Source organism: Alteromonas sp. 07-89-2 (assembly GCF_013113925.1).
Classification (GTDB): Bacteria; Pseudomonadota; Gammaproteobacteria; order Enterobacterales; family Alteromonadaceae; genus Alteromonas; species Alteromonas macleodii.
In genome coordinates this window covers 1-57,355 of sequence record NZ_VTYM01000015.1, presented here as the reverse complement: position 1 = coordinate 57,355, position 57,355 = coordinate 1, and the positions used below count along the sequence as shown (strand labels likewise).

The window sequence follows — 57,355 nt, the reverse complement described above, 5'->3', positions numbered from 1 at the left end:
AAAACTATTCCTGCGAACGAATTTGAAAGCCTGCTTACCAGTGCGTTTCAGCGCGATAGCTCTGCGGCTAAACAGCTAATGGAAGACCTTGGCAACGAGAGTGATTTGTTCGCTCTTGCTGAAGACTTGCCTGACACTGAAGACCTGTTAGACAGTGAAGACGATGCGCCTATTATCAAGCTTATCAACGCCATGTTGGGCGAGGCGATTAAAGAAGGCGCGTCAGACATTCACATTGAAACCTTTGAAAACCAGCTTGTGGTTCGCTTCAGGGTAGACGGCGTATTACGCGAAATTTTGCGCCCGAATCGCAAACTTTCTTCCATGCTGGTATCGCGTATTAAAGTTATGGCGAAGTTAGATATCGCCGAGAAACGCGTGCCCCAGGATGGCCGTATTACATTGCGTATTGCTGGGCGAGCAGTAGATGTGCGTGTTTCGACCATGCCTTCAAGCCACGGCGAGCGTGTGGTATTGCGTCTACTGGATAAAAACAATGCGCGCTTAAATCTAGAAGATTTAGGCATGACGCTGCAAAACCGTAATCACTTTTCATCTCTTATTCGAAAACCTCACGGCATTATTTTGGTTACCGGCCCCACGGGCTCGGGTAAAAGTACCACCCTGTATGCAGGGTTAACCGAGATAAACTCGCGAGACAGAAACATCTTAACGGTTGAAGATCCTATCGAATTTGACCTTCCTGGTATTGGACAAACGCAGGTTAACCCTCGCGTAGATATGACCTTCGCCCGCGGCCTTCGCGCTATTTTGCGTCAAGACCCCGATGTAGTCATGGTGGGTGAGATTCGTGATATAGAAACCGCGCAAATTGCTGTTCAAGCCAGTTTAACTGGTCACTTGGTACTTTCTACCCTGCATACCAATACGGCAGCGGGCGCGATTACCCGTTTAGAAGACATGGGCATTGAGCCATTTCTGTTGTCTTCGAGCTTATTGGCCGTATTGTCACAGCGACTCGTTCGTACCCTGTGCCCAGATTGCAAAAAGCCACATACACCTGACGCCTCTGAGCTGGAAATACTTGGGCAGAATGCCACAAGCGACACCACTATCTTTAAGCCGCACGGCTGCGCCGCGTGTAACCAAACGGGATACCGCGGTCGTACCGGTATTCACGAGCTATTGTTGGTAGATGAAAAAGTGCGTGAAATGATGCACGAAGGTGTGGGTGAACAAGCCATTGAGCGCTATATCAGAAAAACGACACCAAGTATTCGTGAAGACGGCTGTAGCAAAGTGCTTGCTGGTGCTACCTCACTTGAAGAAGTGCTTCGAGTTACGAGGGAAGACTAAATGGCGGCATTCGCTTTTAAGGCGGTTAATGCCCGCGGTAAAAATACAAACGGTGTGCTTGAAGGCGATAATGCACGTCAGGTTCGTCAGCAGCTGCGTGAAAAAGGCTTAATTCCCTTAGAAGTAGAGCAGGTCGCAGAGCGCACACAAAGCGAAGGCAAAGGCCTGTCGTTTTCTTTATTCAAACCGCGAATTTCTGCATCAGATTTAGCGCTACTCACGCGTCAACTTGCTACCCTTGTCGAATCGGCCCTTCCTGTTGAAGAAGCATTACTTGCCGTAGCCGAACAGTGTGAAAAGCCTCGTCAGAAAAACATGATGATGGCGGTGCGCAGTAAAGTGGTGGAAGGTCATGGGCTTGCCGATGCTCTAGGGCAGTTCCCTAGTGTATTTGACGAGCTGTACCGCGCAATGGTCGCGGCAGGGGAAAAATCGGGCCACCTTGATACCGTGCTGAATCGCCTTGCAGACTACACTGAACGCAGGCAACAAACCCGTAGCCAAATCACGCAAGCAATGATTTATCCATCGCTAATGCTATTTTTTGCAATGGGTATCGTGTTGCTGCTGTTGACCGTAGTAGTGCCAAAGATAGTTGGGCAGTTCGATCACATGGGGCAAGACCTTCCTGCCATTACCCAATTTCTTATATCCGTAAGCACGTGGCTGCAAAATTACGGCCTGTTCATGCTTATTGGTATTGGTGTGCTCATTGTCATTATTCAGCGTGTGTTACAACAAAAGCACATGAAGCTGCGCTACCACAGAGCGCTTCTAACCCTACCATTAATTGGCCGGGTATCTCGCGGTCTTAATACCGCGCGTTTTGCTCGCACCTTAAGTATTCTGAGCGCCAGCGCAGTACCCTTGCTTGAAGCCATGCGTATATCGGGTGACGTACTGGAAAATCAACATATTAAGAACCAAGTAGCTGAAGCAGCCATTAACGTTAAAGAAGGCAGCAGCTTACGGGCAGCGTTGGATAACACGAAAATGTTTCCACCAATGATGATGCATATGATTGCGTCCGGTGAAAAGTCGGGGGAGCTACAGCAAATGCTAGCTCGCGCCGCAGATAATCAAGATAGGGAATTTGAAGCGCTTATTGGTGTCTCACTTAAGGTATTTGAACCCTTACTTATTGTATCGATGGCGGGCATTGTTCTGTTTATCGTTATGGCAATATTGCAACCAATTTTAGCATTGAACAACATGGTGAATATTTAATGAAAACACTTAATCGCAGTTCTGGTTTCAGTTTGATTGAAGTCATGGTCGTACTTCTAATCATCGGTATTATGGCGTCTATGGTGGCTCCGCAAATCTTGGGCAACCAAGAAGAAGCGCAGCTTAAAAAAGCCGCTGTGGACATTCAGCAAATGGAAAGTGCACTTGAGATGTACAAGCTACGCAACAATCGCTTTCCGACCACAGAGCAGGGGCTAGAGGCGCTAGTTACCGCTCCAACCATTGACCCTATTCCACGTAATTACCCTGAAGGTGGTTTCATTAAACGCCTGCCTGAAGATCCGTGGGGCAATCCATATGCACTAATTAGTCCGGGAGAACTTGGCGTAGTTGATATTTTCTCTAATGGTCCAGACGGCGAACCGGGTACTGATGATGACATTGGTAACTGGAACATTAACGAATACCTGAACTAACCTTTATGCGCAACCGCGGCAGTACATCTTTGAAAAAAGCAGGCTTTACCCTATTAGAAGTCATGCTGGTACTGCTGCTTATGGGATTGGCGGCGGGTTACGTTATGTTTAACGCATTCGGTGCGAGTAAATCTGACCTGCTAAAAACCCAAGCGCAACGCCTGCAGGTGATTGTTGATATGGCCAGCGATTTTGCGGTGTTAAATCAACAACAGCTTGGTGTGCGGTTTGAAGCCGATAAAAATGAATACTACTTTGTCTACTTAGACGACGATGATGAGTGGCAGCGTATCGAAGGCGAAAAAACCTACGAGCCTTATACGTTACCTGAGCCTTTCACCTTCACTTTAAATTTAGACGACTTACCATGGGATGTTGAAGACAGGCTCTTTGACAGGGAACTATTCGACGAGAATTTAAGTGTTTCTGATGAAGGGGTTGAAATAGGTAACGAAGAAGAGAAAAAGCTGCCTCCGCCTCAAGTGCTTATAATGTCGAGTGGCGAAATGACGCCTTTTACCTTGTCGTTTAATTACGAAGGTGATGACGGCGACAACCCCGTCTATTACAGTCTGCAAAACCAAGATCTTCCGCCTTTAGTGCTTGAAGGGCCTCTGGAGAGACCACTATGAGTGCGTTCAACGTTGATGCATCGAAAAAGAACGTTGCACCTGCCACACCACGCCAGCAAAGTGGCTTGACGCTACTGGAGGTTATGGTTGCCCTGCTTATTTTTGCGCTAACCGGTACAGCAGTACTTAAAGCTGCAGGCGAGCATTTATCAAGCGTTGGGCAAATAGAATCTGTCACCTTTGCCAACTGGGTGGCAAGCAATCGCTTAAACCAGCTTCAGTTAGATACCACGTGGCCGCCCAAGAACAATTTAAAAGGCACGATGGAGATGGCCGATCGCACGTGGTACTGGCAGCAAACGGTGACAAAAACCAACGACAACGACTTGCGATCGGTAACCGTTTCGGTGGGTGAAGACGAAAGCTACGGCAGTTCAGTTACATCAGTAACCACTTTCGTTGCTAAACCGACGGCGGGAAATTAGCATGCAGCGCGGATTCACGCTTATCGAAATACTGATTGCTATGGCCATATTCACCCTAATTGGGCTTGCATCCACAGGTCTACTTACCACAGTTATCGACAGCAATGATATTTCAGAAGAGCGTTTTGCAAAACTTCAATTATTGCAGCGTGCCATGATCACGATTGAGCGAGACCTTCAGCAAGCCGTGCCTCGTGCAGCAAGGGTTAACGGCGAAAAGCAAGACGTGGTCATGTCTGGCGGTGAAACCGACGACAGTGACGATGACGGCATTGGTTTTGTACGTGGAGGGTGGCACAACCCTCAGTTAATGTTGCCACGAAGTACCCTACAGTTTGTCGCCTATAGACTTAGAGAAAACAAACTGGAGCGCCTTTACAGCAACTATGTGGATAACGTCATAGGCTACGAGCCCAAAGTCCGTGTGCTGTTAGAGGATGTAGAAAGCTTAAAAATTGAATTTCTTGCCACCGCTAACAGTAGTTCCTTAGATGAAGACGAAGACCTGTCGTGGAGCGAAAGTTATAAAGGAGCTGCACTGCCGCGCGCCGTGGCCATTGAGTTTGTCAGCAAAGACTTCGGAAAAATACGCAGAGAATTTACCTTAACTACGGGTGAATCGTCATGACAATCAAGAGTACTCAGCGCAAGTCGATTGCTCCACCCGCTAAGCAGCAAGGCGTGGCATTAATGATTGTGCTCATGATAGTAGCCTTGGTTGCGGTATTAGCCACAGAAATGGGTACACGCTTGCAGCTTCAGGTGCAGCGTACGATGAACTTAAAAGACAACAATCAAGCCTACTGGTACGCCATGGGAGCCGAGGCTTTTGCGCGTAAGTCTATCCAATCTTTGATAGAAGAAAGCCCGAATGTGATTTCTATAGATCAGCCTTGGGCACAAGAATTCAGCTATCCTTTAGAAAACGGTGGTTTAACCGCTAACTTAGACGATTTGCAAGCGTGTTTTAATTTAAACGCGATTACGTCTGGCAGTGCAGGAGGCGCGGGCAGTAACAGCGGTAATGGCAGCAGTGGAGCGAGTAACACCACGGAAGCCATGGACGCTTTTCACACTATGTTGCTATCACTTAGCGTTGACGGACTAGACAACTACACCGCAGATACCTTACGCGACAGTTTAGCCGACTGGGTCGACGAAGATGACAGAATGCGCCCTTACGGTGCAGAAGACAGCGAATACGAGTCCAGAGAGTTTCCTTACTTAGCAGCTAACGGACCACTGGCATCAAAAAGTGAATTGCGTATTATTAACGGTGTATCACCACAATGGCTAGACGCATTACTGCCATTAGTTTGCGTGATCCCGGATTACAATGAGTTGAAAATTAACGTCAACACATTAGAAGAAGAAGATGCACCATTACTTGCAGGCCTAACGGGATTAGACATTCAGCAGGCCGCAAGTTTGATTAGCAGTCGCCCGCAAAACGGCTGGGACGATACCAATGCATTTTTAAGCGAGCCCTCTATTCAAGCGCTTAATTTAACAAGCACTCGACAAGATTGGTTTTCGGTTAAAACTGAATATTTTATGTTGCATACAAAAACACAATACAACAAAGCAACCTTTAAGCTTTCCACCGTGTTTCACGTTAGTGCCGATACCGGCGTTAGTATTGTGAATCGCGAGTTTGGGGGAACCTATTGATGGAACAACTCTTGGTGCGTTTAGGCGCCAACCATACAGACCCAATTAGCTGGCTCGTTTATTCGCGAACCGAAGATGAAATTATTGCATCGGGCGAGCTGCCTAATGCAGAAGCCTTATCTTCGCTGACCGAACGCGCGGGGCAACGAAGTGTTATTGCCTTAGCTCCTAGCAGCGAAATTTTACTCAAATGGGTTGAGCTGCCGCCTAAAGCTGGCCGCAAGATCATTTCTGCCATCCCGTTTATGCTAGAAGACGAGCTTGCCACTGACATTAGCCAGCAGTTTTTTGCGATCGGCCCTAAGCGAGGCGATGAGCAGGCCGTTGCAGTAGTTAGCCATGAAAAGATGGAGCTGTGGCAGTCCTGGCTTAGCGAAGCAGGGTTATTCTGCGACACCATTATTCCTGATGTACTCGCAGTGCCAGTCACCGAAAACGGTTGGTCAGTGCTTACGTTAGGTGAACAGCTTCTCGTTCGACAAGACACATTCAAAGGCGTGCAGGGCGAGGCAACATGGTTACTGCCAACTCTTGTCCATTTTACTGCACAACAAGAAAGCCCGATAACCATTACCAATTATGCGGGTATCGATTTAAGCACTTTGCCAAATATTGAAGAAGCGCAGGCCCCCTTAGAGCTGCCTATGCAAGTATTGGCAAAAGAGGCGATGCAAAGCAGCTTCAACCTATGCCAAGGCGATTACAAGGTAAAGCGCAAGCGCAGCGGTGTTCTGAATCAGTGGCGTGTTGCTGCAGTATTAGCAGTGTTAGCGCTATGCACCAGCCTTATCGACAAAGGATTTTCTCTTTACCAGCTTAAAGCCCAAAATCAGGCGTTAAGCAGTGAGATTAATACCGCTGTTAAGGCGGGTTTCCCCAATATTGGTACCTATCGCAACGTGCGACTGAAGCTACAAAGCGAGCTTGCCAAGTTAGAACAAGGCGGTGGCAGTGCCTCTATGCTTATTATGCTAGACCAGCTCGCTCCGGCTTTTTCAGCCACTGATGTAAAACCGCAAACACTGCGCTTCGATGCAACCCGCACTGAGATTCGCATTCAGGCGCAAGGTAAAAACTTTGAAGCGCTAGAGCAGTTTAAACGTACAGCAGAAAGCGCAGGCTTTGTGGTTGAACAAGGGGCCATAAATAATCGTGACAATGGCGTTGTAGGTACAGTATCAGTAAGGAGTACCTCATGAATGCACTCTTAGAAAAGTACAAAGCGCTGACCGAGCGCGAACAAAAGTTAGTACTGGTTTCAGCTGTGCTATTAATAATTGCGCTATTTTATTTTGCGGTATGGTCGCCGCTTAATGCTGCTTTAGATAAACAGAAACAGCTTCTCGACAATCAGCAATCCTTGTTGGTTTGGGTAAAAGACAGTGCAGCAAGAGCACAGCAATTGCGCCGCAGCAGCGGGGGTAAACGAACATTCTCTGGCTCGTTACCGCAAGCGGTAAACCGCACTACTGCTCAGCACGACATTGCTATATCTCGTATGCAGCCACAAGGCGACGAGCTTCAGGTGTGGGTTGATCAGGCGCCGTTTAACAGTGTTTTAGAATGGCTCAAAGCCATGGAAAATATGGGCGTGATTATTCTTCAAGCGGATATTGCCGAGGCCGATGCGCCAGGCTATATCAAAATTCGCCGATTACAATTAGGTAAAGCATGAAGTCGAAAGTTAGTTGGATTATAGGCGGCATTATTGCCTTCTTATTGTTTGCCATTGCTTACATGCCTGCTGTTCACGTTATTGGCCGTATTGCGTTACCTAGCAATGTTGCCGTTAGTGGTGTTAGCGGCACCTTGTTTTCAGGCAAGGCGCAAACTGTAGTAGTTAATGGCCTACCCATCAACAATGTAAAATGGGAGCTTAGCCCCTTACATATGTTGATAGGTAAAATTAAATTAAACCTTAAAGCAGGTAATATTCGCGATAAAAATGACATTGCATTTGAAGGGCCTATTACCACGGGACTTTTCAGCCAAAACAGCGTAAATACCGAAAACTTCACGCTGTATTTACCGGTAGACCGAGTGCTTGCACAAGTTCGCCTTCCGCTGCCAGTAAATGCCGGCGGGCGCTTCAAAGTGTCGCTCAGTGACTTAACGTTTGGGCCTGCGTGTCAATCGCTAAACGGCACCGGAGATTGGCTAAACGCGACAGTTGCCGGTACACAGGGTCCTATTGATTTTGGCACTTATTCCGCAAAGCTGCGTTGTGAAGGCGATGACATTGGAATACTAGTAAGCGAGCCTAACTTACTAAGCTTGTCGATGGATGCGGTTATCCCTACTACGATGAAAAATATTCGAGTAAGTGGTAAATTTAAGCCTGACGACAGCTTTCCGCAAGAAGTCCATCAGGCCGCACGCTTGTTTGGTGCGCCGGATGGTAGCGGCTATATCGCTATTAAGCTGTGATGCATTAGCACAAACTATGCGTAGAATTTCTAGGCCACCAACGTACTTCACGTTTGTGGCCAGAAGAACCGGGAACACTTTTTAACAAAGGATTGTAATCATGAACAAACCTCTTCTAGCTGGCGCGGGCGTAACTTTGGTTGCACTTGGCGTTGCCCCTTATTTTATTGGCACTAGCGTTCACGAAAATGTTAACGCCGCCGTAAACGAAATTAACCAACAAGCCGTTTATTCTGCCGAGGTACTTTCGTATGACAAAGGCTGGTTTTCGACAACAGCAGAAATCAAGCTTGCTGTCGATTTTCAAGCGCTAATCAATGCACAGAATGTTGACTCCACTGATATACCAATGGAAGAAAACCCTGGCATTACCGCTACGCTAGTAGCTCATCACGGACCGGTGTACTTTGGCGATGGCTTAGGATTAGGCCGCGTTCACTATACGGTCTCTATTGATGGAGATGAGTTAAGAGAATACGTTCAGTGGGATGGCCAACAGCCAATTTATCGCAACGAAGGCGTGGTTGGTTTGTTTGGTGGACTAAGCTACGCAGACGTTATTCCAGCGCTTAGCGCGACGGCCGAAGAAGAGGGGTTCACGCTACTTTTCTCTGGTTATGCGGGTGAAGCTGAGCCTGATGGTGACAAAACTTTGTATACGTCGTCGGGTGAATCGCTAAGCATAAGCGCAGATGAATTTTCCTTAGAGATGAAAAATCTGTCTATGGATATGAGCTATGATGGCGATATGGTAGCGGCGTTCAAAGGTGACTTATTTGAATCTACTGGTAAGGCGCGTATTGAAAGCATAGAAATTTCTAACATTGAGCCAGGTGCGACAGTTAAGATTGAGAACCTAGCTTTTGCTACCGACGTCAAGATTGACGAAGACAATAACACCGCCAATGTCTACGTAGAATACGCTGTCGACAAAGCCGTGGGCCCTGAACTTGATGCTACAGACATGGTATTAGGCGTTGCCATCAATAACTTAGATATCGACTTCATTAAGGCCTATCAAGAATTTAGCAACAATTCATTATTAGTGCCTTCTGAAGAAGTGCCAGCCAAAATGATGGAGTTTATTGAAGCTAACTTGCTAACACAGCTTAAAGCTGAGCCTGAGATTAATATAACGAAGCTGAAAGCAACGTTGCCTGAAGGGTCGTTTAACGCTTACGCAAACACGAAATTAGTGGGTATAGATGCACTTCCCGGTACGTTGGAAGACGCCGCTTATTGGGTCACGCATTTGCTGGCTGATGCACAAATCACCGCCGATAAAGCGCTTGCACAGAGTATGGCATCTGGCTATATGATGGGCCAATTAATGGCGACGCCACAAGCACAAAATATGACGGCTGAAGAGCTTCAAGCCGCTGTAGAACAACAGACACCTATGATGCTAAGTACCTTCGCTCAACAAGGCTTAATAAAAGAAACCGAGAAAGGTTACGAGACAAAGCTAACACTTAAAGATGGCGAAGCCAGTGTAAACGGTACGCCTATTCCGCTGCCTTTTGCCCCTCAATAATAGTTAGAGAACCTCTATAAAAGCGTAAACCGTGTATCGCAGACGGTTTACGCTTATTTTACTCCTGTTCAGACAGGGTAATGTTCATTAAATCTTCAGCGGCATATACTCGCCCTTCAGCTACAACAGTAATCGCCTCAGTAAGTGCATCAAGACCCGGTTCGCTACGTTTCATAATATGAGACAACACTATTTGCTTAGCGTTTGACTGCGCGGCAATGTCGATAATCTGAGTCGGCGTCATATGCAAGTTCTTAGCAACCTGACCCGCGTCATCACCAATGGCGTTGTGTAGCACCAAAAGGTCTGCGTTTTTAGCAAAACGAGCAAGGTTTCCTTGTTTATCATTGGTATCGCCTGAAAATACCGCCTCGCAGCCATTGGCCTTAACCTTCCACGCTAATGCTGGGATAGGCCCGTGGTTCACCGTCATTGCCTCAACACTGACGCTATCGTTTACATTGCGTTTAAACGGTTGTTCAAAGGTTGTGGCCCCGATGCTTTTTGTGGATATCGCATAGTCATCTTGGCCTTCTATGGTGTAAGAAGATAGATACTTAAACGCGCCGTTTTTCCCTATTAACGACGACACATAGGCGTTTGTGGACGGCATAATGTCGTTGCCCTCTGGCCCCATTATTATTAAATCTTTCTCGCGATCGGTGAAATACCCACCTTTCACAAAGCTTGGCAAATCGGCGGAGTGATCGGTGTGTAAGTGGGAAAGCAAGATAACTTCTAACGATTCAAACGTCGCCCCCGCAGCGCCAAACTGAACGCTGCTTCCGCTTCCAGCATCTACCAACACGCGGGCGCTACCATTTACCCAAACCACATAGGCACTAGATGTTCTGCCGTCATCCAATTCAGGTCCACCCGACCCTAATATTTGCACCGAAACGTTATGGCAACCCATAGGACTGGTGCTTAGGCCGGCATCGTCTGATGTAGTTGATGGTTGAGACAACGGCTGCGCTAAAGCCGAGAACGATAGAATAGCAGTGGTTGTCATAGCGCAAAAAAACGCAGTTTGTTTTCTACCGCGCTGTTTGTCCTGCCTTGTAAGCCCAATGCCTGATCTTACATTGCTTAACCGTTTATTTATAACCGTCATAACCATCGCCTTATGTTATTCCCTACTCATTAATACACAGATATTTGATTAAAAGACCGTTTGCCCGGACGAAACTATTCAGCCTAGTTGACTGCGCACTGTTTTTTCGCCTGATTGTTTTCAATTACATGGGCTTTACTGTGCGACTACTTTAATGAATCGGGCGTACGGCAAAACAAAAAAGGCGAACCCTGAAGTTCGCCTTTCTTCTCATTGCTTCTTACAGAAGTGCACTACTCGGCCGATTTCTCAGCGACCATGATAGTTTTGATATTGACGAATTCACGCATACCATAACCTCCGTGCTCACGACCGTAACCGCTGTCTTTCACACCACCAAAAGGTAAGTTTGGCTGAGCGAGTGAATAGCCATTAATATTTACCATTCCTGTATCAAATTCGTCTTTCGCCAACGCAATGGCTTTATCAATATCTGTACTGAAAATACCACCGCCTAAGCCATAGCGTGAATCATTTGCTACTTCCATGGCTTGCTTGTCGTCGCGTACGCGAATGAGCGACGCAACTGGTCCAAATAGCTCATCATCATAAGCGGGCATACCTGGTGATACATCTTCCAGCACCGTGATTGGGTAGAAATAGCCATCAGAGTCTGGAATTTCTCCACCCAGTGATAGCGTAGCGCCGTTTTCTAGCGACTTCTTCACTTGCTCATGAAGTTCATCGCGCAAGTCTTCTCTCGCCATTGGGCCCAAATCCGTGTTTTCGTTTGTGGGGTCGCCAACTTTTAGCTTTTTACACTGCGCCACAAATTTGTCTCGGAATTCTTCATAGACGCTATCCACAATAACAAAGCGTTTAGCCGCCACACAGGTTTCACCGTTATTAATAACGCGTCCTTGGATACACATTTCTACAGCATGGTCGATATCCGCATCCTCTAACACCAAAAAGGCGTCGTTACTTCCAAGCTCCATTACGGTTTTCTTAGACAAGCTTGCAGCTTCCTTAGCCACTTCTTTACCTACTTCGTCACTCCCGGTAAAAGTAACGCCGCGAACGTATTTGTGCTTGATTAAGTCACTTGCCGTGCTGCCATCAATTAGCAGCGACTGATAAACATTTTTAGGAAAGCCAGCATCTTCGTACATTTGCTGAATGGCTTGCGCCATACCAAACACGTTTTTAGCATGTTTCAGTACCGTGGTGTTACCCGCCATTATGTTTGAGGCGCTGTAACGAATAACTTGGTACAACGGAAAATTCCACGGTTGGATGCCAAGAATAACGCCAATGGGCTGATACGTAATGATTGCTCGACCGCCTTCGAAAATGCGGTGTTCGTCTTCCAAAATTGAAGCGCCGTGTTCGGCCGTATAGCGGCATATTTCAGCGCATAGCTGCACTTCTTGCTTTCCTTGCGCGGTAACCTTACCCATTTCCCGTGTCATCAGGCTGGCGAGATCGTCAATTCGCTCTTCCATCAGGTTTGCAAGGTTATTAAATAAATCTGCGCGGGTCTCAAATGACGTACGGCGCCAGTTCAAATAGGCTTCTTGTGAACGGGTAACTGCTTGCTCGGCGTCCTCGGCTGACATCAAATGATAATGATCGATCTTTTCACCTGTAGCAGGGTTGTAGGTATTGATTGTCTCACTCATTGTCACTCTCCTTATTCCGTTTGGTCTGAAGGAAGTGCAACTAAAAAGCCAAGGTGTCAAAAAATATTTTTTAACCTATTTTCAATAATATAGAAGTAACTTGAAGCCTAAGTAATGGATAGTGTCAGAAAGGATCCAGAAAAGATTACTTATCGCAGTAAAGATTTCAGGGCGACCGTTGCGATCGCCTTATCATTTTTCCTAAGTAAGGATAACCTTGCGGCGCTCTGTTTGATTAACGGTGTAATGCGCCTTATTGTACAGCACAAGAGGTTCAACACTAGTCAGTGTATAAGTCGGGGAAATGGAACTTTGCCATAGCAAGCGTTAACGCCACTTCATAAACACTTTGTCGCGAGGCGTGATTAAGAGTAAGCAAACCAATAGCCCCCCCTTTTTGCTTTATGTTTACCGTATCAAAGAGCTTGTCCATAACCGGCCCAAGCTCTTCGCCACGCTGTAGCGCCTGATATACGCTTACAGGAAGAGGCAAGCTTGCACTTCGCGTTACTGACCAGTGACCTTCATGGTATATCGCCACATAGGCAAAGGTAGCAGGACCATCTTCAAATACATCCACACCACCTTCAATTGCCACATACCACGCATCTGTGAGACCACCTTGATGATGAGCAAGCATGGCCTTCACGCGATTAATGGCGCCCAAGCGCGTTTCATCTTCATTCATTGGCTGGTCAGGCACGCCGCTTGGTACAGCCATACCCTGAGCGTCGAAATCGTGCTCTAGTGTGTCAGAGAGTGTATTGAGCGCAGCATTAATTTTTACCGGATTCAGCGACCCTACATAAATTGTGTCAGAAACCATGTGCTTTCGTCCTTTAAAAACGTCCTTTCGAAACAGTCCCAACAGGGTTCTGCTTAATATCTTCTAGCATTAAACGGTAATCGCGCACCGCTGGAAACTCACTAATATTGCGATTTGGCAAGGTACTATCAGGGTTATCGACAGCAAGTAAATGTTTAATACCGTATGTCTTTGCCGCATTTAGAATTGGCAGTGAGTCATCGACAAATAAAGTGCGATGGGCATCGAACTTTACCCGTGCCTGTAATCTTTCCCATAGCAGCTGAGACTCTTTGGTTACGCCGAACTCATGGGTAGAGATGAGGTTGTCGATATGTGCGTCGAGCTGGGTATGCTCTATCTTTAGCGCCAAACTGTTTGGGTGCGCATTGGTCACTAATACCACCTGCCTGCCTGAGTCATGAAGCGCATCAAGGAACGGAATTGTATCGTCACGAAGGGCGAGCAAATGTGCCAGCTCACGCTTCAGCGGCATAAACTCATTTTCTAAGTCCATTTCGAGAGATTCAGCCCAGTAATCTAAGCAATACCATTGAATTTGCCCGAATACTGACTCATATCGCGCAGTCATTTCACGTTGACTCTGCGCCTCTGAAATTCCTCTTATTTGTGCTAATCGTTTAGGCAAATGATGTAGCCAGAACTGGTTGTCGTAATGAAGGTCCAGCAAAGTGCCGTCCATGTCTAACAGTACAGTTTCTATTTCATTCCAGGGCAGAAAGGGCAAGCGATTTTCCTTATAATGAAGTAAGCTAAGAAATTGTATACAAGTATGATAACAAAGTTGTAGCGATAGACATGCCAAAAATTGATTCGAACAAACCGTTACCACAAATTCATTCTCGTGAAATCGTTGCGCAAAGCAAACTCTTTAGGGTAGAACGCTTAGACCTTGAGTTTTCGAACGGCGCCACCCGTGAATTCGAGCGGATGGCTGGCGGAAACAGGGGCGCGGTAATGATAGTGCCTATGCTTGATGAAAACACCATGGTGTTAATTCGCGAATATGCTGCCGGCACACATTCGTATCAACTAGGCTTCCCAAAAGGTTTAATAGACCCTGGCGAAACTGCCATTGAAGCTGCTAATCGCGAACTACAAGAAGAGGCAGGCTTCGCGGCCAATGATCTTGTGGAGCTTCATAAGGTCAGCATGGCTCCCACTTTCTTTAACGCCAATATGACCATTGTTTTGGCTCGAGACTTGTATCCAAAGCAACTTGAAGGCGACGAACCTGAGCCTCTTGAGGTGATTCACTGGCCTTTAGATGAAGCAGATGCTTTACTTGCACGAGAAGACTTTGTAGAAGCACGCTGTATAGCCGCGCTGTTTTTAGCTCAAAAGTGGTTTAAGGAACAATAAACAATGCCCGATGACGCCCATGCCGACCTACTAGAACTTGCGAAAGAAATTGCCATCGAAGCCGGTGAAGCCGTATTAGAAGTATACGATAAAGGGGAGTTTGACGCTTATCAAAAAGACGATGAGTCTCCCGTTACCAGCGCAGATTATTTGGCAAATGATATCATCAACAAGCGCTTACAAGCCGCAACGCCTGATATCCCAATCCTCTCAGAGGAAAACAAACATGCAAGTCTAGAAGAGCGAAAGCATTGGCCTCGATACTGGTTAATCGATCCCATCGACGGAACCCAAGAATTCATTGCTAGAAGCGGTGATTTCGCAGTAAACATTGCGCTAATAGAGAACAATGAGCCGACAATAGGCGTTATCTTTTGGCCTCCAGGGCAGTCGTTATATTACGCCCAGAAAGGCAAAGGCGCGTTTAAGTCATCACCTGATGGCGATCACCCAATAAGCGTACGCAAGCTAGACGACCCTAAAAATAGTGTGGTGATGATTGCAATAAGCCGTCGTCAGTCGAGAGAAAAAGTGCTCAGCAGAATGTGCGCCAAGCGCGTATATCAAACGCTTCCATTGGGAAGCTGTTCCCTGAAAGCCTGCTTTATTGCCGAAGGAAAAGCTGATGTGTTTATGCGCATCGGTATTACCGGCGAATGGGACACTGGCGCATCGCAATGCATTGTCTCTGAAGCGGGTGGGAGTATTGCCGCCGCTAACTTCGAACCTCTTACCTACAATCAGCGTCATTCGCTAGAGAACCCAGATTTTGTGGTAATGGGCGATCAAAGGGTGCCATGGCAAGATGTAGTCCAGTATGATGACTTCGTAAACCCACATCAGCACTAGCGCGTAATAATTTACTTAGCGCAGCGTGTTAACCTACGTATAATAGCGTAGTAATGTTGCTGGGCCACATTACTCTGGTAGTGGTTAAATCAAGCCAGATGGAACCAAAAAGTAAAAGGAGTAACCTATGATGACTACACGTATTCGCACGTTGTCTGCAGCATTGCTCGCATGTGGGCTAGCATTTCCCGCCGCAGCCGATTGGTCAATAGACGGCGAAACAAGTGCACTACACTTCTTATCGACGAAGAATGCACAAGTCACCGAAGTACATAAGTTTGATAGCTTTGATGGTACGCTGTCTGACGGTGGCAAACTTAACGTGGCGGTTGACTTATCGTCAGTGAATACAGCCATTGATATTCGCAACAAGCGAATGCAAGAGATGCTGTTCAACGTGACCAAGTTTGCACAAGCGACATTTGAGGCCAACTTGCCTGAGTCGATGATGAACCTGAAATCGGGCCAAGTTGTTAACGGGAAGGTAGACGGTATTTTGATGTTGCACGGAAAAGCCGTTCCTACGTCATTTGCTGTTAAAGCAAGTAAAGTAGACAACGATACGCTTACCGTATCAACCACGTCACCAACGTTAATTAAAGCAGAGTCTTTTGGACTTGCTGAAGGCGTAGCTGCACTTCAAAAAATTGCAGGGCTTAAGAGCATAACAACAACAGTACCCGTAACGTTTTCAGTTACGTTTACTCAGTAAAACACTGTTATTGCCGCCGTCTATCGATAAAAAGCTAGGTGGCGCGTAATTAAACGCAATAAAAAACCGCACACATGTGCGGTTTTTTTGTTTTGATATCTACTGTGAGTCTATTATGCGCTGTTAGGAAGCCTGTGGCGCATAGGCAATGGCTTTTGACTTAGTACTTGCTCTGGCATGCTCTGCCACACGTTATCAGGAAGCGCAGGTACTTCTGCCTTGTGCTGTGATATAGCGAAATACCCCATTGCAACGCGTAAACGCTTAAGTGCTTTACACTCATTCACTTCCTGGTCAATGATGAACACGCCCCACTTACGCATGGCTATGCCTAGTTTATCGCTGCTTGTTAAGCGGATAACCGGCGCCGCTAACACCATGCCTACTAATACGGGTAACAACCACATAAATAGCGACGGGGTGAAGTAGAAAGTAGTTACGCCCCACGCTACCGCTAAACAGCTCATAATTTGCGTGTGTTTAATTGCAACTTTCCATGGCACTTTGCGCCCTTCACGCTCTTGCGCTTCCCATTTAACAGAGTGGCCAACAAAAACGCTAATCACAAAATAACTGTGATAGAACATCATTAGCGGCGCAATAAGCACGGCCATAGTTAATTCAATTGCTGCCCCTTTAAGCAAAGACCACGCGCCACCAAATTCGCCGCGACGTTTTATTAAAGCTAAGGTAATACCGAGAAGTTTAGGCAAGAATAGTAACGCCGCCGTACCCCACATGGTTACCATCATCATGTCTTGGCGCGCTACCTGCCAACTAGGGAAAAGCTGGTATTCAGACACGAAGAACTCTGGCACTGACGTGGCGCGAATTAACGCATCTGCTGTACCTAGCGCCAACATGCAAAATAGTATGAGTGAAGAGATGTACGCAAACGCACCAAATAAGAAGTGCAGGCGGTTTGCCATTTTAAGACCTTTAACGTTCAATAACCCTAAATGCTGTATGTTGCCCTGCACCCAGCGACGGTCGCGAATTGCGTAGTCAACAATGTTACTTGGCACTTCTTCATAGCTGCCCGTGGTGTCGGTAAGCAAGTAGGCCTGCCAGCCAGCACGGCGCAGTAGCGCAGCCTCAACAAAGTCATGACTTAAAATTTCACCGCCAAAAGGCGCGCGCCCTTCAAGGGTAGGTAGCCCGCAGTGCTGCATAAATGGTGCAATACGAATAATGGCATTGTGCCCCCAATAGTTTGCACTGTCTGTTTGCCAAAACGATAGACCTGTCGCCAACATTGGGCTGTAAAGGTGAGCAGCAAACTGCACAAAACGACCAAAGAAGGTGTTTTGACGTACCGGCATTGGAATGGTCTGTACCAACGCCGTATCAGGGTTTTGCTCAATACGACGCGCCAAGTCTTGCATGCGCTCTCCAGTCATTACGCTGTCGGCATCTAATACAATCATTGACTCGTAATTTGCACCCCAGCGTTCACAAAACTCTTTAAGGTTGCCCACTTTTCTGTGCAGGTTTTGTTCGCGACGACGATAAAACACTTGACTAGAGAAGGCACCTAAACGCTTTTTCAAACGGGTAAAGGCACGTAGCTCTGCATCCGCTTTTTCCATATCGCGGGTGTCGCTGAGCATGAAAAAGTCGAATTTAGAACTGTTGTCACTTTCCATTAATTCGCGAATACAAGCTTCAAACCCCACCATAATACGGCGGGTATCTTCGTTATAAACCGGCATGACCACGGCGTGCTTTTGCGTTAATGGCGCAGTAGCATCAGGAGGCGTTTGATTTCTGCGCAAGCTCAACGGGTCGACGTTAAAAAGCTGCAAAAAGATACCGATAATGCCTGTCCAAAACGCCATACACAACCATGCGAACAGGGTTAGCCCCAACCCCAGCTGTGCAATCTCTAGGTTGGTAAGGCCGTTAGGTAAAAAGATTTCGTACAAACTCCAACCGGCCAGTGCCGTGCTTGGAATAACTAGCATTGCCATGATAAACAAACGCATATGCTCTCCTTTTAAGATGAAATGTGAAGCACGTGCAGTGCCATCACTTTTAACCTGAGGCACGGCTTTAGCCTCGTCCGATATCGCTGCGCAAGCGCGATTATTTTGGTTGGTAGACATAATTCCAAACCTCACTCACACGTTTACCGTCTTTCTCTATGTAAGCGCGCATATCTACCGTCTGCTTTTCTTTCGGCTTAACAAAGAAGGTGGCCCGCCACTCTTGTCCATCAGCAACGGGGTAAAGTCGCTGCTGAGAAATCGTGCCGTTAGTACCCTGTACCACCAACTTCATCGACTCGTTATCAAAAGCAATGGCAGAAGGCGCGCTGAAGTCCACGCTGAACTGTCGTGTCGTATTTAGACTGTCGTTTTTAAACTCGTCACCCGGCAACACAGCCTTGCCTTGGCGGGTACGTACTACTGAGGCCAGTTCACTGACAAACGGATTTTGTTCTACGGTTTTAAGCTCGTAAGCGAAATACAGTGATTCGCCCGAATTGAATGGCTTTTCAGGCGTCCAAAAAGCCACGATATTGTCGTGTATTTCGGATTTAGTTGGAATTTCGACGACTTCTAATCGGCCTTTTTCAAAACCAGCTTCTGGCGTCACCCATAGCCCTGGGCGTATATGGTAATTGGCCTCTGCGTCGAGGTAATTATCCCATTCGCCGTCGCGTTGAAGCATGCCGAATCCTTTAGGGTTTGCGTCGCTAAGTGACGTGACTTGAAGGCGTGCAGGATTAGTCAGTGGACGCCAAATTTCTTCACCAGCGTGAGTTACCATGAGCACACCGTCACTATCATGCACCTCTGGACGATAGTCGTCATGACGCTTTTCTGTGTTCTCGCCATACAAGAACATACTGGTAAATGGTGCAATGCCTAGCTTGCTCACGTCATCTCTGGCAAATAACCAACTCTCTACTTTAACGCTGGTATCAATATCAGGCTGTATAACAAATTTGTACGCGCCCGCTACAGAAGGGCTTTCAAGACGCGCATAAACAGTAATAGGTTTACCCTCACTCGGTTCTATGACCCAGAACTCAGTGAAGTGGGGGAACTCTTCGCCTTTGGCTAGCGCCGTATCAATCGCAAGACCTCGTGCAGAGATACCGTACACTTGATTTTCACCTACAAGACGGAAGTACGATGCCCCCAAAAATACAGCAAATTCGTCTTTGTACTCTTCGTTCTTGATAGGGTAGTGAACGCGAAATCCAGCAAAGCCTGACTTTTCGTCCGTTAGCCCAGCTAACCCCGACGCAGACCCGTCGTAGTTGAACATGTCACTGTTGAACGCTAGGCGTTCAGGCTTATTGCTTTCACCAATAGTGTGGATAGTGACGGGGTATTCATATAAAAAACCCGGGTGAAAAAACTGCAGTTCGTAGTCATTCTCGTCATGCCAAAGACTCTGCTCGGGCTTGAAGCGAATTGAACGATACGTAGTGTAGTCAATTTCTTTAAGCTTGCTGTTTAACCCGTGATCGTCCTGCTCGTAGCTCTCTGTCGCTGACTGGCGTGCAGCATCAATAATTGACTGAAGAACCGGCGATGCTTTTTGAGGCTGATTATCGTTGTTAACCTCAACTGCACCGGCTTGATGAAACGCAAATAATGCGATGACACTGCTCATCGCTAAAAGAAGGTGTGACAGCTTATTGCGCTGACGCACATTCGTTTGTAAATCTTTACCGAAAATCGAAACTGGCTTAGCCATTTGTCCTCTCCTTATGAAAACAATGGTTATCCAGATGACCATCAACAACTCGTTACACGCCTTACTTACTGAAAAGCGTCTTTTACAAAAACGGTATTGATTGAAGCCACGCGAGAAAGGCGCTCTCTTCCTTTCTTTATCCACTAATATCGTGAAAAACCGAATTCCTTGCCGAAGGGCTAAAGTGAATGTTGGATAACACACAGAGACTTGAGCAAAAGCTGTTCCAACACGAAATAGCCGCCGTTATTTTTTATATTTTTCATAATTTACAATGCCTTACAAACACACACATTGTGGATTATTGGAGAACACTGGCTTGTAAAAATGTCCGATGAGTTAGACAAAAGGATAACTGTTGTTTTTTAGAGACAGTTTTATGTGCCAACGTTTTACTAGGAATACATCAAACTTTGATTTTGAACATTTCAAATGTGTAGCCTCTAAAAAGCCAGACGTATTTTATCTATAAATATTAGCTACATAGATAAATTAAGACATATCAAAATAGTGATTTAGTACGAAGTTGGCAAACGCTTTGCTATTCATCATGTTGATAAATAAATCGGACACTATTTCTTAACGGAAATAACAAAGATGGCATGAAGGCAAGTACGGCTTTGTGTTCATCAACCAAGTAGCCTTTTGTAGCGCGCTGTTAAGCGCTGACTTGCGCTTGGGTTTGCACATTTATAACAAACCGAGAACATTCGCGATGAACAAGGTGGGTTACTTAACATACTAAGGAGTTATCACATGCGTAAATCATTCACACTTATTGCAGCAGCACTAACTGCGGCAACACTTCCTCTTACAGCTATGGCCGACAAGCCTGACTGGCGTTACGTAGAAGGTGGTTACACCAAAATGGACTTTGACGACAATGAGTCTTTTGAACCAGACGGTTTAACCGTTAACGGTAAATACCTATTGAATAGCAACTGGTACCTAAACGGCGAGTATAGCTTCTTTGAAGAGGGCAACTTTGACTTTGATATGCTGACACTAGGTGCGGGTTACCGTTTACCTGTTAACGCGACAACAGACGCGTATTTTGGTGCCAACTTAGAGCGTATTGACGGTGACGTAAACGACGAAACAGGTTACAGCATCAATGCTGGCCTTCGCTCGATGATCACAGAGCAGGTAGAGCTGGCGGGTGAAGTTGGCTACTACGATGTAGACGATGGTGAAGCGACATTTAGAGTAGGCGCTAACTATTACATCACGCCACAATGGGCTGTGGGTGCAAACTACAGAATCATTGATGATTTAGACATTATGCAGGTAACTGCACGTTACGCGTTTTAAGCCTTCCTCTCCTCAGGTAGGTAGCCGGGCTGCTCGACCCGGCTTTTTTGTGTCTATTGTTCTTCAGCTTCGCTTGGCTCAATATCTTCTTTTCTTTTGATATCTACACTTTCATGAAGCTCTGAATAGACCAGCACCGCCTCACCCGACTTGAGTCTGTTTAACACTTGCTGCACTTTCACATCTAGCGCAACTTCTTCAGCGCCGTAGTCCGTGCCCTCTCGCAGAACAAAAGACTCAGCCAAGCTATAAAGCGTATCGGCTTCTAGCGCGTCAATGGGGATTATCATTCACACTCCTGATAAAAAGCGTTTGGGTAAATTATTAGAACATCAACATTAGCGGCTGACATAACGACACGTAGTATTTACAGGTAAGGCTTCACTTACAAAACGTTTCACCCGTTCGTGCAGCCATACTTTAGGATTTAATATAGAACCTTGCATGAACCCAACGTGACCGCCTCGTTCACTTAGCTCCACGGTAACGTTGCGCGCAAGCTCTTCTTCCTTAGGCACAATTAAGTGATTCATAAAGGGGTCATCAATGCTATGTAATACCAGTGTAGGACAGTGGATCGCGCTTAAAAAGTGATACGCACTACACTTTTCATAGTAGTCTTGAGCGTCTGCAAAGCCGTGAAGCGGCGCTGTGATCTTCTCGTCGAATTGGGTAAAGCTGGTGATCTCTTCCACATCAGTTTTTGTTAGCTGTATAAGCTTGCGATAATCGATGTACTCCATTTTCTTACGCAGCGTATCCTTCATGCTAGTAAGTAAATACTTTTGATATACGCGAGAAAAACCCTGGTTAATTGATTTAGCGCATTCAGAAAGTTTAAGAGGTGAAGAAATGGCAATCGCTGCCTTAAGCCACTTTTGCGCAGGGTTTTCGCCCAACAGTTTCAATAGCATATTGCCGCCAAGGGAAAAGCCGATGGCCACTTTAGGAATTCGTGGAAATTTATCGTGAAGCCACTCTAAGAAAAAGCTGGGGTCTTCTGTTTCTCCACTGTGATACGCCCGCGCTTTTAAATTTGGCACGCCGCTACAGCCGCGATAGTGCATCATCACCACCTGCCAACCATTCACTGACAATTGAGCCATCATATCGTTCGCGTAATGCGACTTAATGCTGCCTTCTAAACCATGAAACATCACCACGATACCCGATGTTTCCTGCGGTTTTGGCCCCCACGCCACATCGACGAAGTCGTCATCGGGTAATGTGAGACGCTCCATGTCGTAAGACAAAGGCAACCGCTTTTGAATAAAACGCGGCCATATGGTTTGCACATGACGGTTCTTCGCCCACCCTGGCACCTTAAAGCTGCTTTTTATTATCTTTCCATGCGATAGCGCTGATTTACTCATTTTGTTTTCTTATTGTGTTTTTACGATAGTTGATTAACCACTAGGCTCACTAGTTGGCGCGCCTCGTTGTTGTCTCGCAGTCCGTATGCATTTATAAACGCTGCGATAGACGCGTTAAATACGTTAGACGATACAGATTGCCCTTGACCCAGATGCGTGACTGGCTGCTCATTGAACGACGCAACAATATCGTGCTGCTGCTGTCTTTCAAGCTCTAGCTCTTGTGCTTTGAGTGCGTCATATTCTGCTTGGTCTCCGCCTTTTTCGGGGCTCGCAGCCTTTCGCCTTGCACGGTGATACTGTAACTTTTCTTCGGTCGCACTTGATGCCGCAATCACTGCCTTAAGCTGTGGCAAATTAATGATGACATTATTCTCTAAACACCAGCAAATCAGCAAGAGAACGTTTACATTAACCTTGTGGTTGTCTTGCAGTAAAAGCGCAAGGGGAGCCATATCACCTTTGGTATAGCGAGAAACGCTATACTCCCAAAACGCGCGGTTTTCGATATTAGGCGTTGGCATTGTCATACTCTTCTCGTTTTAACTCAATTTGCTCTTGGGCATCTAGCCATGCCATCTCTTCTTCCTCAAGCTGTTGCTTAAGCTGAGTTTGCTTGTCGAGTAGGCCCATAAGCTGCGCCTTTTTGTCTTCGCTGTAAAGCGAAGTATCGGCAAGTGACGCTTCCACCTCAGCCAAAGCAGCACCACATTTTTCCATGGCTTTTTCGTGTTTTTCAATGGCTTTTTTAAGTGGCGCAACCCTTTGCCTAAACTCGGCTTCACGGCGTTTTTCTTCTTTACGATCTAATTTGCGTTCCGGCTTACTCTGCGCGCCAGTCTCTTGTAGCTCTTCGTTTTTGGCGTCGCTGTTGGCCTTGGCTTTTTCCGCTGCCTGCTGCTTTAAAATCCAGTCGCGATAGTCGTCCAAGTCGCCTTTAAATGGTTCAACTTCGCCACTGTCTACCAAATAGAAATCCTCACATACCGAGGAGAGTAAGAAGCGGTCGTGCGAGACCAGTACCATGGCTCCCTCAAAACCTTGAAGCGCTATATTTAGCGCATGGCGCATTTCCAAATCTAAGTGGTTGGTAGGCTCATCCAGCAGCAATAAGTTAGGCTTCTGATAAACAATTAACGCCAATACTAAGCGCGCCTTTTCACCGCCCGACATAGGTGCCACGGGCGCTAACGCTTCATCGCCATTAAATCCAAATCCGCCCAAATAGTCGCGAAGTTGCTGCTCGGTGGCTTTTTCGTCAATGCGCTGCAAATGAAGAAGCGGAGTAGCGTTAGCATCTAACGTTTCTAACTGATGCTGAGCAAAGTAACCAATCTTAAGGCCTTTAGCCGTATTAAAAATACCTTGTTTTGGCGCATGCACGCCCGCCAATAGTTTGATTAGCGTAGACTTACCCTGCCCGTTTCGACCTAGAAGACCTATTCTGCTGCCAGGTACTAAATTGAGTTTCACCTGTTGCAGCACAATATGGTCGTCGTAACCCAGCTGTATCTTTTCCATTTGCACAAGCGGGTTTGGCAGTGCCGACGGCGGCGCAAAAGAAAAGCTAAATGGGCTTGCCATATGGGCTGGCAACAAGGTTTCCATTTTCTCCAACTGCTTAATACGACTTTGCGCTTGCTTAGCTTTACTCGCTTTAGCTTTAAATCGGGTAATAAACGAATTGAGGTGCGCTACTTTTTGCTGCTGCTTTTCATATTCAATGTTTTGCAAGCGAATACGTTCAGCGCGCTGGGTTTCGTAAGACGAGTAGTTACCGGTGTAGGTGATAAGCTTCTGTTGTTCAACACTGATAATTTGCGCAACCGTGTTGTCGATAAAAGCTTTATCGTGAGAAATCAGCAATAGCGTTCCCGCATAGCGTTGAAGCCATTTCTCTAGCCAAATAACGGCGTCTAAGTCTAAGTGGTTAGTAGGTTCATCAAGCAGCAGTAAGTCTGAAGGACAAAGCAGCGCTTGAGCTAGGTTTAGGCGCATACGCCAGCCACCTGAAAAATCGCTAACTGGTGCGCTTAACTGCACATTGGTAAACCCAAGACCCGACAGAATGGTCGCTGCGCGAGCTTCCACGTCGTATGCTCCCGCTTGCTCGAGCTGCCCGTGAATTTGGCCAATCTTTACACCGTCGCCGCTTTTTTCAGCGGCTTCTAATTGCGCCTGTAGATTACGTAAATGTTTGTCACCGTCCACCACATAGTCTATCGCAGTCCGGTCAGTTGCTGGCGTTTCCTGTGCCACGCTTACAATTCGCCAGTCATTCGGTACGCTGCAGTCGCCAGCATCGACACTTAACTCACTTCTCAGCAGTGCAAAAAGCGTGGACTTTCCGCAGCCGTTGCTGCCAATCAGCGCTACTTTGTGGCCTGGAAAAACCTGCGCCGACGCCTCTTCTAGCAACATTTTGCGACCGCGAAGTAGCGATACATTTGAAAGCTTTATCATGAGTAACCTGTGATGGAACAAACTAGGGCGCGTATAATATCAAAAACTTAAGGTAAAAGCTGATCAACACTTACCATTTCAAGGTATAATAATCGCGAAATTATCCAAAGGTGTATGTATGTCAAAACGTGTAAAACGCCGCTTTGTTGCAGGGGCTACGTGCCCAAAATGCCAAGAGCTAGATACGATTTCGTTATATTTTGAAAATAACGTAGAAAAGTTGGAGTGCGTTGCGTGTGGATACAATGAAGCGCAAACTGATGAAAAGGTGAGTGCCGCCACACGCTCAAACGAAAATGTGATTGGCATCTTTAAACCGCACTAACATTCCTACCCACGTCTCAGTAAATCTTACCGTTAAGCCTGTGTAACACCTTACAACGCTGTGCTCAGGCTTTTTGCAAACGTCTCTTCATGCCACGCCAACGCTGGGTATCCTAGTTACCTAACGAAAGAGGTTGCTCAGGCATAATTTTTGTATTTCCTTAGCAAAGGAGTGAAATATGAAACATGCTAAAAAACGTGTCTGCTATGTCCTTATAGCCTTGTTGCTTACGCTCATTGCCATAAGACTTTACTTGCCTTACGCCGCAGCGTCATACATCAACACGACGCTGAGTCAGTCAAAAGAGTATAACGGCCGCGTGGGCGATGTAGATTTAATGCTATGGCGTGGCGCATATAGTTTAGAACATGTTTTGCTTTATAAGGCGAACGGGCAAGTAGATAGGCCGCTATTTAAAGCTGACTATGTGGAGTTTACGCTTTCATGGTCACAGCTTTTCAAAGGTGCAGCGGTGGGAAAAGTCATTGTTAATTCCCCCGAGATTAATTTTGTAGACGGCAACACGGAGGAGAGAAGCCAGTCTGGTAAGGATGAAAACTGGTTATCTATCGCCGACCAACTCTTCCCGTTACGCATCGATAAGCTAACTATTAACCAAGGAAAAGTCGCTTTCCACAACCCCGATACTTCTCCGGCTATCGACATTGCGCTTCATGATATTCAGCTTGAAGTGAATAACTTGGTGAATAGCGATAACTTGTCAGACTCACGTGTAGCAACGGCCAAAGCGCAAGGACAAACGGCACAGCAGGGCACGATATCCTTAAACGCTAAACTCAACCCGGCAACAACAGCCCCCACATTTGACGTTGATATTCAAGCTGACAACGTTGGACTAGTGAACTTTAAGAACCTGCTTGATACCTACGCACCGTTTGATCTGGAAGCGGGCACCCTCACACTTGCGGCTGAAGTGGCGTCTAATGAAGGGAAAGTAAAAGGCTATATCAAACCCATTTTGCATAATGTGGAGGTATTTTCTTGGAAGGGTGACATTGAACGTGACGGCGATGGTTTTATTGAAGGCAGTATCGAAGCCATTTCCGCGTTTGTCACCGAACTGTTTGAAAACCAAAGCGAAGACCAAATTGCCACACGCATTCCTGTTGAAGGCGATTTATCAAGCCCTGACACCCAAACATGGGAGGCATTTACCGCGATTTTAAAAAATGCATTTATCGAAGCTTTTAACGGCGATGTGGAGAAAAGTATAGAGTTGGATAGACTCGAGCTGGATAGGTTGGAAGTGCCGGAAGGCCCTGAAAATTAAGAGCCCTCGCCGCTGAACGCGCTTAAATAGTACAGCTATCGCCACAGTCGTTGGCGCCGTCGCGCATACCTTCAATCTCTTGACTCTCTTGCTTGTCTTTTTCAGCCTGTTTCTCTGCTACTGACTGCTCAACAGAGTCAAAATCGATGCTATCAAACGCATCCATATCAAAATCGCTCATAACTCACTCTCTTAAATAGTAAAAAAGGCTTCTTTTTGCTGAAGCCTTTGTATCGGGGCGCAAGTGTAATTCAAATGTATATCCTGGCTAAATGAAGACTTCGCCTAACTCATAACAAGATGAACTAGCGTGATGTTTTTTAAACACTACTACACATCAACGAAGCGCCTTTGATGTCTTCACAGGCCTCTCCCCACGATGAGCGCCCCGCAATAAGTGTCATCGCCAATGGACGTGCTCCAAGTGAATACCGCGTTGCAATTACTAGTGCGCTTCAACTGTTCTAGTAATGCGGAGGCGGGGTTTCTTCTGACTGCTTAGCAATATTAGACGGCTCGATAGACTTAACGCGGTCAACGACATGGCGTACTTTAAAGGCTAAATCGTCAAGCTGCTTTTGTTGCGAAGACAGCGCATCGTTTAGCGCCTCAATGGTGTGCTCCTGAAACGCAACTTTAGTTTGAAGCTCTTCGATATAGCTATTCGCGCTATCTATTTGCTGTTGTAAATGCTCAGCGCTTTTATCTGTCATGTAAATTCTCTATCTCTCTCGTTGCCATTCTTCGGCAAGGCCACTACTGCTTATGGACAATATATTATCATTGGGGAGGAAGGCGACGCCATACACAACTGCGGTTGGTGGTGAAACTGACTCTCGTGATGCAACCTGTATGGACTGCACTTGCTCGCCAGTTTTCAAATCCCACAGGTATACTTTTCTGGCGGGAGAGCCTGTTAGTAAAAACTGACCATCTTTGGAAAACTCAACGTCTGTGAAGATTTTCTGACGCGCTACATATTTGAGGGATGCTACAGGCTGCCCAGTTTGCACATTCCACACTTGCGACTTGCTCTGGCTGTCCGCAGTAAAAGCAAAGCGGCCTTCATCATCAAGCGCTACTTTTGTTACTCGCGTGGGGTGGGTGAATGTATGAATTATTTGCCCAGTGTCAGTGCTCCATAAATACGCTATGTAATCGTTGCCCCCCGTCAATGCGAACTTACCGTTAGGGGAAATATCAATGGAGTTAACCTTTTCTTGATGCCCTAAAAACTCTAGTCGACGCGAAGTACGAGGTTCAAAGTACATAACTTTGCCATTTGAGCGCGCCACCAATATGCCGTTACCATTATTGGTAACCACCACATCTCTAATTGATGACTCGTCAATGCGCCAAAAACCTTCAGGCTCGCCGGTCTCCAGACTCCATAAGGCAAACGCCTCGCGGTCAGCGGTAACAACATAGCGTTTGTCGGCGCTAATGTGTACTGACATGACCAGGTTGTCACCTTCACCTTGGTGACTCCAGTGATAAAGGGGATCACTTTGTCCAATTCGCCATACGTTTACCCCGGTATTCACGCCAGAAACCACCGCTAACGTGCCGTCGGTAGAAATATCTGCGGCATAGGCGCCTTCTTCTACATGACGCCACTGCTGTATTGGCGTAGTATCAGGGACAGAACATCCCATGGAATTACCTATAAGTACGATGAGTAACGCTATTCTATGGAACATTTGAGGCCTAAACATAATCAAATGGGTTTCGCTTTGTAAACGCTAGGTTTAACATAGCATGGATCACGCATCTTTAACTATCGTGCACACTGCCTTGGATGCAGCAGTATAGACATAGACGCATGATGATAAAAATTTATGGAGACGTTTTTATGCAGAAGTCGCTCGTTGCCTTATCTACTATCGCTGCGCTAGGCCTTTTCGCTTGCCAGCCAAATACATCTGATGAGGCCGCTTCTACAAGCGCTGATAGTGCAAAAACAACTTCTGTTTCAGCAGAAGAAATGACAGATACGCAAAAGCAAGCTTACGCCATGGGCGCAAGCATGGGTTTGTTCGTTAGCAACCGTGCCGAACAACAAGAGCAACTGGGTTTAACATTAGACCAAGATGCGCTACAACAAGGCTTTAAAGACGGTCTAAACGACACCCTTAAGTTTACGCCAGAGCAGATTCAGCAAATCGCTCAACAAGGCGAAGAAGTACTTCGCGCTAAGCAGCAAGAAATGGCGGAACAAGCCGCTGAAAAAAATATTGAAGCAGGCCTAGCTTACCTAGAAGAAAACGGTAAGAAAGAAGGTGTGGTAACTACCGAGTCTGGTCTTCAGTACGAAGTACTTGAAGAAGGCGAGGGTGCAAGCCCAGAAGCGACAGACATGGTTAAAGTTCACTACCGTGGCACCTTGTTAGATGGCACAGAGTTCGACTCATCTTACAAGCGTGGCGAGCCAGCAGAATTTCCACTTAATCGCGTTATTTCTGGTTGGACTGAAGGCGTTCAATTGATGAAAGAAGGCGCAAAGTATCGCTTCCATATCCCATCTGAACTTGCTTATGGTGCGCGTTCTACTGGCGCAATCACGCCAAACTCGACGCTTATCTTTGACGTTGAGTTGCTAGAGGTGGTTAAGCCTGAAGCAGAAGCGCCAACGGAATAAGTTAGTGCTTTAAGAAAAAGAGAAAGCCGACGCATAGCGTCGGCTTTTTTGTTTTAGTGAGTCAGCGTGATCCTTGCCTACCTTTTCCCTACGAGCCAGTGGATTTTCACCACGCGCGTACCCAAATAGTAAAGTGGGTTATTCAATATGCTTGGTGCCTCGAATTACACTATTAAGCTTAGTCTAAATCGACCAAATTTCACGGTCTATTCCAAGCCTTTTTGGAACAATTTCGCCTTAAAACTTGGTGCTTAAAACAAAAGGTTTTAACGCTGAGGGGCGCGCCGTCTTTCTGTGTGTACCTTAAACGTAGCAAAATGATTTAACAGAGACTGACCCACCTTATACATAGCACAACCTAAAATAAGATATATCACGGTTTGCATACTCTTTAAGCGAACAACGATATCAAGCAAGGCATAGAGTAATAACAGCCCACCGCTTAAAAACAGCATGAAACCAATGATAGTACCGCTGGTTTGGAACGGGTCGTTCCCCGACCTTCGACGGTTCAACACAGGTATCCTGTTACGCATTCATATCCCCTAATAATTAGAATACTATTTATACTACGACACTACGTGAAAGGTTTATGTTCAATAATTATTCAATCTACTCACTTTGTCACTTTTTGGCATACAGAAAGATTGCGTTTTGCCTTATTACCCACATAAAGTAAGGGTAATTAGCTGGATTATTTATAGGACATTGTGAAAACACCGCTTATCACTCGAAAGGGCTACTTAAAGCTTAAACAAGAACTGGATTTCTTGTGGCGTGAAGAACGACCTGAAATTACTCGCAAGGTAACCTGGGCAGCGAGCCTTGGTGACAGAAGCGAGAATGCCGACTACCAGTACAATAAGAAGAAGCTACGGGAAATTGATCGCCGCGTACGCTACCTTCGCAAGTGCTTGGAAAACTTAAAGGTTGTGGACTACGATTCACAGCAAGAGGGTAAGGTCTTCTTTGGTGCCTGGGTTGAAATTGAAAACGAAGCGGGCAAGGTGATGGAACTTAGGCTCGTGGGCTACGACGAAATTTTCGGCCGAAAGGATTACATTTCTATCGACTCTCCGATGGCGCGAGCACTGCTTGGCAAAGAAGAAGACGATGAGTTTGTTGTAAAAACCGAAACGGGCACGAAAGAGTGGTGGATAAACCGTATTTGGTACGACGCAACAGACAAACTGTGAGCACTAATATGCCCTATTTAATCACCCATTTGTAACACAATGATCAGACGACTTCCCCTACACCGCGGTGATATACTCACCGCTCCTATTTTCACTACCGACGCTGTGTATATAAGCCTTTCACACACCGTTTATTCGCCATTGCCTGACGCGAATTATTAGTATCTTAGAGCGACTTATGATTATCAATAAAATTGCAGATGAACTTAGCGTTCAACCTTCGCAAGTAACTGCCGCTGTTAAACTTCTTGATGAAGGGTCTACCGTACCTTTTATCGCGCGCTACCGAAAAGAAGTGACACAAGGCCTTGATGACACACAGCTGCGTACCTTGGAGCAGCGCTTAACCTACCTGCGAGAGCTTGAAGAGCGCCGCGATGTAATCCTTAAATCTATCGAGGAACAGGGCAAACTAACCGACGAGCTTAAAAGCAGTATCACCAGTGCTGACAGCAAAACTACCTTGGAAGATTTATACTTACCGTACAAGCCCCGTCGACGCACTAAAGGCCAGATTGCTATTGAAGCAGGCCTTGAACCTCTCGCTGATACCTTATTCTCTACCCCAGATACCGATGCTGAAAGTGCAGCAAGCGAATACGTTAACGCTGATAGTGGCATTGCTGATACTAAAGCAGCGTTAGAAGGCGCCCGCTATATCTTAATGGAGCGCTTCGCCGAAGACGCTACACTGCTGGCAAAGGTGCGCAAGTACTTAACTGAAAATGCTTATGTAAAAAGCACGGTTGTAACAGGTAAAGAGCAAGAAGCCGCCAAATATAAAGACTATTTCGAACACAGTGAAAAGTACAAGAACGTACCATCTCACCGCGCGCTGGCGATGTTTAGAGGCCGCAACGAAGGCATGCTACACATTCAGCTAGAGGCCGACCCGCAGTCAGAAGACAACGGCCCGTCGCATTGCGAACATATTATTGCCAGCCATTACGATATTATGCACCGCGGCCGTGGTGCAGATGACTTCTTAGCTCAAGTTGTACAGTGGACGTGGAAAATCAAAATTGGTTTACACATGGAAACTGAGCTATTCAGCGCCCTTAGAGAACGCGCTGAAGAGGAGGCCATTGAGGTATTTGCTAAAAACTTAAACGACCTGTTGATGGCTGCGCCTGCAGGTGCAAAAACCACTATGGGTTTAGATCCAGGTTTGAGAACTGGCGTTAAGGTAGCGGTCGTAGACAGCACAGGAAAAGTGGTCGCAACCAACACCATTTTCCCGCATGCGCCACAAAACCAGTGGGATAAATCTATTCGCACGCTCACCACGTTGTGCAAGCAATACAAAGTAGATTTAATCAGCATTGGCAACGGTACTGGCTCGCGCGAGACAGACAAACTCGTTGGCGAAATGCTCAAGAACAACAGCGAGCTTACTGCACAAAAAATTATGGTCAGTGAAGCGGGTGCATCGGTGTATTCAGCCTCTGAGCTTGCTTCAAAAGAATTGCCTGACCTTGACGTGTCAATCCGCGGCGCAGTGTCTATCGCTCGACGCTTGCAAGACCCGCTGGCAGAGCTGGTTAAAATTGAACCTAAAGCTATTGGTGTAGGCCAATATCAGCATGACGTAAGCCAAAGCCAGTTAGGCAAGTCGCTAGACCGTGTTATTGAAGACTGTGTAAACGCCGTTGGCGTTGACTTAAACACTGCATCGCCCGCGCTGTTGAGCTACGTATCGGGCTTAAATAAAACCCTAGCGCATAACATTGTTAATTTCAGAGACACCAATGGTGCTTTCCCAGACCGTAAAGCGCTATTGAAAGTAGAACGTTTAGGGCCTAAAGCCTTTGAGCAAGCGGCGGGCTTCCTTCGCATTGTAAACGGCACCAACCCACTTGATGCCTCTGCGGTTCACCCAGAAGCATACCCAGTGGTAGATAAGATTGTTGATACTACCGCTGTTGCGGTTAACGACATCATCGGCAATACCGAGCTTCTAAAAAGCCTGTCGCCAGACACCTTTACCAGCGACGCATTCGGTTTGCCAACGGTTAAAGACATTCTAAAAGAGCTGGATAAACCAGGCCGCGATCCTCGTCCAGAGTTTAAAACTGCCGCGTTTAAAGAAGGCGTTGAAACCATTAACGACCTTAAACCAGGTATGATTTTAGAGGGCGTGGTAAGCAACGTGGCCAACTTTGGTGCGTTCGTTGATGTAGGTGTGCATCAAGATGGACTGGTGCATATTTCAGCACTGACTAACAAGTTTATCTCAGACCCTCGCGAGGTGGTCAAAGCGGGCGATATCGTTAAAGTAAAAGTGCTTGAAGTAGACGTACCGCGCAAGCGTATTTCCTTCACCATGCGCTTAGACGATACACCGAGTCAAAGCAATAATGCAGGCGGCAAACCAGCAGCAGGAAAACCACAAAGTAAAGGGGCTGGGCGTGCTAACGCAAAAGCAAACCCTCGTTCAAATCAGGGTGGCGGCAATCGCAATAGCCAACCTCAAAATAGCGCTATGGGAAACGCCTTTGCCGATGCCTTTGCTAAAGCGAAAAAGTAAACGGTAGCGCTTAACCATTACTTACTCTTGTTTACAAAAGGGCGTGTTAGTTCACTAACACGCCCTTTTCGTATCGCACTTCCATTTTAACTGCCGTTTTTGCTACATTAGTTTGTGTTACATTAGATGGGACGCATGGAAATTCATGCACCCTGATACTCTTGAATAAAAAGTGTCAAACTACAAAATACCGAAACAGTGAAAAGGTGTGGGTCACACCGAAACCGAAGTTCGTATGTTGTTAGCGTTTAGCGAGGCCGTTGACATGCTTTTAGTGCCTTAACGTTTAGCGAAGGTAATGTCGCTCATTTGACCACAGCCTTTTTCAAGGCAGCACTTTCGGACAACCGTAATGAGCTAAGGGCCACTAACCTTTGGTGTACGAGCGTAATCATCCAACTGTACAGCAAAGATTATCTGCCCTCATCAAAGGATGATTTTATGAACTCGCCTGTCTCAAAAAATATGCTGAATGTCAGCGCCGATTACCCCGACCTTCGGGATCGTTATTACCAACCTAATCTTACGCCACTTAAGCCTTTTATCGACCCGCCAGGCAATTTGGTTATTTTAGACCAAGGTAAAGAAGGGGCATGTACGGGCTTTGCATTGGCCGCTACCATTAATTTCATTTACCGTCAGCAAGGCCGAAAACATACAGTTAGCCCGTGGATGCTTTATGCCATGGCTAAACGTCATGATGAGTGGTTAGGTGAAGCGTATGAAGGCTCTAGCTGCCGCGGTGCAATTAAGGGGTGGTACAACAGTGGCGTATGTAACGAGTCACTAACTGAAGATATTAAGCACAGCAACGAATTTGAAATGACCCTAGCTATTGCTAACAATGCCAGCAATCACAGGCTAGGTGCGTACTACCGTATTGAACGAGAAATTAGCGATTTTCATGCGGCACTTAACGAAGTGGGCGTGATCTTTGTTTCTGCCAGAATTCATGAAGGCTGGAAAGATAGCGAAGGTGATGCAATAAATTTAAGGCCTGAACCCATGGGCGGCCACGCGTTTGCCATTGTTGGCTATAACGACGAAGGTTTTTGGATCCAAAACTCTTGGGGTACGAATTGGAAAAAGTCAGGGTTGGCACTTTGGCGGTACGACGACTGGGCGTTAAACGTTATGGATGCGTGGGTTGTTCAACTTGCGCTTCCTATTTCAGGCTCAGGGACTTACCATCAGGCTACGCGCTCTATTGCACAGGGTTTGTTTTCTCGCTCCACACCACGGGTGAGCATTCAAGATCACTTCATTCATTTCGACGACGGACACTTTGACACCAGAAGCAAATATTGGAGCAATAAAAACCACGTCGATGCCATTATTGAAAAACTTTCTGACAGTAACCATCGTCATGTAATGTTATATGCACACGGCGGCTTAAATAGCATAAAAGCTTCGGCTAAACGCATTGCAGCCATGAAAGACACCTTCCTTAAAAACGATATTTACCCCATTCACTTCATGTACGACACGGGTATGCTAGAAGAACTCAAAGATATTCTGGGCTTTAAGAATAAAGAGATTAGCAATAAAGTTGGGGCTTTCACTGATTATACCGACCGCATTCTGGAATGGGCGACGCGCAAAGTAGGTGGTGCACTTTGGCGTGAAATGAAATCAGATGCTTGCACGCCCTTTACCCGTACCACGTCCGATGGTACGTATTTTCTAACACAATTGGCCGCCTACTTGAAAGACAATTCAGATATTAAGCTGCATGTTGTAGGGCATTCTGCTGGCTCTATCTTTCATGCTCACAGCTTATCTAGACTGTGTAAAGTAGATGAAAGCATAAAGGTTAAAGGTCTACACTTATTGGCCCCAGCCATCAGCTACCCCTTGTTCAACGAAAAGCTCTCTGCGCTTATAGAAGGTAAACATATTGAATCGACTACGGTTTACAACTTATCTGAAGCGTTGGAAAAAGATGACCACGTGGCGCGCATTTACCAAAAGTCGTTGCTCTATTTGGTATCAAATGCGTTTGAATCCAAACCAGAGATGCCCTTATTAGGTATGGCTGTGTTTAATCAGCCGCTGCCTAGCGTGACGTTTAAGTACAGTGAGGGGAAAGAAGGTGATGCCACCGCCGCCACGTCCCACGGTGGCTTCGATAGCGACGTAGATACCATGAACTCGGTGCTTTCAGACATCACTGGCGGCTCACCTAAATATCCGTTTACAAAGGCAATACTGGATTATTAAAGCCTGCTAACTGGGAAGGATGTTGAATAAATGAAAGTACTTCTCTAATGGTTTAGCTAAGGTTGTGATGGGCTAAATCGTTGGAGTAACACGAGGCAGACAAGACTAATTACACGTTATCATGCTTGAAATGATAGACCCTCTCTAGACGGAGTGTAAGCTTGCAAATACGCATTTTGAATGCGGCCTATTCGAGCCTGCATAAAGTCAGCACCACTGGCCTCAACAGCTTGTTCAGAAGAAGCGTTTGCTAGTGTAGACTGAGCATCTAAAATAGTATTTACGTCAGCGCCTTTTGTTGAATTAGTGTCGATGTCCTGCTGGTCACTATCGTCAGCATCTGCAACTAGGTCGCTATCTGAAACACTTGTAGCACTATTCGTCGACGTTCCCTCAGCTGCGCCTTTGGCGATCTCACTACGGGCCTCTGTGGCTTTTTGAGAAGCCTCTGCAGCCACTTTTAAATCTTGTGATGATGGTTCAGCTGGGGCAAGAGCGGCTGCGCGCACCTGCTCCATTTTTTTCAGTGTTTCCTCAGGCGTTTTTTCTTCTGAAACATCAATAGACACTTCGCCATCGGTCACATAGCGTTTATTGTCAGGGCCTGTGGTGTATTCATATTGTGGTGCACCGGCGTACTGACCGCCTGTTGAAGCATGCGCTTGCTCGTGAACTCTTACTTCCTGATCCCGGGCTTTTAGCTGTTCAATTTCAGCCGCGTCTTGCTTCTCTTGTTGCTCTTGCTGCCTGTCTTTCGCGTCTTGTTTACCAGCACTCTCGTCTTGCGCATTGTCTTTCTCTTGCCCAAATACGTTTTGGAAGGCTGCTTGAAGCTCGGTTTGTATCTGTTGACGTTCATAGGTGACAGGAGCTGGCGGCTGGCCGGGGCTCTTCGCTTTATCGGCTTCTGACCCCAAGCCTTTTTGAGAAGCCCCTTGCTGGGAATCTGACGCTTGAGGAATAGTTTCACGCTGCACATTATCTCTACGTGCAGACTCTGTATTTATGTTCGCCGTGGGATAAGCAATGGCGTTAAGGATTGGTGTAACGATATTCACCGTAACTGTTCCACCTACGCAAGCACGTCTATGATGGTACCAAGCATCTCATCGGCAACACCTAATACTTTGGCAGAGGCTTGGGCATTACGTTCGTTTACATTGAGCGCAATTAAGTCGTCGGTGAGACGCGTGGAGGTAGACGTTGAATTCGATGACGTGTTTATTGTGTCGGTATTGGTCGCAATAGGTTGAGCGGGTGCTACCGCATCCTCAGCAGTTCGCTGAGCGATATTTGATGCTGCCTGCGAAATTCCGTCGCTGGCATTTTGTAAACCATATTGAGCCGCTGCAAATGCAGAGCCTGCACCTAAACCATCAACACTTGTCATACACTACCCCTAACCTCTCATGTGCAATTATTAACCAATTTCACACAAATGGAAAGACATGTATCACACCCTGTCATTAACTTATTGTAAGCAGGCGATTTTTATTAGGCTGTCAAAGATAAGAAAAGCTTCAAACAATCAGCAAGCCGCGGTTTGAAGCTTCATGTCATCGCTCTATTAAGACGCCTTTTGCTGATAAATGCCAGCGGCAAAGCGAAATAGAATGTCAGCAGTTTGCTGAGGATGTGAAATAAACGGCGCATGCGACGCATGAGGCAGAACAACGGTATCGGCCTGCGGATGTAGCTCACATATACGATCTATTCCGCTGGTCGGCACTAGACTATCTAACCTGCCATACAATCGTAACGTGGGTGTAGTTATTCGTCCCACGTCTTGGCGCATGTCTTCAGTAGACAATATGCGTAAACCTTTCTTAAGCGCTTCCTCGGCGGGATCTGGGAATTGGGTTACCTGTTCTCTGATCGCCTTAATATCCTGCTTTGCCGTTTCGCTGCCCATCGCTTGAATTGCCAAAAAACGTTCCAGTGTTTTCTGATAGTTCTTTTCAAGCTGAGTCTCGAACATTGAAAGTAAATCTGCAGCAATACCCGGCCAACAAGGCCCTGCTATAAATCGAGGTGTTGAAGCAATCGTTACCAGTCCGGTAAGTTTTTCTGGTGCTAACAGCGCTAACTTTTGCGCAACTAGGCCACCTAATGACCACCCAACCAACACACACTGGTTTGGAAGCTGGTTCACAATGGATTGAGCCAATGTTTCCACGTTATACGGTGACGGGACGAACTCTGCATTTTCCCCAAACCCAGGAAGATCTATGGTGGTGACGCGAAAATTATCGCTTAAATAAGGAATAAAGGATGTGAACGCTCCGCTGTTCATACCCCAACCATGAAGAAATACCACATCTACGCCTGTACCCTGAGTACGGGTGACAAGCTCGCCGTTTGTATGCAAACTTTCCATTTACACCTCCTTAGGCAGTCACGTGTTTTTGAGGCAACACGAAATAATGAAAACAGGTCGACGCTCGACAATTCAAGGAAGTTGATGGAATCAACACTATGAACCTTTCATGCTTGCTATGTTATCAGGCAAGTCCTACGCCAGTATGTCACTGGTGTGAAGATGACATATTTTTTTTCGATGCCACGTTGCACGGAAGTAACTTACTTCAATATGGCCCTGTGGCAGGCCACGTCAAGCATAGCCACTATGACGCGTTACGCGTTTTGGGACTTCATACGTGGCCAATGTCATCGCTGGTTCACCAGTTAAAGTTTACGCATTCCCTTACGGCAGGAAAAGTATTAAGTAACTGGTTTGTCCATAAAATGCGACAGTGCACTTTATCAGTGCCCAATGTGCTGCTTCCGGTGCCAATTAGTGCATGGCGACTTGCTACACGGCACTACAATCAGGCTACGCTTCTGTGTGAAAGCATAAGCAGTGAGCTGAATATTCCAGTTAACCAGTCGTGGGCCAAACGACGGGGCTTTAGCGTGCAGCATCACTTATCAAAAATGGCGAGAGCCGAAAACGCAAGCCGTGTATTCAGCCTATCGACGCAGTGTATCGATGATGAGATAGCGATAGCGCAAGGTAATAAAGATGGCTGCAACTTCAGCGTTGCAATTGTCGATGATGTACTCACCACCGGCGTGACCGTGAATACATTGAGTAAAAGGCTCAAAAAACGCTATCCAAATTTACACATTCAGGTGTGGGTAGCGGCATTTACGCCTCCGCCTAAAAGCAGTCTGTGTCAGAAAGCCTAGTGCTCAGAAGCGGTGATACTGAAAAGCGCGGCATTTCGCCGCGCGTTTCAAACTTATTTAGCGAATAAAGTGCGATTGGTAGATTGCATTAGCCAGCATCTTGTTCGTGCCATACCAGTACCCTCTAAACTGCGTATTGTCGGTAAAGCCAATGACAACGCCGCGACCCATTTTTTGAGTCGTCACAGCAGTTGATTCAGCCATTAGCGCAACCATTCGTTTGTCACTAAATCCAGCCATGAGAGGCTCATCAGTGTAGCGTGCAGGTGTTATAAAGGGTGAGCTACTGGCTTCCACTATCATATTATTGGTTTTAAACATGGGCAGTGTGTCGTCATCATAGCCGTAGAACAATGGATGAGTATTGTCGATATTGGCTTCAAACACAGCGCCAGCCACCAACTTTCTGGCGTACAACGATGCGCCATCTTTATAGCTGAGTTCGCTTTCATCGAACGCGTTATCAATACTCTCTCGACTAACAATTTCTACGTCTAACCATTTATGTTGAGCGAAATAACGCAACGCGGATTTCTGCCCCACGATCACGCCACCGGCTTTCACCCACTGTTCAATTTGAGTTCTTTCACTTTCGGTAAAGCGATATCCACCGCTAGGGAATAGAAGGTGCGTATAAGTAACGCTCGGATCATTAAGCGCGCTTGTCAGATGTTGTTGCTCAACAATACTGGCAGCCAGCCCCACTTTTGTGTCGAAATAGTGCCATATTTCACCTGCTTCGTATTCACTGGTGCCTTCGCCGCCCACTATTAACACCTTTGGCAAGGTAACAGGTGCCATGCTCCGGCTACCCAAATCGTGCCCTGTGGGTGTTAACCCACTGCGCAAACTAAATACAGGCACCTGAAGTTGCTGTTGCGCATCGCGCAAAATGGCCGCCAAGTTTTCTGGCTGACCCAGTCCTTTTGGTACAACTATGCTGCCAGGCTGTAGCTCAATGCTGTTGCCATCGTATTTAATAGCGGAAAACGCTTCTTCACTACTACGCACCTTAACGCCAGCTTCCAAAAGCGTTTGCAGCATGGCTGGCGCATAGTACTGCTGCCATGAAAACGCATACGCGTATGCGTCTGGGTGGATATCGTTAAGTGTTGGTTGTGCAAGTGCGGTGCTGTCGCTAAGTTTTAGGCTTCTCGCATCGCCCCTATCTAGAGGCGCGTAATCCAAATTGAAAGCCAAAGCCAAATTCCACGTTGATACATCGTAAAACGTGTTGTTCTCAAACGAGGTTTGGGTAGAGAAAATTGACTTTACTAAACGGTATTGAGGCTGGTTTGAAGGAATATAAATCGCGCGACCTGCACCATAGCGAACTTTGCTTACCTCAACATCTTTCGTTAACACCTCGTAATTAATATGATGCTGTTCAAGCAATGCAACAAATGCGTTAAAGCGAGCTGTGTCATTCGATGCACTAACAACAAAACCTACCTGCTCATCCTTTTCAGCCAGTGACTGTGTGCTCTTAACAAAACCCGATTGATAATCGAGAATAGCAGCCTTATTTGCCAATGCGCCTCTAAAAGTGCTTAAAGACGTAGTAATTTGATTTGCTATGGTGTCTTTAAAGGCCAGTTTGCCATTAATAGAGTCCTGAATGTGGCCCCGTGAGCTTGCTTGCTCAAAAAGAATACCCACACTGCCGTGTAAATCTGGATAGGTCGAGCCTTTGCCTGCGTAGAAATCGTCAAACGCTTCTTGGGTAAAATAGAGCTCCCCTTGCTCATCAAACGCGGCAGCGTGATACTGGGCAAGCGCTTCAGTTAGCGTTACGTTCTCATCAGGCGTCAGTGGATTTTTACGCGAGCGCACACCAGGCTGGAAAAAATAGGTGCTGTCTGTCCCCATCTCATGAAAATCGGTGAGTATATGTGGGCGCCATTTATGAAACTGTTTAATTCGCGCCTGCGACTCTGGGTGCGCCAGCAATAGCCAGTCGCGGTTTAAATCAAACCAGTAATGATTTGTTCTACCTGACGGCCACCCCTCATCGTGTTCACGGTGTCGACTGTCAGCAACCAGCTGCTTGCCCTTGTGCATATTTGCCCACTGAGCGAATCGAGAAAGTCCATCGGGGTTGAAAGACGGATCAAACAGCACAATATTATTATTCAACAAGGCATCAATTTCTTTACCTTCAGCCGCGGCCAAATAATAAGCCAACGCAAGTGAAGCATTGGTACCGGAAGGCTCGTTACCGTGAATACTGTAGCCCATGTAAAAGATAAGGGGAGCATCGCTACCTACTTTCTTGCCGCTTTCCATTGCATCAATGTGTTGCTGCCTCATCGCCTCAATATTGTTTCTATTTGAGGGCGCTGTGATTGTCAGTAACAGAAGTGGGCGGTTTTCGTGAGTACGGCCGGTTTCTTCAATGGTGATACGGTCAGACTTCTCGGCAAGTAGCTTCATATAATTGACGACTTGGTCGTGACGCACATGCCACTCGCCAATGTTGGCGCCTAGTATCGATTCAGGCGTGGGAATAGCTGGGTTGTAGGATACCGTGTCAGGTAAGTATGCTGTCACCGGCTGCCCGCCTACATCAGGTGCAATAGTAACTGTTGAAGCAGAGGCGGGTTGTGCTAATGATTTCTGACTGGCTGTTGCCCCAAAGGCGATGGTACCAAGGGCTAAAAATGAAACGAGTGAGAATGGATTCTTTTTGGCGGTGTAATGCAATTTCGCGAACATAGCGCTTCCCGTCTTGTTGTTATGGTTGAGAATAGTGGCAACGTGCACGCCTCTCAACAAATTCGATTCACTGGAATAATTTATTTAATTAATACCCGACTGTTTTACTCAGGTAAATTTGATACAATAATCCAAATTTCAAAATATGTAGGACTTGCTGATGATAACTATATCAGAAGAAGCCCAGGCTCACTTCGTAAAACTGTTGAGTAAACAAGAGTCTGGCACGAATATTCGTGTGTTCGTCGTAAATCCAGGCACTTCGTCGGCTGAGTGTGGCGTGTCCTATTGCCCACCAGACGCGGTTGAAGAGACGGATACCCGTTTGCCATTTAATGGTTTCGATGCGGTTGTAGATGAAGAAAGCGCGCCTTATTTAGAGGAAGCGGAAATTGACTACGTTACCGATCAAATGGGCTCACAGTTAACCCTAAAAGCACCTAACGCTAAAGCGCGTAAAGTGTCTGACGACGCACCATTAATTGAGCGAATCAACTATATGATTGAATCGGAAATCAATCCTCAGTTGGCGAGCCATGGTGGCAATGTTGTATTGACAGAACTGACTGACGACGGCTATGCCATACTCCAGTTCGGCGGCGGCTGTAATGGCTGCTCAATGGTAGACGTAACGCTTAAAGAAGGTATCGAGAAGCAAATGATCGAGCAATTCGCTGGCGAGCTCAAGGGCGTGCGCGATGCGACTGAGCACCAGGCGGGTGAGCACTCTTACTACTAAGCGTAATATTGCACTTGCCTAAGTGCATATCTCGATAACTATCTCATGCTAAAGCAAGACATTCACAAAAGCTGGCAACTATTCAAAATAGGTCTATCTATTTTCGTTGTCGGCGTCTTGCTGTTGTTTACCTTAAGTGAACTTCATATCACGCTGCATTACCTGAGCCTTCTTATATTATTTGTCGGTTTCGCTATCGCCATGTTGGGTTACTGGGGAATTTTTATTCAGCGCTTTTCTTTTATGAAAAACAAAAAGCCACCGCCTAAATTCTGATTACTTCCTGCTCTACGCCATACCTTCTTGCCCTATTCTTTATGTAAGCCAGTCGCTTGCACTCAGTTTTACCCATACGCCATACTCTACATTACGCAGCTGTCTCCCGTTTATTTATATTCGCCTAGCGCTCGTCTCGGGTTATAGGTAGATTAGAGGTTGCGCTAAGTGCCGAACAAAATAAAAGGGAGCTGTGGTGAATACAACAAAGAAGCTGGGCCTGCTTGGCGGAATGAGTTGGGAATCAACGGTCAGTTACTATCAAGCCATAAACCGTGGTGTAAACGCTCAACTTGGCGGCCTTCACAGCGCACCGCTGATAATAAGCAGCGTTGACTTTGCCCACATAGAGCAGCTTCAGCATAAAGGAGAATGGGATAAAACCGCCGATATACTGATCCGCGAGGCGAAGCACTTAGAAACTGCGGGTGCAAAAGCCATATTAATTTGTACCAATACCATGCACAAAGTAGCAGCTGACATAGAGCAGAAGATCACCATCCCACTTATTCACATTGCCGACGCTACGGGGTGCGTGTTGCAACAAGATAAGGTTAAGAAAGTTGGGCTATTGGGCACCCGCTTCACCATGGAACAAACCTTTTATACATCCCGCCTTAAAGAGATTTTTGGCATTGAGGTTGTTACTCCAAATGCCCAACAACGAGACACGGTTCATAACATTATTTATGAACAATTATGCAAGGGCGTGATTTGTGTTGAATCCCGTAACGCGTATATTGACATTATAAATGAACTGGCGGCCGAGGGTGCTGAAGGCATCATTTTAGGCTGCACAGAAATTGCCTTATTAGTTCAACAACATCACACCAAAGTTAAGTTATACGATACTACCGCTATCCATGCTTCAGCTGCGGTAGATTTTGCATTAGCTCCCCAAAGCGTTAGCAAAGGGTAAGTAGCGAAACACATATAACCTAACTTTGATAAAAGGGAATTGGCCCTACTATTTTCAGAGGACACAGCTATGTTTAGCCACGTAATGATTGGTGCGAACGACCTTGAAGCATCAAAGAAATTCTACGATGCTATTTTAGGAGTATTAGGATACGAGCCAGGCGTTTTTGATGAATATGGACGGGTATTTTACTACACGCCTAAAGGTATTTTAGCGCTAACAAAGCCGATTAACGGAGAGGCTGCCACACACGGTAATGGCACCACGCTCGGCCTTGCCGCTCGAACACCAGACATCGTTGATGAATGGCATAAAGTAGGAAGCGAGAATGGGGGCGTGCCATGCGAGGACCCACCGGGTATTCGAGGCAATGGGGAACGCCAACTGTATCTTGCTTATCTGCGTGACCCAGCGGGCAACAAGCTCTGTGCCACGCACATCGTAAGAAAATAGCTGTAGTGCTGCCTGCTTAAATGATCACGCTCTTTTTGCAGGCTATTCACTTTTAGCTGTCTATTTGGCCCAAAGCCCTTTGAATAATAGCGCTTTGAGCAATAGCGTTTTCCGTAATGCCTAGTTAAGTCTACATATAAGCCCTAACCAAACAAAACTGCATAGGTGTTGCTGTCTGGCCGCTCAATATCCTAAACGGGTTTCGCCTTTTCTCTTCTTTGCACTTTGCACTATACATTGCTGCTAGATGAATTAACCTTGAACCAGTAAAAGCGCAGCTAACAGAGGGAATATGACACCTGAAGAAACTGGCAAGGCCTACGACACCATTACACACCTTTGGACTCGTCCTGAATTTAATCAGACAAATGGGTTAACCGCCTACCAAAAAGCATTGTCATTTTTAGCGGACACCCCATCACAAGAGCCTGATACGGTGCCTAGCGAAGCGCTTGATAAGGGAGAAGCGCTTGGTAAGGGAGAAGCGAGCAATAAAGACAAACCAAAGAAACGAGGTTACGCACTAGACATAGGTTGCGGATGCACCAATCGTTTTGTGCCGATTATCGAAAGTGCAGGGCTAACTTACGAAGGCATTGATGTTTCCAAAGATATGCTGGCCATTGCGACGTCCCAATTACCCGCTCATACCTTCTATTGCGCCGACGTGTGTACATTCACTATCCCCAAGCACTATTCGTTTATTAGTGCTTGGGATAGCTTTTGGCATATTCCCCTAACGCAGCAAGAGCCTTTGCTTAAGAAGCTAGTGGATCACTTAGACGATGACGGAGTGTTGCTTTTTAGCTGTGGGGGTACAGATGAAAGCGGCCAACACACAAACGAAGTGATGGGCCCAGAAGTCTACTACGCCTCGCTGGGGCTACATAGATACATAGAAATATTGATAGAAGCAGGCGGGTTTGTTCGTCACGTTGAATTCGATCAGCACCCTGAACTACACACTATTATCATTGTGCAAAAAAGAACCGCGCAAAAAACACAGTAGCAAAAAAAATAATACTGAATGATGCCCTAGAAAAACTGAGAGAGTCACCGTGCTCAGCACGCCTTCCCTAAGTAAGGTCAGCGAAGCGTTATAAAACACTAGCTTTGCGGTGTCGCTAGCTCACCGCGTTTATCTAAACGATAAAAGCTCCAGGCCAATGTCACACCGCGAGCGAGTAAAAAGGCAAGGAGAGCATACCAAAGGCTGACGTTACCGTGATCTTGCGTGAGATACCAAACGGGGAAATACACCCCTAACGCACTTATTATCATGGTATTTCTCATTGCGCTGGCTCGGGTAAGACCAACAAATACGCCATCGTACAAAAAACACCAATGCGCTAATAGAGGAAGTAATACCATTAGACCAAGATAAGGTAGCGCAGCTTTTACAATGTCACTATGCTCGGTAAGCAGCGTGATAATAGCCTCACCGCCAGCGAAAAATATCAAGCTATAAATAAGGGCAAAAATACTCGACCAGACTAACCCTTGGTAGGTGCGTCGTTTCACTTCGCTGCTGTCAGACGCCCCCTTGGCTTCACCCACCAGCGCTTCCACACCATAGGCTATGCCATCAAGTCCCAATGCAATAAGAACAAAGAACTGCATGAGTATGGCATTGACGGCCGCCGACGTTTCGCCGTAACGGGCACCTTGAATGGTGAGAAACGCTAAGCAGCCCTGTAATGCTAAGTTGCGCAATAGCATGTCACCATTAAGTTTCATCAGTACCTTCCGAGCTGCACGGTTAAACCACGATGCACTCACCGCGACACCGCCGACGCGCTTAAACGCCACCGCTAGCGCCATTATAGCCATGGTATACTCAGCGATAACACTGGCCAGCGCCACGCCAGCTACAGACAAACCAAGCCCGAACACAAACACTACATCGAGTCCCGCATTCAATAAATTTCCCACAATTTGAATAGCCATGACGCTGCGCGTTTTTTGCTGCCCTACTAACCATCCAACTAATGCCAGATTAAGCATGGCAGCTGGTGCGCCCCATACCCGCGTCGAAAAGTAGTCTTGAAGATGCAGGGCAACTTCACTGTTTGGCTGAGTTAAAGCTAAGCCTATAGACAAGATAGGAGATTGAAGAGCGAGTACCACAGCCCCCAACACTAGAGCAACCGCCACCGTTTGCCACAGCACTTTTGCTGACTCTAATGTATTGTTCGGTGAGCCTTTAGCTTGTGCACTCAAGCCTGTTGATGACATGCGAAGAAACCCGCACACCCAGTATATTTGCGTTAAGATAAGTGCGCCCACCGAAGCCCCTGCAAGCATGGCTGGTAAAGACATGTGTCCCAAAACCGCGGTATCCACCAAACCTAATAGAGGCGTAGTAATATTCGCTAAGATCATGGGAAGCGCTAACGCCAACAGACGGGAATGGTCGTCAAAAAAGGAGCGCTGAGTTAGTTGAGCAGGGGACATAAATGATCTCAGTAGGGGTTAATTTCGCTATATACTATCAACCTATGCAGCGGCATAAGTGAAATGCGTACCAGCTTGACCATGTATAAGATTGGCCAAGTCGCATTATTTGGAGTTTACCATGCTATTGAATTTGATTAGGCACTCAGTGGATGATGATATGAAAACCAACAATGTAATTCAAAATAGAATGACGAGTCGTACGCGTTTGAAGATCTTATCTTCAATGCTTGCGGGAATTTTCAATGTTTTGTTGGTCTCACCTAGCATTGCTTCAGGCTCAGATGCAAACCCTGTTGCTGATGCGACTTCCACTACAAAGGAACAAAGTGGTAGTAACATCGACTCTAGTGTGAGCACCACGCCTAACGCCGCCATTTTGCTTTATCACCATGTGTCGTCTTCAACACCAGCCAGTACCAGTATTTCGCCTGAAGCCTTTAAATCGCACATGGAATACTTGGACGCACACCACACTGTTGTTTCGCTTCAGGACGTTGTTTCTGCGATACAACACAACACTACACTGCCAGGAAATGCGGTTGCGATTACGTTTGACGATGGCTACGCAAACATTTTAGACAATGCTCACCCAATACTGGCTGACCTAGGTTTTCCCTATACCGTGTTTATCAACCCTGATGAAATTGGCGTAGGTCCTAAGCAGCTAACATGGGAGCAAGTTATTGCTATGCATAACGATGGCGTTGTTTTTGCCAACCACACGCTAGACCACCTTCATATGCTAAACGGTGAGCAAGCAATGGGCGAGCGCGCATGGCTGGAGAAAGTTTGGCAGAACGTAGAGAGTGCTGAAAAGAAGATTGAAGATAAATTGGATATTAGCCTTAAATATTTAGCGTACCCGTTTGGTGAATACAACACGGCGCTCGCTAATAAGCTCAAAGCGGAAGGTTACATAGGATTCGGGCAGCATTCCGGGGCTGTGGGCCCATCTAGCGACATGCAGGCACTACCGCGCTTCCCCGCGGCCGGTCCTTACGCCAATTTGGCAACGCTAAAGACCAAGCTTAATAGTCTTGCCATGCCAGTGACGCAAAGTTCACATAAAGACCCTCGTATGACAGCGCGAAACCTGTCATCGCCCATTAGTTTAACGATAGACAGTGACGATGTTCGCCTTACACAAGTAAATTGTTTTTTCGGCGGCGACCCTATAGAGACTAGCCTAGAAGAAAATGTGCTTACGTTTACCCTTGATGAAACGCTTCCAGTAGGACGTTCACGTGTGAATTGTACAGCACCGTCTAATGCGCAATCAGGGCGTTATTATTGGTACTCTACGCCCTTCTTTGTGGCAGATGAGAACGGCAATTACCCAGACTAGGGCATGTCGATAAGGCACATCTATGCTTGAGCGCGAGCGCATATCGATTGGGCTCGCGCTTACATAAGGAAACGTTTACCTATACAGGTTTAGAAAATCGAATAAAACCTTTATTTATCGACTCTTCCACAAAACTATGGCGCTGATAGAAACGAATGGCTGGCACGTTCGACACTTCAACATCTAGTACCACTTTACGTTTGTTCAGTTTTTCTGCTCGCGCGCGCATAGCATCTACCAGTATCGTTCCCACGCCCGTTCGACGGGCACTTTCTTCAACAGAGAGATGGCCTATCATGAGTTCGGTATTAGTAGGCGGCGTAAGATTGATGGCCACGGTCTGATTGCGCATGAGCACCGTCATAGCCTCATCGAGGGTAAAGTACGATGTGATGCTATCAAGGGTTGCCCTATCAAATGTTGCACCAAGTTTGCTGTGCCAAGAGGTCACAACACCGAGTACTTCGTCGCCGCTACACGCCACCCAATGATTCTTAAAGCCATATTGCCCGCCACCGAGCTCCCATGCATGAGACAGGTAGCCCTCAGCTGTTTTATTTTTATTTTGTCCAAAAATAGACGTTAACAAAGACTGCGCCGCATTCAATATAAGCGGCGTAGTTTGCGCAGCATCAGATGCCACACCTTGCCTTATTTTGATTTCCATATTACTGCTTCGAGATTATTATTGGCATATCAGCCAATATTTGCTGGGAATCACTTATCGATAGCTTTCCTGGCTCTCTTTTTGGTTTGAATCTTCCTATCACCCTAGCTTCAGGGTCGACAAGTACGACAGATGCACTGTGATCAACTAAATAGTTGGGGTTATCGGTACTTTCAGCAATGGCATACATCATTCCTAAATTACGTACAAACGGGAATAGCGCCTTGTGCTCTCCAGTTACGGCAATGAACTCCTCATTAAAATAGCTCACATACTCTGAAAGCCTTTCAATTGAATCGCGATTTGGATCAACGGATACAAAAACAATTCGAATAGGTTCGACACTATTTAATGCTTTTAGTTCAGGATATATACCGTTCAATTCAGCCATGGTAGTTGGGCAAATATCGGGGCAGAAGGTATAGCCCACAAATACTAAGCTCCACTGCCCTTCAAGCGACGAATTATCAAACACTTCACCTTCATGAGATGTAAGTGAAAACGGTGATAATGCTCTCGGCTCTGGGTAAGTCTGAAAGTATTCAGGCTGACTTTCAACATTTGGGGGCGCGATATACAGCGCCCCTACGATGCCTGCACATAGCGCTAAAAATGCAACAAGGCCGACGGTAGTTCGTTGATTCATAAACTCAGTGGTATGTAGTGATCTAAGAGTAATACGACAAACAATACCATGAGATGAATAATTGAAAACCTAAAAGTTTTCATTGCAGTTTGTGGCTCTGCATCGAATTTTAACTTTAAGGCATAGTATAAAAACCCAATGTTAAGCACACTTGAGCCAATCAAATAAATGAGATCGCTCATGCCTGTAAGGTAGGGCAGCAAACATACAAGCCCCAACAATACTGTATACAGCAACACTGACGTTTTCGTAAATGACACACCGTGGGTTACCGGCAGCATGGGCACCTTCGCTTTGGCGTAATCTTTTTCTCTATGAATAGCGAGCGCCCAAAAATGCGGCGGCGTCCAGGTAAAGATAATCAGCACTAAAAGCAGGGCATGGGCATGTATTTCCCCTGTAACCGCGGTCCAACCTAGAAGCGGTGGAGCAGCCCCTGCTAAACCGCCAATCACGATGTTTTGCGGTGTCGCTCGCTTTAAATACATCGTGTAGATAAACGCGTAGCCTACTAGACTTGCTAAGGTTAACCACGCGGTTAGCATATTCACAAAAAGAGCTAACACTACAAATCCAACCACACCTAAAACGCCTGCAAACCACAGCGCGTTGTTTACGCTAACCTTGCCTTTTGCGACGGGGCGATTAAAAGTACGCGCCATCACACTATCTATCTTATGGTCGACAACGTGATTAATAACGGCAGCAGACGCAGACAACATACCAATACCCAATAAGCCACAGATAAGTACGGTTGCGTTTACCCACGAAGGCGTAGCTAAACACATGCCTACTAACGCGGTTAACAGCAACAACATGACGACATTAGGCTTCGTCATTTCATAGTAATCTCGCCACGTGACTACATTATGCTGACGTGAAGTACGCGCATGTAAAGAGACCGATTTAGCCATGGAAACCTCCTGGAGCTTTAGGGAGAATATGAGAAGACGTTGACGCGTTTAAAGGGTCGTGCAAAGGCGCTTCGTGGATGCTAAATGCACCTGCACCCTGCAGTGGTTTCGAACCTGAGAATGAGCCTGTATTTCGTTTTTCTGTACCGAAGACGTTATCGTTTTCTAGTGCCAAGAATACGGTAAAAATGAGGTTGAGTAGGGAGAGAAGTAACACAGCAGCGACCGCGTTATGCATTACAGCGACAGCCAGCGGCAGCATAAAGATAATGTTACTAAGTCCTAATGCCACTTGCGTGCACAATGCTACCAACATAAACGCACCCACATATTTTTGTTTACTTGTGGTGTAGCGGCTTACCAACACACTTATACCTAGTGCTAGTAAGTATAAAAACGTGATGACCGCGCCGAACCTATGCACTATGTGCATGGTAACTCGTTCGCCGTAATCGTGAGCACCAAACTCATAGTTGTCTGCATCAGGCACACTGAATGCACCTGCCAAATCAATTCTTTCCTGCCAACCGCTTTCACAGACCGGCATTTCCGTACAGGCCAACGCAGCATAATTGGCAGAAGTCCATCCACCAAGAGCAATCTGGGTAACAAGCACGCCAAGCCCAATGAAGGCGAAAAGTTTAAGGTTTCGCTGAAAAACTTTGGCTTGAGGTAAGTCGGTAATATCCTGATCATGCATAGCTGACGCTATGGGCGCTTGTTTAATTTTCGATGCATCGCCTGCGGTGTTGCGCAAGCGGAGGTAGAGAATAAACAGGCAAGAGAGTACAGAGAAGCCCCCCAGCAAATGCCCCATAACTACGACGGGAAGCAGATTGAGCGTCACGGTCCACATACCAAGTGCTGCCTGGAAGATAATAAGCCCAAGCAGTAACAGAGGTAATTTAACGGGCGTGCCTTTGTCGCGCTGCCGAATAGCAATAATGGCAATAGCCAGAACACACAGCCCCAGCGTTCCTGCAAAATAGCGGTGAATCATTTCATTCCACGCCTTAAATGCCTCAACTGGACGTTCAGGAAAAGCGGCGTTAGCTTGTGCCACTTTTTCCTCACTCAAAGGCACGGTTAGGTTACCGTAGCATCCAGGCCAGTCGGGACATCCTAGCCCAGCGTCGGTCAAACGCGTATACGCACCGAGAATAATAACGACCGCTGCCAGAAAAATACTGAATAGGGTTAATTTTTTCATGGCCGTTATCCTATACGCGATAATTTAAGGAGCTTTCTCATATCTGCCAGCATGTTGCGGCTTTCCATCACGGCGTCTTTTCTATCGTCTTTAATGTCGTAAAAGAGCATGGCGTTATTTTGCGTATCAACAATGTAAACACTGCTAGAGGCAAGCGCCGTTGGTGTAGTAACGGGTAAGGTTTCGACAAAAGGGTAGTCTTTTAGCGCGGCTATCGCAGTTTGGTCGCTTGAAGCGGTAGTAACGACCACTGCTTGAGCACGGTCCGATTCTTTACCTAGCGCAAGCCACACTTGGTTAATGCTAAAAAGTGCGTTCTCGCACACTGCGTCACATTTACTTGGCATCACATACAACAAACGCCATTTAGGTTCCGCGTTTTCTAAAAGCGCACTCATGTCGATGGTCGGCGCGAGCAGCTGACCTTTATTTGTCGCGCCTTTAGTAAACCAATCGTTATCAAGTGCGAGCTTTGCCAAAACAACAGGTAAAACAAACACGGCTACCATAATAATTAATGTTTTTTTCGAAGCAGCATTACTCATAACTACGTCCTTTCTTACTAATTGCAAAGCCGCCAATGGCTGCAGCGGCAATAGCTAAACCAAACCATTGAACTGCATAGCCAAGGTGCTTTTCAGGAGACATTACGACGGCCTGATGTTCACGAATAAACGCGGGGTCAGGCGTGGTAAGGTGAAGAATAAAGGGTAAAAGTTTGCGCTCTAAGGCGTTGCTTAGTGCAGGGAATTCTATGTGTTGTACCAGCGCGGGGCTTTGCGACAAAGCCATGTTGGTTTCTTTCACTAAGGGGTTGTTACCCGGCACGCTAAGCACGCCGATTAATTCGCGCGTTTGGCTTGTAAAACTTATATCCGGTAGCGTGCGCGTTAAGTCTGGCGCAGGCACCCAGCCAAAGTTAACCAAGAGCCACCCGACATTGGTATTTACCGGTACGATGACATCGAACCCCACCCGCTGATTGTGAATCTGATTATCTAATAGCAACACATGGTTGGCGTCTATTGCGCCGCTGAACGATACGGTAATATCCCGAGGTTCATCATGAGACAACGCCTCTTCTAAACTCAAGGTTCCATTACTTTGCTTTTGCGCTATGCTAGCTAAGCGTTGTTGCTTTTGGACCATGCGATCAAGTTGCCAGTACCCTAAACCGCACATAATCGCCACACTAAAGCCCGTGAGTAACCAAGGAATAACGTGGCGAGTGCGAGAAAACATGATTATTTCGCACCATGCAAAATTAGAATAAAAACAGAGGTGAATATGTTGATAAAAATAGTCCTTGTTGCGTTAGTGCTGTACATGATTGTGAACTTGTTCATGGCGATGCGAATCATGATGAAAAACGACACATCAAAAGGGCCTATGAGTAAGTACATTGGTCGACGCGTGCTCACTTCTGCCGTCATTGTTATTATTATTCTTATCGCTATTGGTACCGGTTTAATTACCCCAAACCCAAGGCCTTACTGAGTTTGGGGATTCCTTTTAAAGTACGTAAACAAAGATGTAGAGCATGACCCACACTACATCTACAAAGTGCCAGTACCAGCTCCCCGCCTGAAACGCGAAGTGGTTTTCAGGCGTGAAATGGCCTTTCAAGACCCTAAAAAACAGTACAATTAGAATGATGGTGCCAAGGGTCACATGCATGCCGTGAAACCCTGTGAGCATAAAGAAGGTGTTGCCGTAAATGCCTGACTGAAGCGTAAGCCCCAAGTCGCGATACGCATGTATGTACTCTTCTACCTGTAGGAACAAGAACCCACATCCAAGTAAGATAGTGATACCCAGCATTAGGGTTAGCTGTTTGCGTTTGTTTTGCTCTAATCCCACATGAGCGAAGTGCAGTGTAATAGATGAGATAAGCAAGATAACCGTATTGATTGTGGGCAAACCCGCAGCACTCATTTCCTGTGTGGTAGTGCCGCCTGGGGTTGACACCAGCGGCCACATGGCCTCAAAGGTTGGCCATAAGACCTCATTGGTCATAGCGTTATTCGATGCGCCGCCCAGCCACGGAACGGAAATAAATCTCGCGTAGTAGAGGGCGCCGAAAAACGCAGCGAAAAACATCACCTCTGAAAAGATAAACCAGCTCATACCTTGTCGATATGAACGCCCCAGCTGATCGCTGTAAAGCCCTGCCATAGATTCGTCTATTTGATTTTTAAACCAACCTACAAGCATAACGAGCAATACTGCTATCCCCGCTAAAAGGATATGACCGCCATAGCCTGTTTCACCTTTGGTTGCTTGCACCACATAATTGCCCGCACCTACGGCGATAAGAAATAGAGCAACGGCCCCTACGATGGGCCATGGACTTTGTGCGGGTACATAATATTTTTGGTATTCGTGATTCTGTACTTCGGGTTGCATTTTCTTCTCCTTACCCCTTCGGCCTATTCGCCATTTGATGGTGTTGAAGCCATAAAGGGATTCGGTGTTGTCGTTAGGTCACTGGCTCGCGCTGTGACGTCATAGAGTGTGTACTGCAAGGTAAAAAACGTAATTTCTTCAGGTAGCTGAGGGTCTACATAAAACTGCATGGGCATATAGGCTTCACTACCCGCATCTAATGGCTGCTGATTGAAGCAGAAGCATTCAGTCTTGTTCAGGTACAGTGCTGCCGTTCCGGGGGATACAGAGGGAATGGCCTGAGCTACGATATTGCTTGATGCAGGGTTTCTCACATAAAACGACACCGTATTAAGTTCGCCAGGATGCACTTTCACGCGCTTGGTTTCAGCACGAAACTCCCACGGCATACCGGTATTTGTGCGAGTAATAAACTCGACGGTCACTTCTCGCGACTCATCAATCTCAACCGATTGATAAACCGCAGCCGTGCCTTCGGTTTTTCCGTTAATTCCCGTAACGTCGCAAAATACGTCGTACAAGGGAACAAGGGCAAAGCCGAAGCCAAACATGCCAATGACAATAGCAACAAGTTTAATAACCATCTTGTTGTTTGCGCTTTGCTGTGACATCACGTGACCTCCGGGTAAATCCATAGATGAAGGTTGGTAAACGCTTGCTTAGTCGTTTATCTCCCTCACCACCTGCAATGTGTGAATGTCATTCCCATCGGCTTTTGCCGGTTCAAAGGAATGACCTATTCACAACTCCACCTACCGTTACTTAACGACAGGTGGCGTTTCAAACGTGTGATAAGGAGCGGGTGATGGAATTTCCCATTCCAATCCTTCTGCGCCGTCCCAAACTTGCGCTGATACCGGCTCACCTTGCTTTTTGCATGCCTTGATAAGCAGGGCAAGAAAGATGAGCTGAGATAAACCGAATGCAAAACCACCCAGGCTTATCCATTTATTAAAATCAGCGAACTGCAATGCATAGTCAGGAATACGGCGTGGCATACCAGCCAAACCCACAAAGTGCATAGGGAAGAACAACACATTGACCGATACCAATGAGCACCAGAAATGCCATTTAGCTAAGGTTGTGTCATACATTTTTCCCGTCCATTTAGGCAACCAGTAATACACCGCAGCCATGATGGAAAAAACCGCGCCAGTTACCAGTACATAGTGGAAATGGGCTACAACGAAGTAAGTGTCGTGATATTGGAAGTCCACGGGCGTGATCGCCAACATTAGCCCTGACAACCCACCAATGGTGAACAGCACAATAAAGGCAATAGCGAACATCATTGGCATTTCGAAGCTCAGTGAGCCGCGCCACATGGTCGCCACCCAGTTAAACACTTTTACACCAGTAGGCACCGAGATAAGCATGGTGGCAAACATGAAAAACATTTCCATGTACACCGGCATGCCCGTGGTGAACATATGGTGAGCCCATACAACAAAAGAGAGCAGCGCAATCGACGCCGTGGCGTACACCATAGATGCGTATCCAAACAGCTGCTTTCGAGAGAAGGTAGGAACAATTTGCGAGATAATGCCGAAAGCGGGCAAGATCATAATGTACACTTCAGGGTGCCCGAAGAACCAGAAAATATGCTGGAACATAACCGGGTCGCCGCCACCAGCAGCATCAAAAAAGCTCGTGCCAAAGAACTTATCAGTTAACACCATGGTAACCGCACCGGCGAGCACTGGCATTACCGCAATCAGCAAGAATGCCGTGATAAGCCACGTCCATACAAACAGCGGCATTTTCATCCAGGTCATGCCTGGCGCACGCATGTTAAAGATGGTCACAATCACGTTAATCGCACCCATAATGGATGAAATACCCATGATGTGAACAGAGAACACAAACAACGCTGTCGAATCGCCACTGTAAGTCGTTGAAAGGGGCGCGTAGAAAGTCCATCCAAAAGCAGGGCCGCCGCCTTCCATAAAGAGCGAGCTCAATAGAATGAGAAAGGCGCCTGGTAAAATCCAGAAGCTCCAGTTATTCATGCGCGGTAACGCCATGTCAGGGGCGCCGATCATCATGGGAATAAGCCAGTTTGCGAGCCCAGTAAAGGCTGGCATTACTGCACCAAATACCATGATAAGCCCGTGTACCGTAGTCATTTGGTTAAAGAAGTTTGGTTCTACAATTTGTAGACCGGGTTGGAATAGTTCAGCGCGGATCACCATGGCCATCGCACCACCAACTAAAAACATAATAAAGGCAAACCACAGGTAAAGTGTGCCTATGTCTTTGTGGTTAGTGGTAAACAACCAACGCGTTATCCCTTTAGGAATATGATCGTGGTGTTCATGGTCATCATGTAGGTGACCGTCATTTACTTGACCACTGTGAGGCGCAGAGGTATCTGGCGAAATAACTTCAGTTGCTTTGCTCATTGTCTGCTCCTAGTTTCCGTTTGCCACTGCGTTGACATCTTTGGCTTGAACCATATCGCCAGTTTTATTGCCCCAGGCATTTCGCTCGTAAGTGACTACGGCGGCAATTTCCTTAAGACTTAGCATTTTTCCAAACGCTTGCATGGCTGTTCCTGACTTTCCATGCAGCACGATGTCAATGTGACCTTGCTGATCTTCTAGTGCCATCTTGCTGCCTTTTAATGCCGGGAACACGCCAGGTAAACCTTCACCATTTGGCATATGGCAAGCAGCGCACGTTGCGTTGTATACTCGCTCGCCCTCTTTCATCAGTTCATCCATAGACATATTCATAGAAAGTAGACGCTGCTCTTCTTCTTTTGCTTTACGAACAATCTCTTCTTGTTCGCCCATCCACTTTTCAAACTCGGCGGGTTCTTTAGCAATTACCACAACCGGCATATAGCCATGGTCTTTACCACAAAGCTCTGCGCACTGTCCGCGATAAATACCCGGCTCATTCACCTTGGCCCAAGACTCGTTAATAAAGCCGGGGTTGGCATCTTTTTTCACGGCAAAGTCAGGAACCCACCAAGAGTGGATAACGTCGTCAGAAGTAATAAGAAAGCGTACTTTTTTCCCAGTAGGAATAACCAAGGGACGGTCGACTTCCAGCAGGTAGTTATCTGTTTTCTGAAATTTGTTTTCTATCTGCTCGCGCTGAGTGGCGAGTAAAGAATAAAACTCTACATCGCTATCCATGTACTTGTAGTGCCATTTCCATTGAGAGCCTGTTACTAACACCGTCATGTCAGGCTCAGACGTGTCTTCCATAGCAATTAGAGTATTCGCTGCGGGTACCGCCATGAAAATAAGAATAAGGAAAGGAATAACGGTCCAAGCAATTTCGACCTTCACGTTTTCGTGAAAATTAGCTGGCTTGGCACCACGGGACTTTCTATGTAGATACATTGAGGCGAACATCACGCCAAAAACTACAACCGCGATACCTACACAAATGAAGAACATCAACATATGGAGGTCGTATACCTGCCCACTGATGTCGGTAGCACCGCGTCTCAAATTAAGCGAAGAGGCTTCTTCGCTTGCTTCTTGCGCAAAAAGCAAAGGGGAAAAAAGCAAAATTGGTATACTAGAACACCATTTTGCGAAAACGGTCGTTAGTTGTTTCACTCAGCACCTCCGTAATGGCGTGGTCAAAGACGCTGATTAATTTGCGCGATGCCCTACCAAATGGTTTGCGAACGATTGACCCATAACCTCAACTTGTAAAACAAATTTAGAGTCATTGTTATTATTTTGTTAATCTCTGTATAAGAATTGCGCAATAATGTCGTGCCGTCTAGTCTTTTCTATTAAAAATTTAACGAAGTGGTTAATTTTTAATCATTTACTAAAATGGTCGCGGGGGATTTCACGTGCAAAAAGAGAAAGCCATTGCTGTGGGATGCCCTTGGAATCAAACAGGCATTTTGAACACGGGGTTAAAGTAAATGCTCGACTAACTAGTTAAGAAATCAATAAGTAATCGATTACTCAATGTCGATTTCAAACAAAATTCAAAATAAAAAATGGAAAATACTTGAAGCATTCATAGAAAGAATAACGTGAGTAATGATAAAAATAAGCGCGCAGAAAACCAACAAGTTTGCTGGGCAGGATAAAACCTAAGTTGGCAGATTGAAGAAAAAAACAGGAACAAAAGACATAAAAATGTATGGTCCGCCTCGTTATTGCAACAATAAATGTCGATAACGGGGTTGGTTATGCGCTAATGTATTCGGAGTCTGATTAGGTGCTTTCGCAA

General features: G+C 46.4%; 57 protein-coding genes (1 of these 57 cut by a window edge). 28 read left to right on the top strand and 29 right to left on the bottom strand.

Annotated elements, in window-relative coordinates:
- The 11 genes from gspE to F0261_RS11410 form a co-directional block, all read left to right on the top strand.
- On the top strand, positions 1–1,317 hold the 3' portion of the coding sequence (gene gspE, locus F0261_RS11460) for a type II secretion system ATPase GspE (RefSeq protein WP_076012000.1). It extends 249 nt beyond the left edge of the window; only the last 1,317 of its 1,566 coding nucleotides appear in the window; its start codon lies off the left edge, out of view; its stop codon occupies positions 1,315–1,317.
- Entirely contained in the window at positions 1,318–2,544 is a 1,227-nt protein-coding gene (gene gspF, locus F0261_RS11455; protein WP_156087244.1) for a type II secretion system inner membrane protein GspF, read from the top strand. It abuts the gene before it with no gap.
- On the top strand, positions 2,544–2,981 hold the full coding sequence (gspG, locus tag F0261_RS11450) for a type II secretion system major pseudopilin GspG (protein WP_014951309.1): 438 nt from the start codon (positions 2,544–2,546) through the stop codon (positions 2,979–2,981). Before gspF ends, gspG begins: the two co-directional genes overlap by 1 nt.
- Before the next feature lie 5 nt (positions 2,982–2,986).
- Complete coding sequence (gspH, locus tag F0261_RS11445) at positions 2,987–3,613, top strand: type II secretion system minor pseudopilin GspH (RefSeq protein ID WP_156087246.1); 627 nt, start codon at positions 2,987–2,989, stop codon at positions 3,611–3,613.
- Positions 3,610–4,038 carry a type II secretion system minor pseudopilin GspI gene (gspI, locus tag F0261_RS11440; protein WP_156087248.1) on the top strand — a complete coding sequence of 143 codons (429 nt, stop codon included), beginning with the start codon at positions 3,610–3,612 and terminating at the stop codon, positions 4,036–4,038. The genes gspH and gspI overlap by 4 nt, the downstream gene beginning before the upstream one ends.
- A gap of 1 nt (position 4,039) precedes the next feature.
- Complete coding sequence (gene gspJ, locus F0261_RS11435) at positions 4,040–4,666, top strand: type II secretion system minor pseudopilin GspJ (RefSeq protein ID WP_014951312.1); 627 nt, start codon at positions 4,040–4,042, stop codon at positions 4,664–4,666.
- Positions 4,663–5,709, top strand: coding sequence for a type II secretion system minor pseudopilin GspK (gene gspK / locus F0261_RS11430; RefSeq protein ID WP_156087250.1), 1,047 nt, complete (start codon positions 4,663–4,665; stop codon positions 5,707–5,709). Before gspJ ends, gspK begins: the two co-directional genes overlap by 4 nt.
- Positions 5,709–6,908, top strand: coding sequence for a type II secretion system protein GspL (gspL, locus tag F0261_RS11425; RefSeq protein ID WP_110288942.1), 1,200 nt, complete (start codon positions 5,709–5,711; stop codon positions 6,906–6,908). The genes gspK and gspL overlap by 1 nt, the downstream gene beginning before the upstream one ends.
- Entirely contained in the window at positions 6,905–7,384 is a 480-nt protein-coding gene (gene gspM, locus F0261_RS11420; RefSeq protein ID WP_014977776.1) for a type II secretion system protein GspM, read from the top strand. Before gspL ends, gspM begins: the two co-directional genes overlap by 4 nt.
- A complete protein-coding gene (locus tag F0261_RS11415; protein WP_156087252.1) occupies positions 7,381–8,136 on the top strand; it encodes a type II secretion system protein N in 756 nt (251 codons plus the stop codon). The genes gspM and F0261_RS11415 overlap by 4 nt, the downstream gene beginning before the upstream one ends.
- A 100-nt stretch (positions 8,137–8,236) precedes the next feature.
- Positions 8,237–9,670: a YdgA family protein gene (locus tag F0261_RS11410; RefSeq protein ID WP_171338023.1), complete on the top strand. Its 1,434-nt coding sequence runs from the start codon at positions 8,237–8,239 to the stop codon at positions 9,668–9,670.
- 58 nt (positions 9,671–9,728) lie between these two features.
- On the opposite strand, the gene F0261_RS11405 is transcribed toward F0261_RS11410, so the two are convergent.
- The 4 genes from F0261_RS11405 to yrfG all read right to left on the bottom strand — a co-directional run bounded on the left by F0261_RS11405 (position 9,729) and on the right by yrfG (position 13,959).
- Entirely contained in the window at positions 9,729–10,784 is a 1,056-nt protein-coding gene (locus tag F0261_RS11405; RefSeq protein WP_171338022.1) for an MBL fold metallo-hydrolase, read from the bottom strand.
- Positions 10,785–11,017: 233 nt separating this feature from the next.
- Positions 11,018–12,406 carry an NAD-dependent succinate-semialdehyde dehydrogenase gene (locus F0261_RS11400; protein WP_061486825.1) on the bottom strand — a complete coding sequence of 463 codons (1,389 nt, stop codon included), beginning with the start codon at positions 12,404–12,406 and terminating at the stop codon, positions 11,018–11,020.
- Positions 12,407–12,686: 280 nt separating this feature from the next.
- A complete protein-coding gene (gene yjjX, locus F0261_RS11395) occupies positions 12,687–13,232 on the bottom strand; it encodes an inosine/xanthosine triphosphatase (protein ID WP_014951320.1) in 546 nt (181 codons plus the stop codon).
- A 13-nt stretch (positions 13,233–13,245) separates the two neighbouring features.
- Positions 13,246–13,959 (bottom strand): GMP/IMP nucleotidase, encoded by a 714-nt coding sequence (yrfG, locus tag F0261_RS11390; RefSeq protein ID WP_014951321.1) that lies wholly within the window; start codon positions 13,957–13,959, stop codon positions 13,246–13,248.
- 71 nt (positions 13,960–14,030) lie between these two features.
- On the opposite strand from yrfG, the gene nudE reads away from it, so the two are divergent.
- From nudE to F0261_RS11375, 3 genes are all read left to right on the top strand, one after another.
- Entirely contained in the window at positions 14,031–14,594 is a 564-nt protein-coding gene (gene nudE, locus F0261_RS11385; protein ID WP_171338021.1) for an ADP compounds hydrolase NudE, read from the top strand.
- A 3-nt stretch (positions 14,595–14,597) separates the two neighbouring features.
- On the top strand, positions 14,598–15,443 hold the full coding sequence (gene cysQ / locus F0261_RS11380; protein ID WP_014951323.1) for a 3'(2'),5'-bisphosphate nucleotidase CysQ: 846 nt from the start codon (positions 14,598–14,600) through the stop codon (positions 15,441–15,443).
- A gap of 127 nt (positions 15,444–15,570) precedes the next feature.
- The gene (locus F0261_RS11375) at positions 15,571–16,155 is read left to right on the top strand and encodes a YceI family protein (RefSeq protein WP_014980708.1); all 585 of its coding nucleotides are present in this window, start codon (positions 15,571–15,573) and stop codon (positions 16,153–16,155) included.
- A 113-nt stretch (positions 16,156–16,268) separates the two neighbouring features.
- Here the strand turns inward: F0261_RS11375 and mdoH are convergent, their stop codons facing one another.
- Positions 16,269–18,260 carry a glucans biosynthesis glucosyltransferase MdoH gene (mdoH, locus tag F0261_RS11370; RefSeq protein ID WP_171338020.1) on the bottom strand — a complete coding sequence of 664 codons (1,992 nt, stop codon included), beginning with the start codon at positions 18,258–18,260 and terminating at the stop codon, positions 16,269–16,271.
- Positions 18,241–19,866 carry a glucan biosynthesis protein gene (locus F0261_RS11365; protein ID WP_014977784.1) on the bottom strand — a complete coding sequence of 542 codons (1,626 nt, stop codon included), beginning with the start codon at positions 19,864–19,866 and terminating at the stop codon, positions 18,241–18,243. The genes mdoH and F0261_RS11365 overlap by 20 nt, the downstream gene beginning before the upstream one ends.
- A gap of 756 nt (positions 19,867–20,622) precedes the next feature.
- On the opposite strand from F0261_RS11365, the gene F0261_RS11360 reads away from it, so the two are divergent.
- Positions 20,623–21,177, top strand: a complete 555-nt coding sequence (locus F0261_RS11360; protein ID WP_014977785.1) for an outer membrane beta-barrel protein — start codon at positions 20,623–20,625, stop codon at positions 21,175–21,177.
- 53 nt (positions 21,178–21,230) lie between these two features.
- Here the strand turns inward: F0261_RS11360 and F0261_RS11355 are convergent, their stop codons facing one another.
- From F0261_RS11355 to F0261_RS11340, 4 genes are read right to left on the bottom strand one after another with little or no spacing between them, the layout of a single operon-like run.
- A complete protein-coding gene (locus tag F0261_RS11355) occupies positions 21,231–21,467 on the bottom strand; it encodes a YheU family protein (protein ID WP_014951328.1) in 237 nt (78 codons plus the stop codon).
- A 48-nt stretch (positions 21,468–21,515) separates the two neighbouring features.
- The gene (locus F0261_RS11350) at positions 21,516–22,550 is read right to left on the bottom strand and encodes a hydrolase (RefSeq protein ID WP_014951329.1); all 1,035 of its coding nucleotides are present in this window, start codon (positions 22,548–22,550) and stop codon (positions 21,516–21,518) included.
- Positions 22,551–22,570: 20 nt separating this feature from the next.
- On the bottom strand, positions 22,571–23,080 hold the full coding sequence (locus F0261_RS11345) for a TIGR02444 family protein (protein WP_014977787.1): 510 nt from the start codon (positions 23,078–23,080) through the stop codon (positions 22,571–22,573).
- On the bottom strand, positions 23,061–25,013 hold the full coding sequence (locus F0261_RS11340; protein WP_039235745.1) for an ATP-binding cassette domain-containing protein: 1,953 nt from the start codon (positions 25,011–25,013) through the stop codon (positions 23,061–23,063). Before F0261_RS11340 ends, F0261_RS11345 begins: the two co-directional genes overlap by 20 nt.
- 118 nt (positions 25,014–25,131) lie before the next feature.
- Here F0261_RS11340 and F0261_RS11335 point away from each other — a divergent pair, with 118 nt between their 5' ends.
- Positions 25,132–25,338: a YheV family putative zinc ribbon protein gene (locus F0261_RS11335; protein WP_012520152.1), complete on the top strand. Its 207-nt coding sequence runs from the start codon at positions 25,132–25,134 to the stop codon at positions 25,336–25,338.
- A 178-nt stretch (positions 25,339–25,516) separates the two neighbouring features.
- Positions 25,517–26,629 (top strand): DUF748 domain-containing protein, encoded by a 1,113-nt coding sequence (locus tag F0261_RS11330; RefSeq protein ID WP_171338019.1) that lies wholly within the window; start codon positions 25,517–25,519, stop codon positions 26,627–26,629.
- A 22-nt stretch (positions 26,630–26,651) separates the two neighbouring features.
- Here F0261_RS11330 and F0261_RS11325 read toward each other — a convergent pair whose 3' ends face one another.
- From F0261_RS11325 to F0261_RS11315, 3 genes are all read right to left on the bottom strand, one after another.
- Positions 26,652–26,810 (bottom strand): hypothetical protein, encoded by a 159-nt coding sequence (locus F0261_RS11325; protein ID WP_012520154.1) that lies wholly within the window; start codon positions 26,808–26,810, stop codon positions 26,652–26,654.
- A 283-nt stretch (positions 26,811–27,093) separates the two neighbouring features.
- Complete coding sequence (locus tag F0261_RS11320) at positions 27,094–27,342, bottom strand: SlyX family protein (protein WP_014980717.1); 249 nt, start codon at positions 27,340–27,342, stop codon at positions 27,094–27,096.
- Positions 27,343–27,351: 9 nt separating this feature from the next.
- The gene (locus tag F0261_RS11315; protein ID WP_171338035.1) at positions 27,352–28,284 is read right to left on the bottom strand and encodes a WD40 repeat domain-containing protein; all 933 of its coding nucleotides are present in this window, start codon (positions 28,282–28,284) and stop codon (positions 27,352–27,354) included.
- A gap of 197 nt (positions 28,285–28,481) precedes the next feature.
- Between F0261_RS11315 and fkpA the strand changes: the two genes are divergently transcribed.
- Positions 28,482–29,267: an FKBP-type peptidyl-prolyl cis-trans isomerase gene (gene fkpA / locus F0261_RS11310; protein ID WP_014951335.1), complete on the top strand. Its 786-nt coding sequence runs from the start codon at positions 28,482–28,484 to the stop codon at positions 29,265–29,267.
- Between the two features lie 266 nt (positions 29,268–29,533).
- Here fkpA and F0261_RS11305 read toward each other — a convergent pair whose 3' ends face one another.
- Positions 29,534–29,803 carry a hypothetical protein gene (locus F0261_RS11305; RefSeq protein ID WP_171338018.1) on the bottom strand — a complete coding sequence of 90 codons (270 nt, stop codon included), beginning with the start codon at positions 29,801–29,803 and terminating at the stop codon, positions 29,534–29,536.
- A 174-nt stretch (positions 29,804–29,977) separates the two neighbouring features.
- Between F0261_RS11305 and greB the strand changes: the two genes are divergently transcribed.
- The 3 genes from greB (at position 29,978) to F0261_RS11290 (ending at position 35,210) form a co-directional block, all read left to right on the top strand.
- Positions 29,978–30,463, top strand: a complete 486-nt coding sequence (greB, locus tag F0261_RS11300; RefSeq protein ID WP_014951337.1) for a transcription elongation factor GreB — start codon at positions 29,978–29,980, stop codon at positions 30,461–30,463.
- A gap of 178 nt (positions 30,464–30,641) precedes the next feature.
- Complete coding sequence (locus F0261_RS11295) at positions 30,642–32,990, top strand: Tex family protein (protein ID WP_171338017.1); 2,349 nt, start codon at positions 30,642–30,644, stop codon at positions 32,988–32,990.
- A gap of 441 nt (positions 32,991–33,431) precedes the next feature.
- On the top strand, positions 33,432–35,210 hold the full coding sequence (locus F0261_RS11290) for a C1 family peptidase (protein ID WP_171338016.1): 1,779 nt from the start codon (positions 33,432–33,434) through the stop codon (positions 35,208–35,210).
- Between the two features lie 119 nt (positions 35,211–35,329).
- On the opposite strand, the gene F0261_RS11285 is transcribed toward F0261_RS11290, so the two are convergent.
- The 3 genes from F0261_RS11285 to bioH form a co-directional block, all read right to left on the bottom strand.
- Complete coding sequence (locus F0261_RS11285; protein WP_171338015.1) at positions 35,330–36,268, bottom strand: putative metalloprotease CJM1_0395 family protein; 939 nt, start codon at positions 36,266–36,268, stop codon at positions 35,330–35,332.
- Between the two features lie 14 nt (positions 36,269–36,282).
- Complete coding sequence (locus F0261_RS11280) at positions 36,283–36,600, bottom strand: hypothetical protein (RefSeq protein ID WP_039221417.1); 318 nt, start codon at positions 36,598–36,600, stop codon at positions 36,283–36,285.
- A gap of 177 nt (positions 36,601–36,777) precedes the next feature.
- Positions 36,778–37,587, bottom strand: coding sequence for a pimeloyl-ACP methyl ester esterase BioH (gene bioH / locus F0261_RS11275; RefSeq protein WP_039221412.1), 810 nt, complete (start codon positions 37,585–37,587; stop codon positions 36,778–36,780).
- Positions 37,588–37,685: 98 nt separating this feature from the next.
- Here bioH and F0261_RS11270 point away from each other — a divergent pair, with 98 nt between their 5' ends.
- Entirely contained in the window at positions 37,686–38,399 is a 714-nt protein-coding gene (locus tag F0261_RS11270) for a ComF family protein (protein WP_039221410.1), read from the top strand.
- Between the two features lie 57 nt (positions 38,400–38,456).
- Here F0261_RS11270 and F0261_RS11265 read toward each other — a convergent pair whose 3' ends face one another.
- A complete protein-coding gene (locus F0261_RS11265) occupies positions 38,457–41,114 on the bottom strand; it encodes a M14 family zinc carboxypeptidase (RefSeq protein WP_171338014.1) in 2,658 nt (885 codons plus the stop codon).
- Between the two features lie 160 nt (positions 41,115–41,274).
- On the opposite strand from F0261_RS11265, the gene nfuA reads away from it, so the two are divergent.
- From nfuA to F0261_RS11245, 4 genes are all read left to right on the top strand, one after another.
- Positions 41,275–41,853: a Fe-S biogenesis protein NfuA gene (nfuA, locus tag F0261_RS11260; protein WP_039221404.1), complete on the top strand. Its 579-nt coding sequence runs from the start codon at positions 41,275–41,277 to the stop codon at positions 41,851–41,853.
- 472 nt (positions 41,854–42,325) lie between these two features.
- Positions 42,326–43,048, top strand: a complete 723-nt coding sequence (locus tag F0261_RS11255) for an amino acid racemase (RefSeq protein WP_171338013.1) — start codon at positions 42,326–42,328, stop codon at positions 43,046–43,048.
- A gap of 69 nt (positions 43,049–43,117) precedes the next feature.
- Positions 43,118–43,501 (top strand): VOC family protein, encoded by a 384-nt coding sequence (locus tag F0261_RS11250; RefSeq protein WP_014951372.1) that lies wholly within the window; start codon positions 43,118–43,120, stop codon positions 43,499–43,501.
- A 292-nt stretch (positions 43,502–43,793) separates the two neighbouring features.
- Positions 43,794–44,510, top strand: coding sequence for a class I SAM-dependent methyltransferase (locus tag F0261_RS11245; protein WP_171338012.1), 717 nt, complete (start codon positions 43,794–43,796; stop codon positions 44,508–44,510).
- A gap of 98 nt (positions 44,511–44,608) precedes the next feature.
- Here F0261_RS11245 and F0261_RS11240 read toward each other — a convergent pair whose 3' ends face one another.
- Positions 44,609–45,955 carry an MATE family efflux transporter gene (locus F0261_RS11240; RefSeq protein ID WP_171338011.1) on the bottom strand — a complete coding sequence of 449 codons (1,347 nt, stop codon included), beginning with the start codon at positions 45,953–45,955 and terminating at the stop codon, positions 44,609–44,611.
- A 121-nt stretch (positions 45,956–46,076) separates the two neighbouring features.
- On the opposite strand from F0261_RS11240, the gene F0261_RS11235 reads away from it, so the two are divergent.
- A complete protein-coding gene (locus tag F0261_RS11235; RefSeq protein ID WP_171338010.1) occupies positions 46,077–47,303 on the top strand; it encodes a polysaccharide deacetylase family protein in 1,227 nt (408 codons plus the stop codon).
- A 79-nt stretch (positions 47,304–47,382) separates the two neighbouring features.
- Here the strand turns inward: F0261_RS11235 and F0261_RS11230 are convergent, their stop codons facing one another.
- The 6 genes from F0261_RS11230 to F0261_RS11205 are packed head-to-tail and all read right to left on the bottom strand — an operon-like array spanning position 47,383 to position 51,982.
- Positions 47,383–47,970: a GNAT family N-acetyltransferase gene (locus tag F0261_RS11230; protein WP_171338009.1), complete on the bottom strand. Its 588-nt coding sequence runs from the start codon at positions 47,968–47,970 to the stop codon at positions 47,383–47,385.
- Position 47,971: 1 nt separating this feature from the next.
- Entirely contained in the window at positions 47,972–48,616 is a 645-nt protein-coding gene (locus F0261_RS11225) for an SCO family protein (protein ID WP_014977801.1), read from the bottom strand.
- Positions 48,613–49,530 carry a heme o synthase gene (gene cyoE, locus F0261_RS11220; protein WP_014980735.1) on the bottom strand — a complete coding sequence of 306 codons (918 nt, stop codon included), beginning with the start codon at positions 49,528–49,530 and terminating at the stop codon, positions 48,613–48,615. Before cyoE ends, F0261_RS11225 begins: the two co-directional genes overlap by 4 nt.
- Positions 49,523–50,740, bottom strand: coding sequence for a heme A synthase (locus tag F0261_RS11215; protein WP_171338008.1), 1,218 nt, complete (start codon positions 50,738–50,740; stop codon positions 49,523–49,525). Before F0261_RS11215 ends, cyoE begins: the two co-directional genes overlap by 8 nt.
- Positions 50,741–50,745: 5 nt before the next feature.
- Complete coding sequence (locus F0261_RS11210) at positions 50,746–51,285, bottom strand: hypothetical protein (protein WP_171338007.1); 540 nt, start codon at positions 51,283–51,285, stop codon at positions 50,746–50,748.
- Positions 51,278–51,982: an SURF1 family protein gene (locus tag F0261_RS11205; protein ID WP_171338006.1), complete on the bottom strand. Its 705-nt coding sequence runs from the start codon at positions 51,980–51,982 to the stop codon at positions 51,278–51,280. The genes F0261_RS11210 and F0261_RS11205 overlap by 8 nt, the downstream gene beginning before the upstream one ends.
- A 45-nt stretch (positions 51,983–52,027) precedes the next feature.
- On the opposite strand from F0261_RS11205, the gene F0261_RS11200 reads away from it, so the two are divergent.
- On the top strand, positions 52,028–52,237 hold the full coding sequence (locus tag F0261_RS11200; RefSeq protein ID WP_039221374.1) for a DUF2909 domain-containing protein: 210 nt from the start codon (positions 52,028–52,030) through the stop codon (positions 52,235–52,237).
- 15 nt (positions 52,238–52,252) lie between these two features.
- On the opposite strand, the gene F0261_RS11195 is transcribed toward F0261_RS11200, so the two are convergent.
- The 4 genes from F0261_RS11195 to coxB all read right to left on the bottom strand — a co-directional run bounded on the left by F0261_RS11195 (position 52,253) and on the right by coxB (position 56,721).
- On the bottom strand, positions 52,253–53,146 hold the full coding sequence (locus tag F0261_RS11195; RefSeq protein WP_014951383.1) for a cytochrome c oxidase subunit 3: 894 nt from the start codon (positions 53,144–53,146) through the stop codon (positions 52,253–52,255).
- A gap of 23 nt (positions 53,147–53,169) precedes the next feature.
- A complete protein-coding gene (locus tag F0261_RS11190) occupies positions 53,170–53,757 on the bottom strand; it encodes a cytochrome c oxidase assembly protein (protein WP_014951384.1) in 588 nt (195 codons plus the stop codon).
- A 147-nt stretch (positions 53,758–53,904) separates the two neighbouring features.
- Positions 53,905–55,548 (bottom strand): cytochrome c oxidase subunit I, encoded by a 1,644-nt coding sequence (gene ctaD, locus F0261_RS11185; RefSeq protein ID WP_171338005.1) that lies wholly within the window; start codon positions 55,546–55,548, stop codon positions 53,905–53,907.
- 9 nt (positions 55,549–55,557) lie between these two features.
- Positions 55,558–56,721, bottom strand: coding sequence for a cytochrome c oxidase subunit II (gene coxB, locus F0261_RS11180; protein WP_014951386.1), 1,164 nt, complete (start codon positions 56,719–56,721; stop codon positions 55,558–55,560).
- Between the last annotated feature and the right edge of the window lie 634 nt (positions 56,722–57,355).

Bases quoted from the DNA above. Each gene is read 5' to 3' on its own strand.
- F0261_RS11405 (WP_171338022.1), bottom strand. From the start codon at position 10,784: ATGACGGTTATAAATAAACGGTTAAGCAATGTAAGATCAGGCATTGGG.
- gspF (WP_156087244.1), top strand. From the start codon at position 1,318: ATGGCGGCATTCGCTTTTAAGGCGGTTAATGCCCGCGGTAAAAATACA.
- F0261_RS11190 (WP_014951384.1), bottom strand. From the start codon at position 53,757: ATGTCACAGCAAAGCGCAAACAACAAGATGGTTATTAAACTTGTTGCT.
- F0261_RS11330 (WP_171338019.1), top strand. From the start codon at position 25,517: ATGAAACATGCTAAAAAACGTGTCTGCTATGTCCTTATAGCCTTGTTG.
- F0261_RS11305 (WP_171338018.1), bottom strand. From the start codon at position 29,803: ATGCGTAACAGGATACCTGTGTTGAACCGTCGAAGGTCGGGGAACGAC.
- F0261_RS11290 (WP_171338016.1), top strand. From the start codon at position 33,432: ATGAACTCGCCTGTCTCAAAAAATATGCTGAATGTCAGCGCCGATTAC.
- nudE (WP_171338021.1), top strand. From the start codon at position 14,031: ATGCCAAAAATTGATTCGAACAAACCGTTACCACAAATTCATTCTCGT.
- gspM (WP_014977776.1), top strand. From the start codon at position 6,905: ATGAATGCACTCTTAGAAAAGTACAAAGCGCTGACCGAGCGCGAACAA.
- cysQ (WP_014951323.1), top strand. From the start codon at position 14,598: ATGCCCGATGACGCCCATGCCGACCTACTAGAACTTGCGAAAGAAATT.
- gspJ (WP_014951312.1), top strand. From the start codon at position 4,040: ATGCAGCGCGGATTCACGCTTATCGAAATACTGATTGCTATGGCCATA.
- F0261_RS11335 (WP_012520152.1), top strand. From the start codon at position 25,132: ATGTCAAAACGTGTAAAACGCCGCTTTGTTGCAGGGGCTACGTGCCCA.
- gspG (WP_014951309.1), top strand. From the start codon at position 2,544: ATGAAAACACTTAATCGCAGTTCTGGTTTCAGTTTGATTGAAGTCATG.
- F0261_RS11325 (WP_012520154.1), bottom strand. From the start codon at position 26,810: ATGAGCGATTTTGATATGGATGCGTTTGATAGCATCGATTTTGACTCT.
- bioH (WP_039221412.1), bottom strand. From the start codon at position 37,587: ATGGAAAGTTTGCATACAAACGGCGAGCTTGTCACCCGTACTCAGGGT.
- ctaD (WP_171338005.1), bottom strand. From the start codon at position 55,548: ATGAGCAAAGCAACTGAAGTTATTTCGCCAGATACCTCTGCGCCTCAC.
- gspL (WP_110288942.1), top strand. From the start codon at position 5,709: ATGGAACAACTCTTGGTGCGTTTAGGCGCCAACCATACAGACCCAATT.
- F0261_RS11205 (WP_171338006.1), bottom strand. From the start codon at position 51,982: ATGTTTTCTCGCACTCGCCACGTTATTCCTTGGTTACTCACGGGCTTT.
- F0261_RS11355 (WP_014951328.1), bottom strand. From the start codon at position 21,467: ATGATAATCCCCATTGACGCGCTAGAAGCCGATACGCTTTATAGCTTG.
- F0261_RS11245 (WP_171338012.1), top strand. From the start codon at position 43,794: ATGACACCTGAAGAAACTGGCAAGGCCTACGACACCATTACACACCTT.
- gspH (WP_156087246.1), top strand. From the start codon at position 2,987: ATGCGCAACCGCGGCAGTACATCTTTGAAAAAAGCAGGCTTTACCCTA.
- F0261_RS11215 (WP_171338008.1), bottom strand. From the start codon at position 50,740: ATGAAAAAATTAACCCTATTCAGTATTTTTCTGGCAGCGGTCGTTATT.
- mdoH (WP_171338020.1), bottom strand. From the start codon at position 18,260: ATGTCTACCAACCAAAATAATCGCGCTTGCGCAGCGATATCGGACGAG.
- F0261_RS11340 (WP_039235745.1), bottom strand. From the start codon at position 25,013: ATGATAAAGCTTTCAAATGTATCGCTACTTCGCGGTCGCAAAATGTTG.
- F0261_RS11365 (WP_014977784.1), bottom strand. From the start codon at position 19,866: ATGGCTAAGCCAGTTTCGATTTTCGGTAAAGATTTACAAACGAATGTG.
- F0261_RS11315 (WP_171338035.1), bottom strand. From the start codon at position 28,284: ATGGGATGTTCTGTCCCTGATACTACGCCAATACAGCAGTGGCGTCAT.
- F0261_RS11320 (WP_014980717.1), bottom strand. From the start codon at position 27,342: ATGACAGATAAAAGCGCTGAGCATTTACAACAGCAAATAGATAGCGCG.
- F0261_RS11375 (WP_014980708.1), top strand. From the start codon at position 15,571: ATGATGACTACACGTATTCGCACGTTGTCTGCAGCATTGCTCGCATGT.
- F0261_RS11195 (WP_014951383.1), bottom strand. From the start codon at position 53,146: ATGCAACCCGAAGTACAGAATCACGAATACCAAAAATATTATGTACCC.
- F0261_RS11265 (WP_171338014.1), bottom strand. From the start codon at position 41,114: ATGTTCGCGAAATTGCATTACACCGCCAAAAAGAATCCATTCTCACTC.
- gspI (WP_156087248.1), top strand. From the start codon at position 3,610: ATGAGTGCGTTCAACGTTGATGCATCGAAAAAGAACGTTGCACCTGCC.
- F0261_RS11230 (WP_171338009.1), bottom strand. From the start codon at position 47,970: ATGGAAATCAAAATAAGGCAAGGTGTGGCATCTGATGCTGCGCAAACT.
- F0261_RS11400 (WP_061486825.1), bottom strand. From the start codon at position 12,406: ATGAGTGAGACAATCAATACCTACAACCCTGCTACAGGTGAAAAGATC.
- F0261_RS11350 (WP_014951329.1), bottom strand. From the start codon at position 22,550: ATGAGTAAATCAGCGCTATCGCATGGAAAGATAATAAAAAGCAGCTTT.
- F0261_RS11415 (WP_156087252.1), top strand. From the start codon at position 7,381: ATGAAGTCGAAAGTTAGTTGGATTATAGGCGGCATTATTGCCTTCTTA.
- F0261_RS11235 (WP_171338010.1), top strand. From the start codon at position 46,077: ATGCTATTGAATTTGATTAGGCACTCAGTGGATGATGATATGAAAACC.
- gspK (WP_156087250.1), top strand. From the start codon at position 4,663: ATGACAATCAAGAGTACTCAGCGCAAGTCGATTGCTCCACCCGCTAAG.
- nfuA (WP_039221404.1), top strand. From the start codon at position 41,275: ATGATAACTATATCAGAAGAAGCCCAGGCTCACTTCGTAAAACTGTTG.
- F0261_RS11345 (WP_014977787.1), bottom strand. From the start codon at position 23,080: ATGACAATGCCAACGCCTAATATCGAAAACCGCGCGTTTTGGGAGTAT.
- F0261_RS11250 (WP_014951372.1), top strand. From the start codon at position 43,118: ATGTTTAGCCACGTAATGATTGGTGCGAACGACCTTGAAGCATCAAAG.
- F0261_RS11280 (WP_039221417.1), bottom strand. From the start codon at position 36,600: ATGACAAGTGTTGATGGTTTAGGTGCAGGCTCTGCATTTGCAGCGGCT.
- F0261_RS11410 (WP_171338023.1), top strand. From the start codon at position 8,237: ATGAACAAACCTCTTCTAGCTGGCGCGGGCGTAACTTTGGTTGCACTT.
- F0261_RS11295 (WP_171338017.1), top strand. From the start codon at position 30,642: ATGATTATCAATAAAATTGCAGATGAACTTAGCGTTCAACCTTCGCAA.
- F0261_RS11360 (WP_014977785.1), top strand. From the start codon at position 20,623: ATGCGTAAATCATTCACACTTATTGCAGCAGCACTAACTGCGGCAACA.
- cyoE (WP_014980735.1), bottom strand. From the start codon at position 49,530: ATGGCTAAATCGGTCTCTTTACATGCGCGTACTTCACGTCAGCATAAT.
- F0261_RS11270 (WP_039221410.1), top strand. From the start codon at position 37,686: ATGAACCTTTCATGCTTGCTATGTTATCAGGCAAGTCCTACGCCAGTA.
- F0261_RS11200 (WP_039221374.1), top strand. From the start codon at position 52,028: ATGTTGATAAAAATAGTCCTTGTTGCGTTAGTGCTGTACATGATTGTG.
- yjjX (WP_014951320.1), bottom strand. From the start codon at position 13,232: ATGGTTTCTGACACAATTTATGTAGGGTCGCTGAATCCGGTAAAAATT.
- fkpA (WP_014951335.1), top strand. From the start codon at position 28,482: ATGCAGAAGTCGCTCGTTGCCTTATCTACTATCGCTGCGCTAGGCCTT.
- F0261_RS11210 (WP_171338007.1), bottom strand. From the start codon at position 51,285: ATGAGTAATGCTGCTTCGAAAAAAACATTAATTATTATGGTAGCCGTG.
- F0261_RS11240 (WP_171338011.1), bottom strand. From the start codon at position 45,955: ATGTCCCCTGCTCAACTAACTCAGCGCTCCTTTTTTGACGACCATTCC.
- F0261_RS11225 (WP_014977801.1), bottom strand. From the start codon at position 48,616: ATGAATCAACGAACTACCGTCGGCCTTGTTGCATTTTTAGCGCTATGT.